The organism is Glutamicibacter nicotianae (assembly GCF_016907615.1).
In the GTDB taxonomy this organism is placed as follows: domain Bacteria; phylum Actinomycetota; class Actinomycetes; order Actinomycetales; family Micrococcaceae; genus Glutamicibacter; species Glutamicibacter nicotianae.
Window position 1 is genome coordinate 3,311,479 of the sequence record NZ_JAFBCH010000001.1, and the last position, 55,319, is coordinate 3,366,797.

Genomic DNA, 55,319 nt, shown 5'->3' on the forward strand with positions numbered 1-55,319 from the left:
GGCCGCTACCCGCGGGTCGCCGAAGCGGCGGTGTACTTCGCCATCGCCGAGGCACTGACCAATGCGGCCAAGCATTCGCGGGCCCAACGCTGCCAGGTCACCGTGAGGGTGCGCGAGCACGAGGGCCAGCAAAGCTTGTGGGCCCGTATCGAGGACAACGGCACCGGCGGGGCGCGCATCACCCCCGGCGGAGGCCTGGATGGAATCAACAACCGGGTTCTCGCCGCCGGCGGCAGCCTGAACCTGGACAGCCCGACCGGCGGGCCAACCGCAGTGGAGGTGAACGTGCCATGCGCGTACTGATATGCGAGGACTCGGTCCTGCTGCGCGAAGGACTGGTCAGATTGCTGGCGCATAGCGGCCACCAGGTGGTCGCTGACTTGCCAGAGGCCAGCGGGCTGATGGATTTCCTGGAGACCGCGGCCGCGGAGCAATTCCCGCAGATCTGCATCCTGGATGTCCGCCTCCCGCCCACCTACACGGATGAAGGCATCCGCGCAGCACTTCAACTGCGCAAGAAGTATCCGGATCTGCCGGTGCTGGTGCTCTCCCAGTACGTGGAAGAACGCTACGCCTCTGAATTGATCTCCACCCAGTCCGGAGCGATCGGCTACCTGCTCAAGGACCGTGTTGCGGATGTCAGCGAGTTCATTGCCTCGCTGGAGCAGATTGCAGGTGGCGGAACCATCCTGGACCAGGAAGTGGTGGCACAGCTGTTGACCCGGCGAAATCACGATGACCGCATGCAGAACCTGACCGACCGGGAACGCACAGTCCTGGCCGCATTGGCCGAAGGAAAATCCAACCAGGCCATCGCCGCGCTGCTCTTCCTCTCGGAAGCCAGCGTTGAAAAGTACATCACTTCCATCTTCCAGAAGCTCGGCTTGGAAGCCGACGGAACGGGCAACCGGCGCGTGCTGGCAGCCCTGGCACATATCGAAACCCTGGGCACCAACCGCACAGACAGGACAGGATCATGACTTCCACGCACACCATGCCGCTACCCCCAACCCCTCCAGCTCCCTCCAACAACGGCAAACCGCTGAACATCATCCTCGCGGTGCTAGGCGGGCTGGTCATTCTCACCCTGGTCATCGCCACGGCACGCAGCGCTTTCGCTTCGATGTCCCGGGAGCATTCGATCCACGAAGCCGCGGTCTCCGGGGTGACCGCCTTGGATGTTTCGGCCAGCTCGGGACGCTTCGACCTGGTCTTCGCAGACACCGAGATGGCAACCCTTGAGGTCCGCAGCGCCAAGGCCGCCGACTGGAAGCTGCATCGCGAGGGCAACCGGCTTGTCGTCGAGGCCCCGAACGCCTGGGACAACTTCTGCTTCTTCGGCTGCGGATTCGACGCGAACGAGGCAACACTGGTGCTTCCCGAATCCCTGAACAACGGAACCCTGGATGCCGGCTTCGATTTGTCCGCCGGATCCTTCAATGCCATCGGCAACTACAAGAACGTCGTGGTGGAGGTCGGCGCCGGGGAGCTGAACCTCACCGGCAGCGCGCAAACCGCCGATGTGGATCTGGGTGCCGGCGAAGCAACCATCCGGCTGGAGAATGTCGAGAGCGCACGGTTCGACATCTCGGCCGGCGAACTGATCGGCGAACTGTCGGGCGAGGCACCCAAGAGCATCGACGGCAGCGTCAGCGCCGGCTCGCTGGAGCTGCAGCTGCCCGAGAGAACCTACGACCTGCGGCAGAATACGGCCGCCGGTTCGGTTGAGAACCAGCTCGCCACCGATCCGAACTCGCCGCATAAGATCACCATCCAGGTGGCTGCCGGCAATGCCATCCTGTACCCGGAAGGCACCGATAAGGAATCGATTGACCGCTAGTCCCGGTTTTCCCGGACAAGCAACAGCGTCCCTTCCTACGATCAGTTCACTGATCGTAGGAAGGGACGCTTTGCTGTACGAGCCTGGAGCCTAGGCCTGGTTCTTCTTCAGGGCGGCCAGGCGTGCTTCGATCTCGGAAACCTGCGGTTCGCCGGCTTCGATCTGCGCTGCGCCGTCGCCTTCCTCCAGGATGTCCTGCGGAGCGTTGCTGGCCTTCAAAGCCGCCAAGCGCGCATCGACTTCGGTGGACGCACCGAGGTCGTCGAGCTGCGCGAACTGCGCATCAAGGGAAGATGCTGCCAGTTCCTGCGCACCGCGGACCTTGGCTTCGTCCTGGCGGATCTTCTGCTCGAAGCGGCTGATCTCGCTGGTTGGGTCGTTGATGTCCAAGGCCTTGAGGGTGTCCATCATCTGGTTCTGGGTCTTGGCATTGCGCGCACGGGCTACCAGCTCATCGCGCTTGGCCACCAGTTCCTGGCGCTTGGTCTGCATGGTGTTCAGGCCGGTCTTCAGCTTGTCCACGACTTCGCGCTGGGTGGTGATGGTGGATTCCAGGTTCTTGGCGCGCTTCTCGGCGTCCATCTGGCGCTGGATCGCTACCGTGGCCAGCTGGTTGAACTTCTGCTGGTTGGCGGAATCGCCGGCGGCGGCATATTCATCGGCCTTGTTCGATGCGGCCAGCGCCTTGCCGCCCCAGTCCCTGGCTTCCTGCAGGAACTTGGCGTGGTCGTCTTCGGCCATGCGCAGGTTGCCGATGGTCTGGGCAACTGCCTGCTCGGCCTGGGCAATGTTGTTGGTGTAATCGCGGACCGTTTGGTCCAGCATCTTCTTCGGATCCTCCAGGGCATCCAAGGCAGCGTTGGCGTTAGCCTTGCCGATACCGAAAATTCGAGCCCAAATTGAGCGCTTCTTGGCCATAGTGCGTCCCTTCATCTTCCGTTGCTTAAAGCTTAGGGGAATCAGCGGTGGCGCTCTAACCAGAGATCCTTCTGCGTCGGGAAACTGCCTACGTTAAATGGCGCAGGTACCGGCCCGGGGCGTCCAGGAAAAGCCGCCAATTGCACACCATGTCCAAGTCGTCATAGCCCGATTCGCGGATTCCCCATTCCCCGATTTCATAGATTTTCGCCTCCGGCAGGGAAGCGAGAATTGGCGAGTGGGTGGAGAGGATCACCTGGGACCCGGCACGCAGCAGATCGGCAATATGCGAGAGCAGCATCAGGCAGCCGTTGAAGGACAGGGCGGACTCGGCTTCGTCGAAGACCCACAATCCGTTCACCGCGGAGCGTTCGGTGAAGAACTCAATGAAGGACTCTCCGTGGCTCTGGAAATTGTGCTTTCCGTGCGAGCCGATGGATCCCAAGTAGGCGAAGTGCCCATGCATGGTTTCCGCGCGCAGGAACACTCCTGCCTTGGACGCCCCGACTCCGCGTTCCAATTGCAGGTGCGAGGACAGCCCGGACTCGGTGGACTGCGTCTGGTGCATGCTGTGGTTGGTTCCACCCTCGGCATTCAGCCCGAAAGCCGCGGCGATTGCTTCGACGAGCGTCGATTTTCCGGCGCCGTTCTCGCCGACCAGCACAGTCAGCTGGCCAAGTTCCAGCCCCCCCGTCCAGCAGCTGGCGCACGGCCGGGATCCGGGCGGCCCAGTCCGAGCGATCCATGGGTGCCTTGGGATGCTCAGTGATCCGGCGAACCGGCAACGTGTCGAAAGGTGCGCTCATGAATCTGAGGCTATCAGCAGCCCGCGACAGCTCGGCACCCGCAGAACAGCACTGGGCCCCGGGGCCGCGCCACTGCATGGGCAGGGTGCGGCCACCGGGCCCAAGCGGTTTCCTAGCGGTTGACCGGCAGCATGTTCCCGGCGAAGAATCCGGCGATCTCATCACGCGCATCCAGCGGGAAGATGCCTGCGACGTACTGGTCCGGGCGGACCACCACGATGGCGCCGTCGGTGCTGATCTCGCGGTCGCGGAAGATATCGCGGCCGTGGCCGGCGGCGAACACCTGGTTGATGTCGTGCAGGCCGTACGGGACCTTCAGCGGCTGGAAGGCCTTGGGCACGTCATGCAGCTCCACCTCGGTGTAGTCCTGCTGGTAGATGGCCTTGGTATCGAAGACCGCATCCTCGTCTCCGCCAGCCGGGGTGTACAGGTTGCGCGGCGAGCTGGCGTCCTGCGCCCACCAGGCGGCGAAGTCAGCCATCTTGGTGCCTTCGAGCGCAGGGGCGGCCGCGTCGGCGAAGACGTAGACGCGCCAGCGGCCATCGGCCTCGTGGAGGTGGCCCAGGTGGCGCCAGCGGTTATCCGAACGGCGGATGACCTCGGCGGACTTGAAGCGCTTGCCCACCGGGAAGCCCGGGGCCAGATCCTGGTGCTCCAGGCCGGTAGTGATCGAGGAATCGGTGTACTGGGTCATGAATCCGGCAGGGAACTCCTGGGTCTGGGTGTAGTACTTCTCCAGCTCGTCCGGGTCGGTCCAGTCCTCGACGGACTTGGCCATCAGCGTGGACCATTCCTTGTCGAAGTCGATCAGGTTCTGCGCGATGACCTTGCGTTCCTCGGCGTAGGTGTCCAGCAGCGACTCGGGGGCGCGGCCCTCGAGCACGGCGGCCAGCTTCCAGCCCAGGTTGAAGCCATCCTGGATGGACACGTTCATGCCCTGGCCGGCCTTGGCCGAGTGGGTGTGGCAGGCATCGCCCATGATGAAGGCATGCGGGCTGCGGGTGCCGCGCTGGTCGTCCGGGACGTCGTCGAAGCCGTCGGTGATGCGGTGCGCCACCTCGTAGACCGAGAACCAGGCGACGTTCTTCACGTCCATGGTGTACGGGTGGATAATCCGGTTGGCCGTGTCCACGATCTGCTCGACCGGGGTGTTGCGGATGGCGCCTGCGTCTTCCGCAGTGGTTTCGCCCAGGTCCACGTAGAAGCGGACCAGGTAGCCGCCTTCGCGCGGGATAAGCAGGATATTGCCTTGGTCATGGGACTGGATGGAGCACTTGACCTGGATATCCGGGAAATCTGTGTTGACCATGACGTCCATGACGCCCCAGGCGTGCAGCGCGGCATCGCCATGCAGCTTGTGGCCCAGCGAGCGGCGCACCTGGCTGCGCGCGCCGTCGCCGCCGACCAGGTACTTGGCCTTCACGGTGCGCTCTTCGCCGGCACGCGGCCCGGCCACGTACTTGATGTGCGCGGAGACTGGGTATTCGGCCGACGGGTCGATCTCGCAGCCGACGTATTCAACGCCGTAGTCCGGGGTGATCTTGCCCGGTGCGCGTTCGGCGTCGCGCAGGAAGTAGTCGAGGATGCGCGACTGGTTCACGTAGATATGCGGGAATTCACTCATGCCGGTTGAGTCGTCCGCGGCGCGCGAGTGGCGCTTGATGTTGGCCGGGTTTTCCGGGTCCGGGGTCCAGAAGCACATCTCCACATTGCGGTACGCCTCCTCGATGACCTCGTTGGCGAAGCCGAAGGCCTGGAAGGTCTCCACCGAGCGGGCCTGGATACCGTCGGCCTGGCCTACTTCCAGGCGGCCCGGGCGCATCTCGATGGCGCGGGCGTTGATGCTCGGGAAGCGTGAGAGCTGCGCGGTCACCACAGCAGCGGCCGGACCGGTGCCAACGATCAGCACATCCATTTCATCGGGGATCTCCTCGGCGCGGTTGATTCCGTAGCCGGCGGCTTCCTTGACGCGCGGGTCGCCGGAGACGTATCCCCTGTGGTGAATCTGCATTATCTGGCTCCTTGTGCCGTGTCGCCACCTTGTTTTGTCTCTATAGTTGCGACACTGTAGTAACTATAGGAACAATCGTAGCTTTCGCGTAGGCTGGAGGCAAGACGTACGTCACACCGGGAACAGTGCGGGAAGCATCCGCGCATGCCAGATGAAATGATTGGATCATGAGCAAAACCACCGAAGGCGGTTCGCAGACCCTGGGTCGCGGGCTGGAAGCACTGACCCTGATCGGGGAATCCGCGGCGCCGCTGAGCGTCTCGGAACTCGCAGGGCTGCTGGGCGTGCACCGCTCCATGGCCTACCGGCTGGTCAAGACCTTCGAGCAGTACGGCTTCGTGGAACGCAACCCGGCAGGTGAACTTGAATTGGGCGCACGCCTGGGCGCCCTGGCACGCAATGTCGCCAAGTCCCTGCAGGCCGCGGCCGCACCGCATTTGGCCACCGTCTCCGATGAGCTGCAGATGACCGCGCTGCTAGTGGTCTTCGACGGCGAAGCGGCCGTCACGCTGAGCACCGCAGAACCCCGGCTGGCCGATGCCACCGTGGCCCAGCGCCCGGGCACCCGCCACCCAATCGACAACGGCGCACCGGGACGGGTCATCCGCTCCATGCTCAATCCCGAAGAATATCCAGCCAAGGAATTCGAATTCAGCCATGACGAAGTGATCCCGGGGCTGACCTCGATTGCCGTTCCGCTGCTGCTTCCGCAGGGCAAGCCGGCGGCCATTGCCGTGATCTACCCGCCGTTGGAACGCGACCGCAACCGCATTGCCCACGTGCTCGCGGCCGCGTCGGCGCGCATCTCCGCCAGCCTCGGTGTCCGCTCCTGAAACAGCACCTGCCGCCCGGCTGCGCTAGCTACGCGGTGCAGGCCTCATTGGAGCAACCGGCATCGCGCGGAAGGTAGGTGTCGGTTCCCTCCACCTGTTCCCACACGACGTGGCGGTGCTGCCCGCAGCGCTCGCACGAAGGGGCCAGGTACGTGGACCGCTCTTCCATGGTGTATGCCCGAAAATCACCCATCACAACCTCCCGATGACCAGCCGCGAAGCGACGCTCACGGCCTGCTGGACCTGCTTGGTGCCTTCACTCTACGCGCGGAACGCAAAACCGGCTAGGGTCTTCCGCACGCAGTTACCCACAGCTCCGCCAGCAGGCTCAGCCACCTCGTGGCAAACTAGGGCAGAGAACCGGAGCGCACCGTTTCGCCACCGCAGGACCGCTACCAAGGAAGAAGCCATGAGCACGTCAGAGCAGAAGCTGCACCGCTTGAAAGAACGCATCACCCTGTTGCTGAACAAGGCAGAGAACACCAATTTCCCGCATGAGGCGCAGGCGTTCCAGGAGCATGCCGAACGGCTCATGGTGCGCTACGGCATCGGCCGCGCCGAGCTGGATGCCGATTCGGCTGACCGGGGCAAGAAGAAGGAAGCCATCGTTGAGGAGCATTTCGATATGCGCGGCGTCTACCGGCTGGGCCAGCGCGACGGGCTGTCCGCGGTGGGACGTGCCTTCCGCACGGTATCGATGCTGCAAAGCAACTACTCGAACTCGTGCCGGCTGTACATCATCGGCCACGAATCGGATGTCGCTACGGTCAAGAACCTCTTCGCTTCCCTGGTTCTCCAGGCCACCGCCGCCATGGCCCACTGGTGGGCGCAGGAGGGCAAGCTCTACACGAACTGGTACACCGACTCCGAGAAGACCATCGAGCGCCGCGAATTCCAGCGCAGCTTCTACCTGCAGGTCGCCTCGCGCATCGCCAACCTGTACCAGGAAGAAAGCGAGCAGAACGGCGGCGGCACCGAACTGGTCCTGGCCAGCCGCAAGGAGCAGGTGGACGACTACGTCAGCAGCAACTACCCGTTCCTGCGCCGCAGCCGGAACCGCGCCTCCTCCGGCAGCGCCAATGCCTCATTGGCCGGACGCGTGGCAGGATTCAAGGCGGATCTCGGTTTCGGCAAGCACGTCGATTCGGCCTCTCCGGGCGAGGTCGCCAGCTAGCGCACTTCCCGAAGCTGGGTGTCCTCGATGTAGCGCGGACGCCCGGCCATGATCCCGACCAGGGTCTGGAAGATGATCAGGCCGGCGATCAGCCAGATCGGGGCAACCCATGAACCCGAGGTTTCATGCAGCACCCCGACCAGGAACGGTCCGGGAAAGGCCATCAGGTAGCCGGCCGATTGGCCGAAGGTGGACAGCTTCGACACCCCGGCCGCAGTACGGGCCTTCAATCCGATCATGGTCAGCGCCAGCGGGAAGTTCGAACCGCAGATGCCCAGCAGCACCGCCCAGAGCACCGCGCCTTGGACCGGGGCCAGCAGCATGCCGATGATCGCGATGATGCCCACGGCACCGTTGAAGATCACCAGCGGAGCCTGATTCGCGAATCGGGCAGCCAGCGCCGGCATCACGAAGGACAAGGGCACGCCCACGCCCAGCAGGATCGCCAGCAGGGATCCGGCAAACGCCGGGGAGACTCCGAAGTCGATGAAGATCTTGGGCAGCCACCCCATGAAGATGTAGGCGACGGCGGACTGGCCGCCGAAGAACAAGGCCACCCACCATGCGGTGGCATTCTTGCGCATCGGCCCGATGCTTGGAGCGTCAGTTGAATTGCCGGCCAGCTGCTGTTGGGCCGCGATCTGGTTGCGCATGCCGAAGTACACCAGCAGCCATAGCACCAGGGCCAGCAAGGCCAAGATTGCCCAGAAGCCCAGGCCCACGCGCCAGTTCCCGCCAAGCATCTGGTTCACGGGCACGGCGATGCCCGCCACCCCGGACGCGCCCAAGGCGACCGCAGTGGTGTAGGCAGCGGTGACGATCCCGATCTTTCCCGGGAACCAGCGCTTGACCAGCACCGGCATCAGGATGTTGCCGACCGCTATGCCGGCCAATGCCAATGCGGTGCACAGCAGGAAGAACCCGGTTCCCGGCGCGACCGCGCGCAGGGCGATGCCCAGCAGCACAGCTGCCATGGCCGCGGCCACCACCAGTTCCGGGCCGCGCTTGCCCGCCAGCCGGGGAGCCAAGGGACCCATCAGCGCAAAGCACAGCGGCGGGATGCCGGTGATCATTCCGGCCACGAACCCATTCATCTGCAGGTCCTCGATCACCAGATCGAGCAGCGACCCCAGGGAAGTGACGGCTGGCCGCAGATTCAGCGAGGCCAGGATGATCGCCAGGATCAGCAACGCGCCACATCCCTTGGACAGGGTGACGTGGTTTTTCGGGAAGTCAGGCATGGTATCCACAGACTATCCGCTTCAATTCACGGATCCCATATCCGTTGCCTTCACTACGCTAAAAGGCCGCCCCGGAAAACGGGACGGCCTCGTGGTGCGGGCAACCCCAGCGGATTAGCCCAGCTTGGCTCGCACCATCTGCGAGAGCGCCTTGCCGTCGAAGCGGCCGGCGATTTCGGCGCCAACCAGCTTCATCGCCTGGCCCATATCCTTCATGGTCAGCTCATGATCGACCGCCAGCTCGGCCATGACCCGGTCGACAATCTCCTGGGCTTCTGCTTCGCCCAGCGCCTTCGGCAGGTAGGTGGAGATGAAGGCGGCTTCGGCCAGCTCGCGTTCGGCATGTTCGGCACGCCCGTCCTTGGCAGCCAGTGCAGCGGTTTCCTCGCGGTTGCTGACTTCCTTGCGCAGCAGGTTCTCCACGTCCTGGTCATTCAGTTCCGTGGGGTTCTTCCCCGACTTCTCCTTGGTGCCGATGGCGCTGAGGATATTTCGCAGGGTCGTCTTCTCCAGCTCGTTGCCGGCCTTCAGGTGGGCGATGCTGTCATCGCGCAGGCGATCTTTCAAAGTCATGGGAACTGCCTTTCACTTCGTGTGCTTGAAATTTTACTCGCATAGCTTCCACGCTGTTTTCCACTGGGCCACCCCGGATGCACGCACACGCTTTTGATACAGTGACCAGATGAAACCACTGCGCGCTGGCGCCATCGTTGCCGCGCTGGCGCTGATCGCAGTTCTCCTGGTGGTCTGGAAACCATGGGACTCCTGTGATGCTCCCGATGACGCGTGCGATTTCCTGGCAACCGTCGCGGATCGAGATGGCGTCTTGGGCTCCCAGGTGTCCTCCAAAGTGTCGGAGCACGATGCCTTAGCCGCGCCGGAGCTGTCAGTTGACGTGCAATTCGAGCTCTCAGATCAGCTCGACCCCGGGCAAGCCAGAGAAGCCGTCACCCAGATGGCCCAAGACATCCAGGCCGGAGCCCCGGCGCTGGATATGAATGTAATCCACCTGTCTTTCGTTGCAGGCCCCTCACGAAAAATCCAGGGGTCGAAGACCAAGGCCTACCCCTTGGAAGTCAGCGAAATTATCTCCCCCGCCGCCGCTGACGAACACGCGAAACCTGCCTTGCTTGGCGAGAAAGCAGCCTTTGCCTTCGGCCTGCGCAACCATGGCGCAGCCAGCGTGATCCATGGCTCGGCCACGGCGGACAATCTGGAGCAGCTGCTGAAGCTGGGAGAATTCACGGCCCAAGCCAAGCACCCGGCCGAGCTGGTCCTCGCCGATCACAGCGTGCGCTATTCGTCCACGGATCGCACCGATATGTCCGAGCTCCAGCTCCTTGCCGATGGCGCCAAGCGGGGGATCTTCCAGAACGCCAGCATTGATAATTCCGGGTTGAATCTGACCCTTGGCAACCAGGCGCCAGCAGCAGCCGAGCAGGAAACCCGCGTGTGGCTGGAGCAGCATGAAGCATTTGACGAGGCCATGCCCTACCAGCTGTTCTCGGCTGGATATGAGGTTCTTGCCGAAGGCTGGGTTGGCGGCAAGAAACCCGAGTCGCTCATTCCCCGACCGGTGGTTCTTCCCGATAACGTCACCAGGTGGCCGCAGGGCCCGTCGGCCCCATGGTGTGCGGAGGGTGATGTGGACATTGCATTGGGAACACCCGACGCGGCTGCCGGTTCCCGGTACCTGCCGGTGTTTGCCAAGAACATTTCTGCCGGCCCGTGCGCGCTGCGCTCCTACCCGCAGATCGCTTTCCTCAACGCGGATGGCGACGCCCAACCGGATGTCCAGCTGCAGCCCGAGCCGGGCATCCTCCTTGAGCGCGTTGCCATCCCTGCCGGCGAAGCGGTGATCTCGACTTTGGAGTGGAATGCCATGTCGACATCCCTGGATCCGGATGAAACCGTGGCGCTGGGAATTGCCGCGGCCAGGGGCATGACACCGGTCGAACTCGCACCGGCCTTCGACGGCAAGCCCACAACCCTTGACATCCTGGATGGCGCGCGGATCACGCAGAGCCCGTGGGTCCAGGCCCGCGACGGGTGGACAGTTCCATCCGACGCTTTCGCCCAGCAATCCCCTGCCCGGCCAAGGCCCTAGGCGAGGTTGCCTACTGCTCGCGCGGCGGGAACGCCTTGTACTTGCGGTAGTGGCTGACCGCATTCAGCAGCAGGTAGAGCTTGCGGCGGGGGTGCTTCTCGGCGGAGAACTTCAACGGGTTCGACACCTTGCCGGCCATGAGCAGCGCCTCGGCCTTGCGGCCGGTATCGCTGTCGAAGAAGCGGCGCAGCAGATGGTGCGGCAGCACGGTGAACAGCCGCTGGCGCGACAGCTGCAGCACCCCTGCCCCGGTCTCCACCACGGCGTCCGTTTCCGGGTCCGAATCATCGAACTGGGCTCCGAGGAACTCGGTGACGTAGAAACGGGCAGGGTTCACCCCGGCCGCGGTCAAATAGAAGTGGTTGCGGCCCAAGCGCGGGTTGATCTCGAAGAATTTGATCTGGCCATCGCGGTGGTCGTATTTGGCATCGATCATGGCGATCCCGCGCCAGCCCAGCTCCTCGAGCATGCGGGCTCCATCCGCGGCCATTTGGTCGTTCCGGCCGGTGACGATGGCGGCGGAGTTGCCCAGCACCAGCGGGGCATGTTCCTCGATCACGACTTCGCCATAACCGGCGAAGATGACCTTTCCTTCCTGGGTGGCGAAATAGGTGCACAGCCGCATCGCATCATCGCCACCGGGAATGTATTCCTGCAGGATGTAGCCCGCGTCGTAGCCGCTGCCATCGATCTTTGCCAGCAGCGCTTCAAGCTCCGCACGGCTGCTGATGGTGTGGATCTTCTGCTTGCCCTCGAACTTGGCGGCAATCCATTCAGCGGAGCTCGATGGCTTGCCGATGACCGGGTAGTCGAAGGAGCCGACCAGGGATTCCAGCTCGGCTCCCGGGTAGTACACGGCGGTGCGCGGGTGGGCGATGCCCAGCTTCTCGGCGAGCGCGTAGAAGTTCTCCTTCAGCGCCGCCCCCTCGATGGTTTCCAGCTCGGGGTACGGGATGACGTACTGGCCTTCCAGCTGCGCACGGTGCTTGGCGATCAGCATGATGTGGAAGTCCAGCGAGCCGAAGAGCATCAGCGGCCGGTCCCCCTCGGCTTTCAACTCATCGGCCAGCTCGGCCAGGGCCGCGACCACGCGTCCCTCATCGGCCATGGAGCCGATGGGGCGCAGCTCGATGGCGACCGAGTGCTCGATGACGCCGTTGCCAGCGGCCGGCAGGACCACCGAGCGCACGCCGTAGGCCTCGTGGAATTCGCGCGCCAGGGTGTAGGTGCCGATGTCTCCGCCGAGGATGACGGGGACAAAGGGCTGGGTTGGATCGATTGCCACAGTGGTGGATTCCCTACTTCTTGCGCCAGTTCATGTACTTTTCGAAGGCCCAGGCCAGCGGCTTGTTCAGCGCAAGGTCCCATTCGCCGTTGGTCTGCACGATGTCGCAGCCGGTGTTGGTCTTGAACTTGGTCAGCCCGGACAGGTGGTGCTCCTTGTCCAGGGTTGCGCTCACGCCGCCCTGGTCCAGGTAGCGGCAGCCGGCGTCGATGGAGTCGCTGACCATGTGGTGCATGATCGCTTTCGGGGCGAACAGCTTGCGCTGCTCCGAGGAGGAGGCGCCGTAGAGGTACCAGGCAAGGTTCGAGGAGCGGATGACAATGGCGGCTGCGAGGTCCATGCCTTCGTTGCTGGCAATGTACAGGGTGCAGGAGCCGGGCACTGCGGCGTTGAGCACGGTGTGCATCTTCTCGAAGTAGCTCAGCGGGCGGCCGGTGAACTCCTGGCGGTCGGCGGTGTGGTTGTACAAGGCATGGAAGCGGGCCATGTCCTTGGTTTCGCCGATCTCGACTTCCAGGGTGCTCTTCAGCGCCTTGCGGGTCTCGTTGCGGGTGGTTGAGGAGTAGCTGGCCATGACCTGCTCAATATCCAGCTGGTTGCCCTCATCATCCTGCAGCGCCACGCGGGCCACGTACTCGGGCTGTCCAGCGGCGAAGTCCAGTCCCACGTCTTCCTTGGTGAACCCCAGATCTGCCAGCGCGTCATTCAGTGCCAGTGCGGTACTCGATGTGCTCTTGGTTTCCAGGTCGTTCAGCTGGGTGAAGCCTTCCTTGCCCAGGTTCTTGCGCACGGCGGAGGCTCCCCAGGTGCGCACTGCAAGTCCCGGGCCCATCTTCAATTGGAAGGCGCCGCGGTTCTTCAGGTAGGAGGCCAGCGGGCGGATGACCGCTTCCGGCGCGTAGGCGCCGAAGTCGATGACCGGGCCATCGGGCAGGTAGGCGAGGGTCTTCTTGATCACCGGGGCCGCACGGTGCAGCACCAATGCGGCGCCGACCAGTTCGTCTTCCTCGAAGAAACCGAGGGATTCGCCCCGCCAGCCGCCCTTGACCTGAGCCCATTCGGGACGCTGCAGGAAGCTGACGTCGTGGGCGGTCTCCAGGAATGCTGAGTGCTCGGTACCGGATATCGGACGCACATGAAGTTCGTTGTGGCTCACGGGTGAAATCCTACCGTGCTTCCCTTCCGTATTGGGGGATGCCAGATACCCCTAGGGGGTACTTGACTTAATACCCCTAGGGGGTATCATCGGAGTATGGAAACCAACCACACGCCACATGAAACAGCCGAGCACCACGGCTATCACGCGGACAAAAGCGCCTTGGAACGACGTTTGAAGCGCATTGAAGGCCAGGTGCGCGGAGTGGCCAAGATGGTAGCTGAAGACAAGTACTGCATCGACATCCTGACCCAGATCTCCGCCATCAACGCGGCATTGCACAAGGTCAGCGTGCAGCTTATCGATGACCATATCGGCCACTGCGTGGTGGATGCGGCCAAGTCCTCCATCGATCAGGGCGACCCGTCCATCGTGCAAGACAAGATTGCCGAGGCCACGGCCGCCATATCCCGCCTGGTGCGCTAAGCCCGCGCCCACGCACCAATTTTCCAATTCACACAGAACTCATCGAAAGAGAGCAAGATCATGAGCCACAACTGCAACTGCGGATGCTCCTCGGAAAAGAACTCCAACCAGGGCCTGCAGATCCAGCCGCGCACCGACATCGCCGCGGCCCCGACCCAGACCGAAATCAAGGTCTCGGGCATGACCTGTGGGCACTGCGTCGCTTCGGTCACCGAAGAACTCAAGGAGATCGCCGGGGTTGATTCCGTGGACGTCGCACTGGACGCACAGGGAATCTCCACCGTGAAGGTCACTTCCGCCTCGGCGCTCGCCGAGGATTCCATTCGCCAGGCTATCGACGAGGCAGGCTACACCGTCGAAGCCATCAACGCCTAGCCACCGCACGGCACAGGCACCCGCGCCGCCGCCGGCGGCGGCGGCGGGAAAGTTCAAGGTATTTTCATCATGACTTCCGAAACCCCCACCCACTCCCCCGAATTGCGCACCGTAGACCTGGACATCCAGGGCATGACCTGCGCCTCCTGCGTTGGCCGCGTAGAGCGCAAGCTGGGCAAGCTGCCCGGGGTGACCGCTTCGGTCAACCTCCCGTTGGAAAGCGCCAAGGTCCAGGTCCCCGCGGGGATCAGCGATGACGAGCTGATCAGCACGGTCAAGGCCGCCGGCTACGGCGCCTCGTTGAAGCCCGAGGCCAAGGCCCCCGTGCACCACGACGAGCATGAGCACGGCGGGCACGAGCATCTGGTGCCCAACCACCTGCTGCGTCGGCTGGTGGTCTCCGCGGTCTTCACCATTCCGCTGTTCATCATCTCGATGGTTCCGGCCGCCCAGTTCCCGCACTGGGGCTGGGTAGCCTTCGCACTGGCCACCCCCGTGGTGCTCTACGGCGCCTGGCCATTCCACAAGGCGGCCGCAATCAACGCGCGTCACCTGGCCTCCACCATGGACACGCTGGTGTCGCTGGGCGTGCTGGCCGCCTACCTGTTCTCCGCCATCCAGCTGTTCCTCGATCCGCAGATGACCGCCCATACCGGCATGGCCATGAGCGAGCACCAGCTGTACTTCGAGACGGCAGGCGTGGTGGCCACACTGCTGCTGCTCGGGCGCTATCTTGAGCACCGGGCCAAGTCCTCGGCCTCCGATGCGCTCAAGTCGCTGCTGAACCTGGGCGCCAAGCACGCCACCGTGCTGCGCGAGGGCCAGGAAGTGAAGATCCCGGCCGACCAGGTGCGCATCGGGGAGCACTTCGTGGTGCGTCCGGGCGAGAAGGTCGCCACCGACGGCGTGGTCATCTCCGGCACCAGCGCCATCGACACCTCGCTGATCACCGGCGAATCGGTGCCGCAGAAGGCACAGCCCGGAACCAACGTCACCGGTGCGACGCTGAACGCCTCCGGGCGGCTGGTCGTCGAGGCCACCCGCGTCGGTTCGGACACCACGCTGGCCCAGATGGGCCGGCTGGTTTCGGAGGCCCAGTCCGGCAAGGCCCCGATCGCACGGCTGGCTGACCGCATCTCGGCGGTCTTCGTGCCGATCGTGCTGGGCATCGCCGTGCTCACCTTCCTCACCTGGTGGCTGGTCACCGGTGATACCTACGCGGCCTTCGTCGCAGCCGTCGCCGTGCTGGTCATCGCCTGCCCCTGCGCCCTGGGCCTGGCCACCCCGATCGGCCTGCTGGTCGGCACCGGCCGCGGCGCCCAAATGGGCATCCTGATCCGCGGACCTCAGGTTCTGGAGGACACCCGCAAGCTGGACACCATCGTGCTGGACAAGACCGGCACCGTCACCACCGGCGTCATGGCGCACACCGGAACCCGCACCGTCGATGGCGTCGACGAGGCCACCGCACTGGCGCTGGCAGGAGCCGTGGAGCACCACTCCGAGCACCCCATCGCCCAGGCCATCGCCGCCGCGGCGTCCGTCCAGGCCCCGCTGGCCGAGGTCACCGGCTTCCATGCGGAGCCAGGCGGCGGCGTGAAGGGCACCGTAGGCACCCAGCTGGTGGTCGTCGGGCGCCCCTCATGGCTCGAATCCCAGGGCGTCATGCTGGACGAATCCGCCCGGCAGATGCTCCACGAGGCCGAGCAGGCCGGCGCGACCGCCATCCTGGTCGCGGTGGACCAGCAGTTCCAGGCAGTGATCTCTGTGGCAGACAAGATCAAGGACAGCTCCGCGAAGGCCATTGCCGAACTGCAGGAACGCGGCCTGCGCGTCGTGCTGCTGACCGGCGACAACAAGTCGGTGGCCGCCGAGGTGGCCGGGCAGGTTGGCATCAAGGAAGAAGATGTCTTCGCCGGCGTCTTCCCTGCCGACAAGGCCAAGGCGATCAGCACGCTGCAGGAGCAGGGCAAGGTCGTGGCCATGGTGGGTGACGGCGTGAATGATGCGCCGGCACTGGCCCAGGCGGACCTGGGCATCGCGATGGGCTCGGGCACCGACGTGGCCATCGAGGCAGCCGACATTACCTTGATGGGCAATAACCTGCACCAGGTCACCCAGGCCATCGACCTGTCGGCCAAGACCCTGTCCACGATCAAGATGAACCTGTTCTGGGCCTTCGCCTACAACACCGCAGGCATCCCCGTGGCCGCCCTGGGCCTGCTCAACCCGATGATCGCGGGTGCAGCCATGGCAGCCAGCTCCGTGCTGGTGGTGCTCAACTCGCTACGGCTGCGCCGTTTCGGAAAGCACTAGCACCAGCCGGGAACACCCCCTGGGGCGGCCGCGTGAGAAATTGCGCTGCATGTCCCAGGGGTTTTGCCCATGGCCTTCGTCATACCGGTGGCCTACGGCGTGGAAGGCGGAGATCCGTGCTGTCCATTCCCGGAGCGGGAGATCGCCGGATGCGAATCATTACGAAAGCCCAAACACGGTTTTCCGCGTCATTTTTCCGGGGAATCGTCTAGCCATGCGAATTAGCGGGGTGCGAAATATGAAAATGCGATTTGCGCCACATTGAAGCTTCTGCGCATACTGTGATGGCAATCACCACATATGCCGCTGATGCGTGGCGGGAGAAACCCGCCCACACCATGGGCGGGCGCCGTAGGAGCAATTTCCTCCCCGGAAAACTCTCAGGCACCCGTACCGCCACGACTAGGCAAATCTGGAAAGCAGTGCGGTACGGCCGCACTCACCGAAGGAGCAAGCTTCGCCCAGTAATCGGGCCGAAGTGAAAACTCTCAGGTCGACATGCAGATTGGGGAGGGACCAAGAACAGTGCCGCACCGAGCGCACCGGATTCGAGGTACTCCCCGTGGCTGGCCTGGTCCCTGCTCTTTGCGCAGCGTGCCGGGCAAGCCTGCTGGACTGCTCCGATACGGAAGTGTTCATCGAAGCGAGACTGCACTCCAAGCCAACCCGGCTTGGAGGCAGATCAGCTTCGGGGCGTCACGCCACACTCCTGGAAGGCAACCAGCATGAGTACCACCAGTTCTGACCCACTCTCGAGCGCGGGCTCTCCAATCGACACTTCCAGCTGATCACCATTGGCGGCGCGATCGGCATGGGCCTGTTCATGGGCTCCGGCAAGACCATTTCGGTCGCCGGCCCGTCGGTCATCTTCGTCTACATGATCATCGGCTTCATGCTCTTCTTCGTCATGCGCGCCATGGGCGAGCTGCTCATCGCTTTGGACCTCGTTGCCCGGGTACACCTCCCGGGCACCCCAGTCCTGGGCCAAGGCGTCCTGCTAGACCATCGCGCGGCACTGCTTCATCGAGTACACGAACGCCTCCAGATCCCGCGGATCATCCAGGACATTCGAATCGATGTTCACCGGATCTTCCAGTCCAGGTCCGCTCAGGGTGATCTCGCCACGGCTGTGCGGGGTCACGATTCCGGAGTGCAGGGTGGATGCGGTGCCCTCGATCGGTTCCATGCCCGGGGAGTACATCGGCACGGCGAAGAAAATCGGCTGGGTGTCCGGGCGGTCCAGGTCTGCGCGGGAGCGGGAGAACATGTGCGATTGCGAGACCGAGACCCCGGTGCGCGGGGCAGGAATCTCCCGGGTGGTGGTTTCGGCGATCATCGGAGCCAGCAGATGGTCGTGCAGGTTCTTGCCCACCTGGTCCAACTCATGCAGCGGCTCTACGCCCACTGCCCGGAGTTCGGCCGCCGGGCCGATTCCTGAGCGCAGGAGGAACTGCGGGCAGCCCAAGGCGCCGGCGCTGAGCACCACCTCATCGGCGCGCAGCTCCTGCAGCTGCCCGTCCTTCTGGTAGCGCACGCCCCCGCGGTGCCGGATTCGAGGATCACCGAGTGCACCTCGGCATCGGTGATGATCTCAAGACGCTCGCGTACCGGCTTGAGGTAGGCCTTCCAGGTGTTGATGCGTTCGCCGACAACGACGTTGATCTGCTCCTTGGACACGCCGTCCAGCTGCTCGCCGTTGTAGTCGGGGTTGAACTCGATGCCGGACTGCACTGCCGCGTCGATAATCGACTGGTGGATTTCATCCAGCTCGTAGTCGTTGTCCACCGGCACCAGCCCTTCGGTGCCGTGGAACTTGCTGGCACCGCCGGAGAAGAGTTCTCGATAGGCTTGTAGATCGGCAAGACGTTCTTCCAGGCCCACTGCTCGCCGCAGTCCTTGGCCCAGCCGTCGTAGTCCTGCGGGGCGCAGCGCACCCAGATGGTTGCGTGCAGCGCGTGCGATCCGCCGAGCACCTTGCCACGTGGCAGGTGCATCGGCTTGTTGGCGGCCCCGGCCATCGGGACCGTGTGGTAATCCCAGTCTTCCTTGCTGTGCCACAGCTCGCCCATGCGCGAGAGGTCGTGGATGGCGGGGTTGGTGTCCTCGGATCCGGCTTCGAACAAGGTCACCTGCGCTCCGGAATCCACCATCCGGCGCGCGACGACCGCACCTGCTGAACCTGCTCCAACGACAATGACCGATGTGCTGCCCATGAATACTCCCCCACCTTGAGGTGCCTGCGAAACGTGTTCATCCCAGTCAGTACAGGTCAGCAGTTTCGCCATTGGCATCCGGCGCACAGCAATTGGCAATGCGTGCGCATTATCGGTTCGGGGCCGCGTCGCCTATTTGCGGATCCGGCCCGCGCGCAATTCGTCGATGCGGACCAGGACCACCCCGCCCACGATCAGCAGGCCGCCGAACAGCTGCACCGCACCGGGCAGCTCGGAAAGCAGCAGCCAGGCCCAGAGCACCGCGAAGAGCACCTCGGTCAATGAGATGAAGCTTGCCACCTTGGATCCCAGTTCCCTCGCGGCCATCACGCCGGTGGTGTAGGAGAACACGGTGGCGATCAGGATTAACCCGGTCAGCGCCAGCCACCACGGGGTTTCGAAGCCTGCAAATGACCCGGTTCCGGGAGCCCAGTGCATGGGAAGGATACCCAGGGACCCCACGGCCAGCACGGTCAGCGCACCGACTGCCATGCCTCCGGCAGAGAGCATGATCGGCGGCAGCGCGCCATCGACCTTGGCGCTGATGAAGAAGTAGACTGTCAGCCCGATGGCGGCTCCCAATCCCCAGAGCACGCCAATCGGATCGATCCGCGTCGTGCCGGTCAGGTCGAGCACCGCCACCAGCCCAGCGAGCGAGAGCACGGTTCCGGCGATGGTCGCGATGGACGGCCTCTTCTGGTGCCTGGCCCATAGCACCAGCACAATCAGCACGGGAGCCAGGTATTCCAGCAGCAGGGCCACGCCCACATCCAATCGCTGCACCGCCAGGAAGTAGCACAGCTGGCAGGCACCCACTCCGAACAGTCCGAAGAGCACAATCGAGACCCAGTTGGTGCGCAGCAGCACCCACCGTCCGCGCATCGCCAGCAGGGCCGGAATGGCCAGCACCAGTGCCGCGCCGGCCATGCGGGCGGCTACCGCGGCGGTAGGGGTCCAGCCGGCTTCAAAAAGCCCCTTGGCGAAGGACCCCGACAGCCCGAAGGCGGCCGAGGAGGCCAGCGCAATCCAGATGCCCTTCGATTGGCTGGGATGGCGGGTCGCAGCGGTGGTGGAAGCTGCAGGCGCACCGTGGGTAGACAGGTCGCTCATGAGAGTCTTTCGCGCAGAATTTCATGCCCCATTCAGGGGCAAATGGGGCTATGAGCATGACGATACGGTTAGGCTTGAGGGGCAGTCAATCCACCCACCTTCCAGGAACGAATTATGACCTTTGCCCCAGATATCGAAGCGTCGCTGAAGACCGTGGTGAATCTGCTGAATACCGAGGTGCAAATCGTGGATATGCTCTCCACCGTCGCTGATCTCGATGAGTTCCTTGAGGCGGAGAACTTCGACGGCTCGCGCGCGCACAACCAGGCCGAGCTGCGTTCCATCCGCCAGCTGCGTTCCCAGCTGAAGAACATCTGGATCGGCACCGAAGAAGAATCAGTGTTCCGGGTCAATGCCATCCTGCGCAACGCCAACGCCCAGCCGCAGCTGATCAAGAGCGAATCGATGGGCTACCATCTGCACGCCACCACCAACAGCACCCCGCTCTACGACCGCATGGCCGTGGATGCCGCGATGGCGCTGGCCGAAGTGATCCGCTCCGGCGGGTTGCAGCGGTTGCGGATCTGCGCGTCCGAGGACTGCGAGGCGGCGCTGCTGGATTTGTCGCGCAACCGCTCCAAGCTGTATTGCGATACCGGCAACTGCGCGAACCGCGAGCATGTGCGCGCGTACCGTGCGCGCAAGGCGTCGAAGCGCTCAGGCCAGCAGGTAGCGGCCGGCTGACGCTCCGGCCAGGATCGCGTTGCGCGGTGCTCCTCGCCTTTTGCCATACCCGGGCCATATGATGAACACACAACCGGGACACCGGCAATGGCAGTACTGGAAGGGGCAGTCCATGACTCAGGAAACCCACGCTTCGGATGATTACGAAGCACGGATCGAAGCGGCTGAGAGCGGCCCGCTGAAAGCCGCCGCCCGCTGGGTCGTAGCCCTGGCATCGGCAGCCTTGGGCGACGCCGAATACGAGGCGAATGAGCCGCAGGTCGTCGTGCATTCGCGCCAGGACGATTCGGTAGTCCTGCGCATCACGACCTCCAGCCTGGAAGAGGCTGAACGTCTGGTAGTCCAGATCCGCGAGGACCTGGAAACCTTGAGCACCGACGAGTTCAGGGCGGAGTGGGAAGGCGCCGGCGACAAATCCTAGCGGCGCCAGTGGCCGTTTAGCGCTCGACGAGAATTCCGTCGATGTCCGCGTACACCATCGCGCCCGGTCGGATGTTCACATCCCCGATGCTGATGGTCTCGTCCACTGAGCCATGCGAGCGCTTGACGGTTTTGCGCGGGTTGCTGCCCAGCGCCTTGATGCCCAGCTCCAGTTCGGCCAGTGCGGCCCGGTCGCGCACGGCGCCGCTGATGATGACTCCGGCCCAGCCATTGGCTTCGGCGCTCTCGGCAATCATGTCGCCCAGCAAGGCGTAGCGCAGGGATGCTCCCCCATCGACCACGAGCACCTCGCCGTTGCCCGGGAAGCTCAAGATTTCCTTGACCAGACCGTTGTCTTCATGGCATTTCACGGTGCGTGCCGGGCCGTAGAACGACAGCCGCCCGCCGAAGTCCTGGAACTGCGTCGAAACAGACTGCAACGCATCTCCATGCTGGTCGTAGAGGTCGGCAGTGCTGATCGGTTCCTGGTGCATGGTTTTCCTCCGTGAGCCGCGATAGTGTCCCACCACACAGCTTAGCCCTTTGCGTGCACAGCCCCAGAGCATGACGAAAGGTTGAGCGCTCCAGCTCGGCTGCATAGGCCTGGGGATCCGCTGCCCCATAGGGCGAGGCAAAAAAAGAGAACGCGCTGGGACTATCCGAGGATGGACAGTCCCAGCGCGTCATGCCGCGTGGCTAAGCTTTACGGTCAGTCTTCAAACTTCTTGTCCGGGTTGGCAGAGGAACGATTGACCCCGGTGCCCTTGCCAAGTTCCGGATCATTGTCCTTGGCTGCCATGGTCAATACCGAGATGACCAGCAGGCTGGCGACGAAGGCGATGCCGAAAGCGGCCAAGCCGATGTCGAAGCGCAGTGGATTCTGCGATCCGCCGGTGGAGCTGATCAGGCCGACCACGCCGGAGACAAGGCCCAAGATCAGCGAGAAGCTCAGTGGGCCCTTGATTGACTGGCTCCACGGTTGCTTCTTCTTATTGTTTCCCACCAGAAACTCCGTTTCTACTCTTGCTGCTGACCTGAGGACTACTTGTTGTCCTGGTCCGGGGTAATGGTCGTGGCCGGTGCGGCCGTCTTCATCTCATGGCGATGGCCGAAGGCGGCAATCAGCGCGAAGACCGCGAGAACGATGGCGCCGCCGCCAATCAGGCCGAACAATGCGTGTGCATCCATGCCGCCGCTGAAGCACAGCGCAATGGCCAAAATCACGCCCACCGCGCCGGTTACCAGCTGGTTCCTGAACGGCGGGAAGGCTTCGCGGAGCTTGGCGAAGACCACCAGCTCGGCAATGCCGCCAGCCAGGAAAGCGAACGCTGCCACGTAGCCGACCCAGCTGATCGAGCTGACGAAGATGGTTGCGATGCCAGCCATGAGCATCAGGCCAGCACCCAGTGCGTAGGGGGCGCGCGACTTCTCGGGTGCGCTTTCCACCGATACGTACTGCCACATGAATACGCCGGTGACAACGAGGAACGCTGCCGTCGAGTAGGTCACTACCTTCTCATCTGCGCCGATCCAGAAAATCGACATCAAGGCATAGGCCAGAGCTGCCAGACCGCGCAGGAACACTGGGCGGAATACATCTGACGCTTGGACTGGGGTGGTTTTAGGTGCAGGCACAATTTCTATTCTACCGCTCATAGAACTAACCGCCACTTCGCCCGGGGTTAATCACATCAGCCGCGGCGGCGGATCAGCGACTCGTCCAGATCCTTGATGCTGGCAGCGCCCATCAGCTGCATATTCACTTCCACTTCCTTGGCCAGCAATTCGATGGCACGGCTGACGCCTTCCTCGCCGCCAGCCATCAGGCCATAGAGGTAGGCGCGGCCAATGAGCACGAAGTCGGCTCCGGCGCACAGCGCGGCGACAATATCCGCACCGGACATGATGCCCGAGTCCAGGATGATTTCCATGCCCTCACCGACTTCGGCGCGCACCTCGGTGAGCGCTTCGAAAGCAATCGGCGCCCGGTCCAGCTGGCGTCCGCCGTGGTTGGACACCACCAGGCCATCGGCACCGGCGGCCTTGGCCTTGGCGGCGTCCTCGCGGGTGAGCACGCCCTTGACGAAGAGCTGGCCTTTCCACAGCTCGCGGATCCATTCCAGGTCCTCGAAGTCCAGGGAGGAATCGAACATGGAGTTGATGATGGTCGGCAGGTCTGCCGAGGTATCGGACAGGGAAGCGAACTTCAGCGAATCGGTGGTCAGGAAGTTGTACCACCACTCCGGACGGTAGGACGCGTCCAGCACGGTCTTCAGCGTCAGTTCGGGCAGCCGTACATGTCGCAATCCGATGAGCTGGCCGAGCACCGGGCGATCTTCGACGCCATCCAGAATTCCGATCCGGCCGCGGCCACCGCAGCCATGGCGCTGCACCTGGAATCCATCCGCACCGCCATGCTCGGCCAGCACTAGCCGCCGAGCCCACCACCTGCCAAACGGACTTTGACCGGGCGCCGCAGCTCCCGGAGCAACCGGCATCGGGTGGCCAGGTGGCCGGCTATCAGCTGCCCAACCGCATCCATGCGGTGTTCTTGGCGCGCAGGGAGAGGCTCACGCCGCGAGCCGCCATGTAGCCCAGGGCGAAGGCGACCCAGATCCACAGGATCGCCGAGGTGGCGTCCTGGGCGAAGACGTGGACCGCCCAGAGCATCGGTGCGTACACCGCGAGGTTCGCGACACCGACTAGGCCGAGGTAGCGAGCATCCCCGGCACCAATGAGCACGCCATCCAGGACGAAAACCAGGCCGCACAACGGCTGGGACAATGCCAGCACCCACAGCCCGACGGTGGTCAGCTGGCGGATCTGCTCATCCGGAGTGAACATCATCGGGAAGACCCACGACGTGGCGAATAGCAGGATGCCGGTGGCCACGCCGAAGTAGATGCCCCAGCGGCTCATGATGCCGGTGAGCTTGCGGACCTGTTCGGCATCCCCGCGGCCCAGCTCCTGGCCAATCAGGGCCTGGGCCGCGATGGCCAAAGCGTCCAGCGCGAAGGCCAAGAAGCTGAAGATGGTGAAGACCAGCTGATGCGCGGCCAGCGTCTGGGTGCCGGCATTGGTGGCCACCAGAACCGTCAGCAGCAAGGCCGCGCGCATGCTCAGGTTGCGCAGCATCAGCCAGGAGCCGACCTGCCCGGTGGAAATGAACCCGGACCAGCTCGGTGCCAGGGAGATCCCTTGAGCCCTGATCCGCGGCATGATCATCCACAAATACACCAGCGCCATCATCCATTGGGCAATCGAAGTGCCCAGTGCCGCACCCGCTACCGACATGTCGGCCCAGTAGACCAGGATGAAGTTCAGGACGATATTCAATCCGAAGCCGACGGTGGCCACGACCAGCGGCGTTTTCGTATCCTGCATGCCACGCAGCACGCCGGTGGCAGCCAGGACCAGCAGCATCGCGGTCAGGCCAGGCATCGAATAGTTGATGTAGTCCACGGCGAATCGAGCGGTTTCCCCTTCTCCGCCCATCAAGCCGACAAGGCTTCCGGCGCCGAAGTATCCGGCCAGCGACAGCACCACACCCAGGACGACAGCAAACCACATGCCGTCGCGGCCTGCGGCCATCGCCCTGCCCGGATCTCCGGCACCCAAGGCGCGGGCCACCGCGGGAGTGGTGGCGTAGGCCAGGAAGATCATCAGTCCCACCGCCGTATGCAGCACTGTGGTGCCCAACGCGGCGCCGGCCAGCTCGGCCACGCCAAGGTGGCCGACAATGGCCGAATCAGCCATCAGGAACAGCGGCTCGGCAATCAGCGCGCCCAATGCGGGAACGGCCAGGGCAAGGATCTGCCGGCCCAGGCTCCGCGGGGATTCGGTGGGGGTTGAAGGGTTCACAACCCCAACTCTACGAAGCGGCGTGCAGTTTCACCATTTGCGTCCCCGGCAAGAAGACTCCTGAGGCGGTGCTCTTTCCTATGTCGCATGCGGGCACTAGGTTGGATGGCAAGCAGGGCGCAGTCATCACCCTCCATAGAGGACGGATTCATCCATGGGCGAAGAACAGATCAGCCATTGGCAATGCGCAGGCTGCGCCGTGGAATTTCCGCCGGGTGCGCAACCATCCGGCCTGTGTCCCATCTGCGCCGACGAGCGCCAGTACATTCCCGGCGGTACCCAGCGCTGGGTGCGCACCGAAGAGTTGGCGGCGGCCGGGCATCAGCTGACGATCACGTCGCTCGAACCGGGAATGCATGCAATTGCATCTCCCGAGATCGGCATCGGCCAAAGCGCCCTGCTGGTGGAGACCACTGGGGGCAACCTGCTCTTCGATGTGCCGGGACTGATCACCGCAGACATCATTGATTGGCTCAAGAGCCGTGGAAAGCTGGCGGCGATTGCGGCAAGCCATCCGCACATGTACGGGGTGCAGCAGCAGTACAGCCAGGCGTTGGGCAATGTGCCGATTTTCGTCGCTGAGAAGGACGCCAGGTGGGTCCAGCATTCATCTGGCGCGATCACCATCTGGTCCGATCCCTTTGACGTGCTGCCCGGGATCAGGCTGATGCAGCTCGGAGGGCACTTCCCCGGCAGCACGGTGGCCATCTGGGAAGCGGGCGCCGATGGCCGTGGCGTCCTGCTGGCAGGTGACGCGATTTTTCCCGTGGCGGATGGCAATGTGACGTTCTTGCGCAGCTATCCCAATCGCATCCCGCTCTCGGCTGCTGTGGTTCGGCGCATGTCCAAGGCGCTGGAACCGGTGGAGTTCGACCGTCTCTACAACAACTTCGCCTCTTCCATCCGATCTGATGCCCACCGGGTGGTGCAATTCTCCGCTGACCGCTATGCGCGCTGGGTATCCGGCGAATTCGACGATCTGACCTGATAACCCATCCAGAAATTCATATTCCTTGAGTGGAATATAAATCAACTGCGGATGGACGGATCCTTCTTGGACAGCAAGGAAGCCAGGATCAGGGCAACCAGCTGCAACGCACCCACACAGAGCACCACGCTAGCCCACCCATGGTGCAAGAACGGGATGCCGATGAGCCAGCCCAGCAGCGATGAGCCGACGTAGTAGAACAGGTTGTACAGGCTGGAGGCTTGGGCGCGGGCCCCGGTTGCCAGCACCGGTACCCACCCGCTGGCCACCGCGTGGGCGGCGAAGAAGCCGGCAGTGAAGATCAACAGCCCGGCGATGATGACGACCAGGTTCCCCGCCAGCGTCAGCAGCAGGCCGAGCGCGCTGAGCAGGATGCTGATGCGCAGCGTAGTGCGTCGTCCGGCCTTGGCCACGAGCTTGCTGCTGGCCACCGAGGTGTAGGTTCCCGAGAGGTAGGCCAGGAAGACCAGTGCCGCCCACGAGGCCGGGATCAGGTAAGGCGGGGCTTCCAACCGGAACGCCAGATAGTTGTAAACGGCGACAAAACCGCCCATGAGCAAGAATCCCTGGGCATAGACCAGCGCCATCTTGCCGCGGAAGGCCTGGGCGAACTTCCTGGCGATGCTGCGCAAATTCTGGTCCCGGATGGGGGCGAAACCCTGAGCACTGGGCGCCTTGAGCAGGAAGAAGAGCGTCGCCAAACCTGCCATGATGCTCACGGCCGCGATGCCCCAGCGCCAGCCTGCGGGGTCCGCAACAAAGCTGGCGACCAAGCGTCCGGCCAGCCCGCCAAGCGTAGTGCCGGAAATGTAGGTTCCGCTGGCCACCGCGACCGCTCGCGGATTGACCTCGTCGACGAGGAAGGCCAGTGCCGAGCCGGGCACGCCGGCCAGGGCGATGCCCTCGAAGAAGCGGATCGCGACCAGGAACTCGAAGCTTGGCGCCAGGCAGCTGATCAATCCCAGGGCTACCGAAGAAACCAAGGCGATGCTGATGACCTTCCGGCGCCCGACCCTGTCGGAGATGATCGCCCAAGGGGTTACCGCCAAGGCCAGCCCCAGTGTTGCCGAAGACACCGCCAACGCCGTTCGCGAGGAGGTGATCTCGAAGTAGCTGGCGATGACGGGCAGCAGCCCCTGCACCGCATACAGCTGGGAGAAGGTGGCGACACCGCCGGCAAAGAGTGCCAGCAGCATGCCTCGATAAGCGGGAGTATTCGGTTCCAGTCCGGTAAATGCCACGGCCTAGACCCCGGCAGGAAGCAGCGGGTAGATCAGGTAGACCACCAGCAGCGCGATGGAATTATTGATGACGTGGAGCATGTAGGAGTAGGCCAACGACTTGCCGCTGAGGATGTAGGCAACAGCCATCATGACGCCCAGCATGAAGTACGGGACCACTTCCAGCCACGATGCGATGTCTGCGCCAATGAAGTGGATGCTGGCGAACAGCACCGTGGAGATCAACGCGCACAGCCAGACGTTCAGCTTGCGTGACAGCTTGCCGATGAGCAGGTGGCGGAACAGGTATTCCTCGACAAATGGACCGAAGAGCGCGGTGACTACCAGCATGACCGGCAGCGGCACCGTTCCGGCCATGGATTCCAGGGCCGCCTGGTTTTCGCTGGTGGCAGCCTGGCCCGTCAACGCGGCGATGATCCCGTTGACCATGATGGTCAGGAACCAGCCTCCGGGCAGCATCAGCCATTTGGCCCAGGGGTAGTACCGCATGGTCTTGAAGGATTCGAAGAATTGCGGGCCGCACTGGATCATCGCAAGAATGAAGAAGGTGACATACAGGATCAGGTTGATCCCGAACAGCGCCTGTTCCTGGGTCGTAAACGCGCTCATGTAGCCGGGGATCAAGCCGATGAGGGCTGCCGCGCCGCCGACAAAGAAGACGAGGTAGGCAATGACGGTCCAGAGGTCGCCCTTGGTGAACGGTCCTGCATCGAATACACGCTGTCTGCGTCGGGGAAGAACAGGATAGTTCGGGTAGTCAGGCAGCTGATGCATATCTCCTAGCCTATCTGCCCTTGCTGGGGATCCGTTGTGTTTGGGGTTTGACGCACTCAAGCAACAACGGCCTCGGACTGTTTCACACTGGTATGAAACAGCCCCAGTCTGTGTGAAGCCCCCGGCGCCATGCCCCGAATGATTCTTGATCATTCATGGCCCGGGAATCATTTGCCCACATATTCGAAGTGCCATGCCTCGGCGTACGGGTTCCTGCTTCCGTTGGCACGGAATTCTTCCAGATTGCTCCGGTGGATCCAGTTGTATTTCTTCGAGTTGGCTTTCAACCACTTGTAGTACTTGCCCTTGAACGAATAGTTGTAGGTCTCCGGCACATCGATGGCCAAACCCCAACCGTGGTTCGAGGTGCCCGGTTTTGCCGCGATGTAGGGGCCGAGCTCCTGATAGAGGAATTTCTGCGTATCCAGGGTGCGGTAGGCCAGATCGATATCCAGATTCTTCCCGAATTTCTTCTTGAAGGCCGCGTTCAACCGGCCCAGATCCGCAGCCGCCGGTGCGGCGATCAGCGTTTTCTCTTCGTCCCAGGGCAGGGCTACCAGCAACGAGGAGGGCAGCTTTCCGTTGGCTTGCTTCAGCACCGTGGCACGAGTGATTTTCGCGGTGTTGCTTGTTTTAGCGCTGGTGCCGCGCTTCAGTGCCGAGGCTTTCATCCAGCCGTCCGCCCCTTGGGTGCGCACGTAGTACCAGCCGGAGACCGGCCCGGCCTTCTTTTCCCAGGCCTTGTCCCGATAGGCAATCGAGTTCTTCAGGATGTCGCCGATGCGCTTCTTGCCCTTGACCGATGCAAACAGGTCTGCGCCCGAAGTCTTGGTGAAGTAGCGGTCCGATAGTCCTGCGCGATTGGTGGTGTACGGGCCGGCGTCGATGGCGCATCCCGTGGAGCAGGTCGTGACGTAGGCACCCGAGATCCATCCGGTCTTGCCCTGGGTGGAAATCTTGTACCAGCCGTTGGCCGCCATGGAAGTCGCGTAGGCAGGCTGCCCCTTGCTGATCTTCCCGACGACACCGTGCCCGCTTCCCGCCCCCTTGCGGATATTCATCGTCGATTCCGGGGTGACCCACAGCTTCACGCTTTTCGCTGGCTTCGGCGTTCCGCCGGTGCCTGAGGTCTTGGTGACCTTGGTGTATTTGTTGGAGATCCACCCGGTCTTCTTGTTGTACGTGACCTGGTACCAGCCATTGGAAGCTTGGGCCTTGACGGTGACGGTCCTGTTTTTCGGGATGACCAGGATGACGCGGAACTTGGTGCTGGAACCGGAGCGCATATTCAGGTTGCTGGTGGTCTTGACCTGCACTACCCGTTTGGCGGCAGGCACCCGCTGTGCTCCGGGGGCTGATAGCAATGCGGATGGCTGGGCAGACGCAGGTTGCTGTGCAACCGAGTGCGGCTGCGCGGCACCGGCCGGCACCAGGCCGCCTAAGGCCAGCGCACCGGCCAGCAGTGCGCTGGCAGTTGAAACAGCGAATCGTCGCGGAGAACCGAACTGTGTTTTCACGGCGGTGGAATCTTCCATTGGGCACGGATTGGATGGTGTCCTGCGCAAAGCCGTTCCCGATACGAGCGAGATTGCCGAATCGAGGCCTGACCTAGTCAATCATGCAACGTCTGGGCCGAACCCGGTGCTTCGTCAGCGGGGTTTGCGATCGAAGAGCTGCGCACCGACGATGCCAGCGAGCACACCTAACATGTTGCCCCCGGCGCGTTCCCACAAAACCTCCGCGTTGACGCTCGGGTCGGCGAGCTCAAGCATCAGCATGATCAGCGGAGTGAAAAAGCTCAGTGCCAGCCCGTAGTTTCGGGTCATGTAGCCCTCGGTGGGGAACATCAGCACGATGATCACCAGCCCCAGGGCCAGCTGAGGCAGCTGCAGATGGTAGATGCCCAGCAGCACCCCCAGTCCAGCGACGGTGCCGGCCACACGGTGCAGTCCCCTGCTCAGGCGGCCACGGGCGTTGCCCGCCGCCAGCGGCACCACCGAACCGGCCATGACCCATTGCAGGTGTTCCAGGTGCAGCCCGATGGCCAGGGTGCCTGCCAGCATCACCACGCTGGCGTAGCAGGCGGCGCGGCGCAGCGCTTCCGGCCAGCCGATCGGATCATGCCCGGGATATCCGCTTGCCGCAGAGCCAAACCTGGCGGCCTGACCCAGGATGATGCAGAACAGCGCGGTGACCACGAACGCCGCCAGGCCCGCCACGGATGGCGATTGCCCTACCGGGAGGCTGGCCAGCGCCCCAAAGGCGAACAGCGGGAAGAACGAGCCGCCGGGCTTGAGCCCGTAGCGGTCCGTGGCCAGCGAACTGGTGCAGGCCCAGAAAATGCCTCCGGCGAGCAGCGCCCATCCGTCAAGTCCCCACGGCGCGATGACGATGCCGGATATGCCGGCGCACAGCATCATGGTTCCGGCCAGGGCCTGGTCCTTGAGACGCTGCACCCGGTGCGGGCTGCGGCCGTACATTCCGACCACCGAACCGAAGACCGCGTAGACCATGAGGTCCACCTGCCCCAACAACAGCAGTGCGGCGCCGGGGATCGCCAGCCCAAAGCCGACGCGCAGTGCAGGGCGGATCTCCGGGCTGTGGGCGAGCACCAACCCCCGCCAGGCCGTGGCCGCCAACGCGGAGGTCAGGATTCTTGTGCTCGGCGTACTGTCCTGCTCGGCCGGTGCATTCTGGAAGTTCGCCATGATCGCTCCTTGCGGGTCGTCCAGCTTCCTGCAAAAAGGAGCGGTTCTGCCACTTCAGAGTTGCATCAACACTTTGATCATGTCCAAGCATTATTTCTGATGTTTCAATCGGACTAACTTATCAAGCCAAGTCAAGATCCTTTGTTACGGATGGATACAGGTCGCCCGTCACAGAGAGCAATGCGCGTAACATGAGCGGCAGCGGCTGGTGCCCGGCCATCACCAAGCTGATTTGGCTGGTGATGCGGGGAACGGCAAGGGGCGTCTGGACAAGGCCCGGCAGCTCGCCCAGGGGTTCGAGCCACTGCTTCGGGACCACGCTCGCCCAGCGGCCGGTGGCCACCTGTGCCAGCAGCGTGATCATCGAATCGCACTCGATGCGCGGCTCGGCGCTGCGCCCGTGGGAAGCCAGCACCTCGTCCAGCAGCTGGCGGCCGCGCATGGAGGAATCCAGCAGGCACAACGGCAGCGAGAGCACCTCGTCCACGGCGGTTGGCTGCCCCTCGCCAGCGAACATCCCTGCCTTGGTGAGAAGCACGTGCTCCTCACGGTACAAGGGCAGCGCGAGCAGTCCACTCAACTGCGCAGGATCCGCGTAGACCAGCCCCGCATCGAGTTCGTAGCCGCGGACCTGGGCAATGATGCCGGTGGAGCGCAGGCTGCCCTGGACGTGGACCCTGGCCTTCGGGTTGGCACGGGCGAAGGCATCGGCCAGCTGCGCGACCGTGGAGGACGCGGCGGGCACCACACCCAGGCGCAACGTGCCGGTCAGCCCGGATTGCAGCGCCGCCACTTCCTGGATCAGCGCATCGCGGTCCGCCAGCAGCCGCTGGGCCCAGCGCAGCACCGTTTCGCCTTCCGCGGTCAGCCCCAGGAACGCGTGGCCACGGCGCACCAGCGGCACCCCGAGCCCGGCTTCAAGCTTCCTGATGGATTCGGACAGCGCCGGCTGGGAAATGCGGCACTCCTGGGCGGCCCGCGCGAAATGCTGTTCCCGGGCCAGCGCCACGAAGTACTCCAATTGCCTAAACATCACCCGTCCATTGCATCACGCGCGCCACGGGTCGCGCGTCCGGGGCATGCAAAAAGCCGCGGCCGGAATGAAGCAAAGTCCATCCCGGCCGCGGCCCTGATACCGCTGGTTCCTAGGAATCCAGCTTCGGATCCGATTCAGGAACCGCAGCGTCGGACAGCGGCATTCCACCGGTCGCAGGCACCGCAGCCGTATCCGGGTTCGCATCCACGTCCTCGGCCGGGCCGGCAAACTGGGACTGGTACAACCGGTAGTAGGCGCCCTTCGTTCCCAGCAGGTACTCGTGGTTGCCCTGCTCCACAATCCGTCCAGCCTCCATCACCAGGATGGTGTCGGCATCGCGGATGGTGGACAGACGGTGGGCAATCACGAAGCTGGTGCGGTCGCTGCGCAGCGCGGCCATGGCCTGCTGCACCAGCAGTTCGGTGCGGGTATCGACCGAGCTGGTCGCTTCGTCCAGGATCAGCAGCGACGGGTTCGCCACGAACGCGCGGGCGATGGTGATCAGCTGCTTCTCGCCGGCCGACACGTTGGTGCCTTCCTCGTCGATGATGGTGTCGTAGCCATCGGGCAGGGCGCGGACGAAGCGGTCCACGAAGGTCGCCTTGGCCGCCTCGATGACTTCCTCATCGGTGGCATCCAGCCGGCCGTAGCGGATGTTCTCCATGATGCTTCCGCCGAACAGCCACGCATCCTGCAGCACCATGCCCACCTTCGAACGCAGGTCGGCGCGCGAGAGCTCGGTGATGTCGCGGTTATCGAGCATGATCTTGCCCGAGTTCAGCTCGTAGAAGCGCATCACCAGGTTCACCAGCGTGGTCTTGCCGGCGCCGGTCGGCCCGACAATTGCCACCGTGTGGCCAGGATCCGCATCGAAGGACAGGTTCTCGATCAGCGGCTTGTCTTCGCTGTAGGAGAAGGACACGTTTTCGAAGGAGACATGGCCATCGGTACGGGCAGGCAGCGTGTCCTGCGCGCGGTCCGGCTCCTGCTCTTCGGCATCCAGCAGCTCGAAGGTGCGCTCGGCCGAGGCCACGCCGGACTGCAGCATGTTGGCCACGCCGGCAATCTGGCCCAGCGGCTGGGTGAACTCGCGCGAGTACTGGATGAACGCGGTGGCATCGCCCAGGCTCATGGTGCCCGAGGCCACGCGCAAGCCGCCCACCACGGCGATGCCCACATAGGCCAGGTAGGACACGAAGTTCATCACCGGCATGATCATGCCCGAGACGAACTGGGCACCGAAGCTGGCCTTGTACAGCTCCTCGTTGCGTGCGGTGAAGCGCTGAACCATGTCCTCTTCACGGCCGAAGACCTTCATCAGCTCGTGGCCGGAGAAGGATTCCTCGATCTGGCCGTTGAGCGCACCGGTGTTCTTCCACTGCGCGGTGAACAGCTTCTGCGCCCGGGTGCCAATGACGCCCGCGGCGACTGCCGAGAGCGGCAGGGCCACCAGCGCGATCAGCGCCATCTGCCAGGAGACCACGAACATCATGATCACGATGCCCAGAACCGTCATGATCGAGGAGACCAGCTGGCTCAGCGCCTGCTGCAGCGCGTTCTGGATGTTGTCCACGTCGTTGGTCACGCGCGAGAGCAGGTCGCCGCGCTGGCGGGTGTCGAAGTAGTTCAGCGGCAGCTTGTTGATCTTGTCCTCGACGTCCTTGCGCAGGTTGTAGACCACGCGCATGACCAGCTTGTTCAGCAGCCAGCCCGAGGCCCAGGAGAAGAGCGAGGCGATGAAGTACATGGACAGCACAATCAGGATGTACTGCGAGAGCTGGGTGAAGTCGATGCCCTGCCCGGGGACGAAGTCCACCTTCGAGAGCATGTCGGCCTGGGTGTCCTGCCCGGAGTCGCGCAGCTGCTGGATGACCAGTTCCGCTGGCGTGCCCTCGGGGATGTTCTTGCCGATCAGCCCGGCAAAGATCACGTCCATGGCCTTGCCCAGGATCCGCGGGGCAATCACCGAAAGCACCACGTACACGGTGATCAGGGCGAAGACCAGCACCATGCCCAGCTTGTATGGGGACATCAGCCCGACCAGCCGCTTGGCCGATGGCCAGAAATGCTCGGCCTTGCGCACCGGGGCGCCGCCGGACCAGTCGTCGGCTCCCGCCGCGGCTTCGAATTCATTGACGTCTGCGAGCTCGCTGTCGAGCTGCGCCAAATCGATATTCTCCTGCTTCTTCGCCACTTAGGCCACCTCCTCCACGCTCAGCTGGGATGCAACGATTTCCTGATAGGTTTCCGAGGTTTCGAGCAGCTGCTCGTGGGTTCCCCGGGCAACGATCTCGCCATGGTCCAGGACCAGGATCTGATCCGCCCCGGTAATCGTCGAGACGCGCTGGGCCACGATGATCACCGCGGCATCCTTGGTCGGTTCGGCCAGGGCGGCACGCAGCTTGGCATCGGTGTTCACATCCAGCGCCGAGAAGGAATCATCGAAGAGATAGGTGTTCGGCTTGGCGGCCAAGGCCCGTGCGATGCACAGGCGCTGGCGCTGTCCGCCGGAGACGTTGGTGCCGCCCTGGGAGATCTTGGAATCCAGCTGGCCCTCGCGCTCTGCCACGAACCCTTCGGCCTGGGCGACCCGCAACGCTTCCCACAGCTCGTCCTCGGTGGCCTCCTGGGCGCCGAAGCGCAGGTTGCTGGCGATGGTTCCGGAGAACAGGTACGGACGCTGCGGGACCGCGGAGATGTTCCGCGAAATGGTGTCACGGCCCAGCTCCCTCAAGGGCACCCCGCCGATGAGGATCTCCCCTTCGGTGGCGTCGTAGAGACGCGGAATCAGGTTCAGCAAGGTGGTCTTGCCAGCACCGGTGGACCCGATGATGGCAGTGGTCTGCCCGGGCTTCGCGGTGAAGGAGATGTCCGAGAGCACCGGAGCCTCGGCTCCCGGGTATCCGAAGGTGACGTTCTTGAATTCCACGGTGCCCGGGGTGGGCAGCTCGATCTGCCTTTCGGCGGCGTCGAGCATGCTCGGCTCGCTGTCCAGCACCTCGGCAATGCGGTCGGCCGAAACCATGGCGCGCGGGACCATCATGGCCATGAAGGTGCCCATCATGACTGCCATGAGGATCTGCAGCAGGTACTGCAGGAACGCGGTCAGCGCACCGACCTCCACGTCGCCGTTGTCCACGCGGTGACCACCGAACCAGAGCACGGCGGCGGTGGACAGGTGCAGGATCATGGTGATCGCCGGGAACATCAGCACGAACAGGTTGCCGACCTTCACGCCCAGGTCGGTCAGCTTCTGGTTGGCGTCGGCATAGCGCTGGGTCTCGTGCTCTTCGCGCACGAAGGCGCGCACCACGCGGATGCCGGTGATCTGCTCGCGCAGCACGCCGTTGATCCCGTCGATGCGGGTCTGCATGTCGCGGAACAACGGCATCAGCTTGATGACCAGCAGGCCGACGACAATGAGCACCAGCGGCACGGATACCCAGACGAGCCAGGACAGCCCCGGGTCTTCGCGGATCGCCATGATCACGCCGCCGATGGACATGATCGGCGCGGTGATCATGAAGTTCAGCGCCATCAGGGTGAGCATCTGGATCTGCTGCACGTCATTGGTGCCGCGGGTGATCAAGGTGGCGGCACCGAACTTGTTGACGTCCTGGGCGGAGAAGGTGGAGACCTTCTCGAAGACCGCCTGGCGGACATCGCGTCCGACGCTCATGGAGGTCTTGGCACCGAAGTAGACGGCGGCGACGGCGGTGGCCACCTGGATCAGGGCCACCACCAGCATCAGTCCGCCGGTGCGCCAGATGTAGTCGATATCGGCATTGACCACGCCGACATCGATGATCTTGGCGTTCAGGCTGGGAAGGTAGAGCGTAGCCATGGTGGTGGCCAGCTGCAATATGACTACTGCAACGATCCACCCGGCATAGGGTTTGGAGTGTTTCAAGATGAGCTTGAGAAGCATGTGGAAAATCCTCGCTGGCATCACGCTCTCCGGCACCAGGCCACTTCGGATTAAGGGCGCGGTGATTGAAGAGCAAATGTCAGTCTAGTTTGATCCACCGACAAGTTGAATCATCCTTGCGATTGATTTTCGCCAATCGTTGATTAACTTCTGATATACCCCGCGATTCCGGGAGACATCCGGGCACTGATGGTGCAGATCATAGGATCTGCCAGCTCGCTGCTCGTTTGAGTGCCTGCCGCGTTCTCCGGTTTACCGATCCTGCTCGCGGCGGATTCTGGTTCAGCTCCGTAAAGCTACAACCGCCGGCAATCTTGCACCTCGACGCTCACTGAAAGCTGACGTTCTGTTAACCGTCAGCCTCCCTCACGACTTAAACAGCTTTGATGAGATCTGTTCGGGCGGTCGCTCCTCGCTCTTTGGCAAAATCGGAGATCTTGGTTGCCAAGGCAATATCCCTGGTGGTGACTGCTCCGCCCACGTCATGGGAAGTTGTGGTCACGAATAGACGGTTGTATCGCCAGTCAACATCAGGGTGGTGGTTGTCGAGTTCCGCCGCCCGGGCGATGTCATTGAACAGCTCGATAGCAGCTGCTGCAGTCTGGGTTTCAAATACCACCGCAATGGCTCCGGGCATGCGTCGCCACTCGGGAAGCTCTTGGAGGTATTCATTAACTTGTTGGGTGTCGAGAATGTCCGTACCGCTCATGGTTCACCTCTTTTCCAGCTCCCTGGCCGAGCCGGCTTCTAGTAGTTGTCCCGTTCCGGGTCGGTCAGCTCAGGGTCTGCCCCAGTGACCGGCTCACCCTGGTTTGATGAGGAAGGCTGCTCTTCGCCTTCCATGGAGTCAGTGAATTCTTCACCTGCGGTCTGCTCGCCTTCGAGGTCTTGCCCTTCTTGAGGCAGATGCTCATCGTCGGGTTCTCCCATTGGCCAAGTTTTTTCAACCAGATTCTGGTCCGGATCCTTCAACTTGTCCGTGGCCTGCCCAAAAAGTTCTTTGACCTTGTCCATGATTCCCATGGCTGTTCTCCATTCCTAGTAAGGCGTGAAGACAGCTTTGTTTTGTCTTCATCGTGCTAACCGGCGTCGAACCGGCCATCGTCGTTTGCAGATGTTTCTGCTTGATCAGGATCGTTATTGATTTCGCCCCGACGGACTACTCGTTCATCCCCCGGCTCGGTGGATTCATCAAATTCAGCGGTGCGTGCTGGCTCTTCTGGAGTCTTTCGGTCATTCATTCCGGCCTCCTGATTTTCGCTCTGATTCGAGGATCACGAGTTGCGCAGGGCTTTGATCAGTTCTTTCTTGACCATCTTCGAGCGACCGTCAATGCCTATTTCCGCGGCGCGTTTGCGAAGTTCAGCGACCGTCCAGTCTTCATAGTCGCCGGCCTCGCCTCCGCGTTGGCCGACTGCGGAGCGGCCGTCGCGGGCTGCCGCGTTGGCGATGCGGGCCGACTTTTGCTTGGAGTTCCCATCCTTGCGCAGTTCTTCGTAGAGTTCTTCGTCCTTGATGGGGCTTTGGGGTTTTCCTGCCAATTCGTCTCTCCGTTCTTTGCTTGCTGTTGCAAGACCTCGGTTGGGTGCAGGACCTTGTGCGCCCCACGCTAACGAACTCGACGGCCAGATAAAAGGGGGTGCAGACGGTTTTGCGCTCGGACACAGATTCCTCGATACCACGAAGATTCTGCCGGGGCGTGAATCTGTACTCGAACAGGGCATGCTCTGGCCGTTGCCTCCACGATCAATACAGAAGCTGTCAGTTCGATCGCATTGTGCGAAGACTAGGCCTTGATCGAAATGGCCGGGCTAGATACCCCGCACCATCCACCAGCTGCAGGAGGAATTCTCATGCAAGATCCCACACCAGATACTCAGCGGGCGGGCATAGAACGCATCAGTCCACCAAAACAGCGCCAGCCGGAACCTGGGCTGGATAGCCAGATGGAGCCCAAGGCCGATCACGGCGAGCGCAGTTATCAGGGCCACGGGCGACTCAAGGGCAAGCGGGCTCTGATCACCGGTGGCGACTCGGGAATTGGCGCTGCGGTGGCCATTGCTTTTGCCCGTGAAGGTGCTGACGTTGCGTTGGCTTATCTTCCGGCGGAAAAATCCCATGCCCGGACCGTGGCTGAAGTACTCAAGGACGCTGGAGTGGAGGTTAAGCATCTGCCCGGAGATCTGCGCGAGAGGAGCTATCGGGATTCATTGGTAGATGATGCCGCCATCGCTTTGGGCGGATTAGATATCTAGGTAAATAACGCCGGCAAGCAGATCAGCGTTGGCTCCCTCCAAGACTTGACCGATGAACAGGTCGAAGCGACCTTCGACGTGAATATCTTTGCGATGTTTGCACTGTCCCGTGCCGCACTGAAGGTCATCGGCAAAGGTGACTCCATTATCAATACCACTTCCATCCAGGCTTTTGACCCGTCGGATCATTTGATGGACTACGCCGCCACCAAGGGTGCCATCAGCAATTTCACCAAGTCCTTGGCCTCGCAGGCAGCTAAACAAGGCGTTCGAGTCAATGCAGTGGCGCCGGGCCCTATTTGGACTCCGTTGCAGCCTTCGGATGGCCAGCCCATCGAAGCCCTGCCGGAATTCGGACACGACACCTGGTTAGGCAGGGCTGGACAGCCTGTGGAAGTTTCACCGGCCTATGTTTTCCTCGCCAGTGACGAGGCATCGTATGTTGTGGGATCCACCGTGCATGTTAACGGTGGCAAGAACCAGCCGTAGCCTGTCCGGGGGCTTCGCAACTTATGCGGAGTCCTCGGTTGGCCCGTCCAGTGAAAAGTTCATATTCCTGCGCTCGTATTCCCTTTGGCTGAAAGTAACTTGCTGCACGAGCGCCACGTGGTCGAAGTTGGAACCGACGGCATTACCCTCATACTTAAGTATGATTGCAAATTTTAATAAATCTATTTACGCTCGTAACCAGAGGGATTGAGCTATCAGTTAGTTTATTTGATCACTACTAATTGATTGTTCATGCCCATCATTGCTCACACTTGCTGGTCTCCTTGAGAACACAATAAGGAATATGGATCCAAACTTGAAGAACAAGAAGCTCATTTCGCTACTGGTTACGTCCGCACTTCTGGTCGCTCCAACAAGCGCATTTGCCGGACAGACATCGACCCCAAAATCAATCCCTTCCGCCACCAGCCAACTGGATATCGTCGGCTCATATTCAGTAGAAGATACTCTCAAACTGCTTCTAGCTGGCACGGGACCCGTAGCTGAAAAAAACCCCGAACTGGTTAGATTCCTTGGGTTCGCAGATGATCGCCCCGCAACAGATGAAGCAGCTCTCGAAGAACTGATCACTGATTATGTGAAATTTGCGCCAAAGACCACAGCTTCAGTACAAAATCGCCTCGCATCCGGACAGCCAAGAGAAGTTGAAAAAGCCCTGTCCGATTTGACATCTTCGTTTCAAGATTATCTGAAGAGCAAGAGCGCCGCCTCATCAAATAGTTCAGGTATTCCCGTGGCCAACGCTGCTGGTTGTGGTGCCTTTAAAGTATGCGTAGGCGTCACTGTGCTTGCTGTTGCGAATGGCGTGGTATATGCAAATGTTGCGGCAGCCACATTCGCGGTGGCAACCTTGGCTGTGGCTTGGGTCTACCTAATGGATGACCCTACTCAGAGCACTGCCTTTGAACGAGACGAGTTCATCGCAAAAATGACTCGTGCGCTGAATAACTAGTCGTCGCTATGCAGGAAACTCAGACAGGCGCATCACCGAATCGTGGCCCGGCATGGGGAGGCTTACTGTCATTGGCTGTTTTTGTTCTGATCCTACTGATATCAATCATCATGTCGTTGCCGAGTAACGTACTTGTTTCTCGTGATGGTTCCCCACTGAGGCAGACTAGCACCGAATTACTCCCACAGGGATGGGCCTTTTTTACCAAGCCCCCAAGCGAAAGCGAAATTGTTCCTTTTTCCGTGGGAGCTAATTCAGGGCCGGTATCAGCGTTAGCTCCGCCTCAGGCGGAACTCAAAAACCTCCTCGGGCTATCGCGCGCGCAACGTGCACAGGGGCCTGAATTGGCTGGCTACGTTAACGAGATTACCCGGTGGGTAGACTGCGATTCGAACGAACCCCAGATTTGCGCCGAAGATACCCTGGATAAAGGAATGACCCCTCAAGAGTTCGATGCAATAACTCCTGCTCCCACATTATGCGGGAAAGTCGTTGCCCTCGAGACCGAGCCAATTCGGTGGTCATTTAGAGAATTTTCCTCGTCGACACGCACTGCGAAGCGGGCGGCAATCATGGAGGTGTCATGCTGACGGTGACACTTCAACGAATCCATAACGCGACCCAAAATTATTTAGGTGCGGATCGCTGGGTCGGGACAGGAAGATCACTAATCGCCATCGCACAGCTAACGGTTCTTTGCTTTACGCCAACTCGTTTTCTTTTTGTGCCAATTGCTGGCGAAACTCCAAAACCACAGTGTGATGGATGGAAGAGCCTTACTGCATACTGCCTCGGCAATGAGGAATCACGTCCGTGGATCACGGTATTACTTATTGCCATACTCTTATTAGTTATCGTAGGAATTTTTCCCGCACTAACGGCCGTGCCACATTATTGGGCAACGATTTCCATCTCAACAGGAATCTCACTTCCTGACGGTGGCGAGGCCGCAGCACAAGTGATCACCCTGTTCTTGGTTTTCCTGCTAATCGGTGATCGCAGGAGAAGCCACTGGGACAGTGCGTCGTTGAGAACCGCCCCGCAGGGTCCAATGTTGGGATTCACGTGGGCCGCTCATTGGGTAATTCGGCTACAGATGGCATGGATATATATTAATGCCGCGATTCCCAAACTTTCCGTACAGGAATGGAAAGACGGAACTGCGATCTACTACGTAACTCGTGGAGAATTTTTCGGAGCACCAACTCATCTCCAGAACGCGGTTCATTGGGTAACATCCGTGCCCTGGCTCGAACTTTCTCTGACGTGGGGAACAATCGCTACTGAACTAGCGATCGCCTACTTCCTGCTTTTTGGGAAAAATCGCTTTCGGTTGGTGTCTTTAGGCCTCTGTGTAGCCTTGCACGTCGGAATTATTATCGTCATCGGTCTTTGGTCCTTCGCTCTAGTGATGATTGGCGGAGTTGTCGCAGCAATGGCAGGAACTCCTGCGAAAATGCCAACTATTGCGATACGTACCCGTGTATCGGAGGTACCTGAAGCACCAACTACAACCATCCCGGATGAAGATGCTCATCGCGTACGTGACGAGCGATTAACAACCTCTATCTAAAGGAAGAACCATGGAAGATCTGGCATTTGGAGCTCTCGTCGTAAGTATCCTGTTCGTAATCATCTGCGCGCTGTTGGCATATATGAGTCGAACAGACTCGCTTTCCGCTAATCGCGTCTTCGGGCTGAAAACCAAGCACACTCTCGCTTCCGACGATGCTTGGAAAGCTGGGCACAGGGCGGCCAACCCCATCTTATGGGGCACGGTAGCGGTCGCAGCCGCAAGCGCCATCACTACCGGACTGTTGATGGCACTCGGAAACGCTCACGTGGCCGGAGTGGCCGGTTGGGTAGGCGTCCTGATCAACGTCGGCCTTCTCGTTTATGCGACTTCGGTGGCGAACAAGGCTGCACGCGCCGCATGATTCTGTATTGAAACGCTTGCGAACAATGGAAGCTATGTATGGTCAGACGCTCCTTCACCCCAATATGCGTTATTGCAGCAGGGAACGTCCATCTAATTTAGCCTATGCAACTTCCTGTGTCGCCACTGCACCCAATTCACGGACTGCCTAGATCCTGGATTATTCGTGACTTAACATTCCGATTTTGACCAACCAATTAACACCATCGAGGGCTCCGCAACTTATGCGGAGCCCTCAACTGGCCCGTCCAGTGAAAAGTCCATATTCCTGCGTTCACATTCCCTTTGGCTGAAGGTCGCTCGCTGCACGCGCGCCACGTCGTCGAAGCTTGAACCGACAGCGCCGCCCATCAATCCCAACGATGAGGCAAGCCAGGCGAGGTTGAAATACTCTGCCATGCCAACTTGGTGTTCCAGCTCGGAAGCCAAATACTCCTGGTCAATGACCACCACTGAACCGAGCCATAGAGCCAGGAACAGCAGGATGTACATGGTGCCTGCGGCTATGCCGACGGTGAGCAAGGTGGCTGCGTTATAGACCACCAGCTTTTCTCGCCGGCGACTGCCCTGCGGGCTCTCCCATAACCGATTGTGCAGCAGTAGCCACATGGTCAGAACAACGATGCTGAAGACCGTGATCACCGCCAGACGCGGTGTCGACAGGTAATCAGCCATGGACCAGATGCTGGTGTAGAACACGCCAAAGGCACCGGTGGCTACGGCGCCAGCCATGGCTGAGGATAGCCTCGGCACCAGTCTCCACGGCCTGTTGCTTCTGACCATGCCTCCGATGAGCAAGATCCGCCCGCGCAGCCCCTCAATACTGGTGGCCCGATCTTGGGACTGATCTCCGTCGGGAAGACTGCCTTGGATGCTGATGGTCTTGGCTAGTTGAGAGCCGGTGCGCAGTGGTTCCTGACCGGTCGTCAGCTCTTGCACGAGTTCGACGAGGTGTTGTGCGAGGACTCCGATTCTGCAAAAGCCCATCGTCGGCACGCTCAACACCGCAGAAGCATCCTGCGGACTGATCACCGAACGCACGGGGCGTTCCTGTACATAGTGCGGTACATCGGTGAGATAGATGATGAAGTCCCAACCGTGCCTTTCCCTCAGTTCCGGTACTTTGTTGTTCAGCGCCACGCGTCCGCTGTCCCCGAGCGGCAGGGTATAGGTGTCGCTGTAAACCTGCCATTCGTAGTCGGATTCATGACCGTGGTTAAGCTTGATTTCCAATCGCTTGGAGACGCGGTTTGATAAGGCTCGGGCGATGCCCGGATCAGCGATCAGGCCGACGGTTCGCTGGGATTTCGTCGGCTGATTCATTTGGTCCTGATTTCTTCTTCAGGGTCCTGCTGGCCAGCAGCACTTTCATTGCCAAATCTGCGCAAGGGGTCAGCCGAAGGTATCCGTAACAGTGCGTGGAAAATTGGTTCGCTCGAACAAGCTTTCATCGGCACAGTCCAACATCTTTTACGATGGCTTTCATTGCCTATCATGCATTGGCAGGTGGCGTTAAGGATCCCGGCGTGCAACGCACAGTAAGACTTATTCCAGGCTTCCCTCTAGCCTCCGACTACGAGTGGTCATATGATGAAAACCAAATACCACAATACGAAAGTTGGAATCATGTCAGAACTGTCCTCCCCTTTGTCTGTCGGCCAGCAAGCGCCAGACTTTTCCCTACGCAACGCTGAGGGTCAGACCATAGCTCTGTCCGACTACGCCGGGCAGAACGTCATCGTGTACTTCTACCCCAAGGCTGCCACCCCGGGCTGCACCACCGAAGCCTGCGATTTCCGCGACAACCTCAACTCGCTGCGCAGCTCCGGCTACGCGGTGCTGGGAATTTCCCCGGATGAGCCGGAAGAGATTGCCAAGTTCGCCAGCGACGAGGCACTGAACTTCCCACTGCTTTCGGACCCGGGCAGCGAAGTAGCCAAGGCCTACGGCTCCTATGGTGAGAAGACCTTCGGGGAAAAGACCTTCGTGGGCACCCTGCGCTCCACCGCGGTTATTGGCCAAGACGGCACCATCAGCCAGATCGAATACGGCGTTGATGCCCAGGGGCATGTCAGCCGCCTGCGCGATTCGCTGGGCATCTAGCACCAGCAAAAGTGCCGTGAACTGCAACGGTCCTGCCTCCCGAGTTTTTCGGGAGGCAGGACCGTTGCAGTTTTTCGGCGGCTTAGCGGCCGGCGATCTTCACCAGCTTGTGGTTGATGAATTCGTCCATGCCGTACTTGCCCAGCTCGCGGCCGATGCCCGAGCGCTTCACTCCCCCGAAAGGCAGCTCAGGGTAGGTAGCGGATGGCTCATTGATGGCCACCATGCCGCTTTGCAGCTGCAGTGACACGCGCTGCGCGCGTTCCATGTCCTGCGTGTGGATGGAAGCTCCCAGCCCGTAGTCGGTGTTGTTGGCCAGGGCCACGGCTTCCTCTTCGCCGTCCACCTTGTAGAGCACGGCGACAGGGCCGAAGAGCTCTTCGGAGAACGCACGCATCTCGGGAGTCACCCCGGCCAGCACGGTCGGTTCGTAGAATGCGCCATCGCCCTGGATCGGCTTGCCACCGGCCAGCACCTGGGCACCCTTGTCGATGGCATCCTGCACCTGGGCGGCCAGTCCGTCCCGGGCCGCGGCCGAAGACAGCGGGCCGAGGAAGTTCTCTGGCTGGGACGGGTCGCCCACGGTGATCCCGGAGACCTGCTCCACCAGCGCTTTGGAGAAGTCATCGTAGACCGAGGAGTCGACGATGAAGCGCTTGGCGGCATTGCAGGCCTGCCCGGTGTTGCCGAAGCGTGCACGCATGCCCAGCTTGGCGGTGCGCGCCACGTCTGCGTCCTCGAACACCATGAATGGATCCGAGCCGCCGAGTTCCAGCACGACCTTCTTCAGGTTGCGTCCGGCAATTTCCGCCACGGCAGCGCCGGCACGCTCCGAACCGGTCAGCGAGACGCCCTGCACCCGGCGGTCCGCGATCATGTCCGCGACCTGCTCATTGGTGGCAAAGATGTTCACGTACGCGCCCTGGTGCGCACCGGCTTCGCGGAAGATCTCTTCCATGGCAAGCGCCGACTCCGGGCACTGCGGAGCGTGCTTGAGCAGGATGGTGTTGCCGTTCATCAGGTTCGGTCCGGCAAAGCGGGCCACCTGGTAGTACGGGAAGTTCCACGGCATGATGCCCAGCAGCGCGCCCACTGCTTCCTTGCGCACCAGCGCCGTGCCGCCGGAGGCGATTTCCAGCTCCTCGTCCTCCAGGTACTTCGGGCCGTTCTTGGCGTAGTAGCGGTAGATTGCCGCCACGATGCCGATTTCGCCCAGCGCCTGCTTGATGGGCTTGCCCATTTCGCGGGTGATGATCGCGGCCAGTTCCTCGGCTCGTGCCTCGTAGATGTCGGCCACGCGTTCGAGCAGGGCGACGCGCTCCTCCAGCGCGGAGACCGACCACTGGGTGTAGGCGTTATGCGCCTTGGCCATGGCTTCCTGGATCTGCTCATCGGTCGCGGTCGGGTAGGTTGCCTCGACGACGCCGGTGGCAGGGTTGGTTACCGCATACATGCTCATGCCGCTCCTTGGATTTCGCATCGATTAGTGTCCACAGCTCAGTCTGCCAGCAATGCCTGGGCGTTTGGCAAGCAGATGCCGCCGGATGACCAGTATTCATTGCAGGAATGATTCAGCTGTACTCAGCCGAGTCCGTGTGGGGCACTGCCGTCACCCTCGCACAGGCAAGCCCAAGGTTTCTGCCACTGTCTTGACGAGGGAAAACATGATTCAGTGCCCGAAATTTCCGACGCACGACACAGGTTGGAACCGCGCATGGATCTAATTAGCTAAGCTAACTACCTGACTAGCGCATCGAAAGGGAAGCACTCAAATGAACCACTCGCCACCACCAGTCCAGCTCATGTGGTTCCGCGATGACCTGCGCACCACAGATAATCCAGCACTAACCTCCGCCTTATCCGCAGGACCAGTGATCGCAGTATTCATTCTTGACGAGGATTCCCCGGGCATTCGCCCATTGGGTGGTGCGGCCAAGTGGTGGCTACACCAGGGGTTGAAAAGCCTACAGGCGTCACTGGAGGAACTGGGCATTCCGCTTGTCCTGTCCAAAGGTTCAGCGGACGAGAAAATCACGGATTTGGCCAAGCAAACCAAGGCCGGGGCTGTTCACTGGAACCGCCGTTATGGTCAACCGGAACGCGAGGTGGATACCCAAGCCAAAACCGCACTACGCGACCTCGGACTCGAAGCTCACAGCTATCCCGGCACGCTATTGCACGAACCGTGGGAACTGATGACCAAGAACGAAACCGGCTACAAGGTCTTCACACCGTTCTACAATGCCTTGCGCGACAGCACCATCAGGCCCCCGCTCCCAGCACCTGCAGCCCAAGATCACGTCACCGAATCGGCAATCCCCTCCGGTCTCGAACTGGAAGATCTCGAACTGATGCCGGCAACAACGGATTGGACTGCAGGTTTGGCAGAGCGGTGGGAACCCGGCGAAGCGCCTGCGCGCCAACGGCTCGAAGAGGTCCTGGAATCAATTGCCGAAGACTATCCGGTTCACCATGACCGGCCCGATCTGGACGGAACTTCCGCCCTGTCCCCTGCGCTGCGTTGGGGGCATCTGGGCGCCCACGAAATGTGGGATGCTCTGGGCCGGCTTGCCGCTGAGAATCCCAAAGCAGCCGAAGGGGCCACCGCAATGCGGCGCCAGCTGGCCTGGCGGGACTTCTGCTGGCACCTGTACTACCATCACCCGCACCTGCCGGAGCGGAACCTTCGCGCAGAGTTCGACCACTTCGACTGGGCGTGGCCGGAGGACGATCCGCAAACTTCGGGCCACGTCGACGCTTGGCAGTGCGGTAAGACGGGCTTTCGCCTGGTCGACGCGGGCATGCAGCAGCTCTGGCAGACCGGATGGATGCACAACCGGGTGCGCATGGTTGCAGCCAGCCTGCTGGTCAAGAACCTGCAGGTGCATTGGAAGGTCGGCGAGCGCTGGTTCTGGGACACCTTGGTGGATGCGGACATTGCCTGCAATACCGCCAATTGGCAATGGGTTGCTGGCAGCGGCGCCGATGCTGCGCCGTATTTCAGGGTCTTCAATCCGGAATTGCAGGCCAAGAAATTCGACCCGCAAGGAAGCTATGCCTCCCGATTCGCACCGTTGGCCGCGGAGCCCATCGTGGATCTGAAGCAATCGCGGCGCAAGGCATTGGACGCCTATGAGCAGATGAAACTCCGAGGGGATGCAAGCTGAAGAACTCCTGCGCACGAAGGTCCTCGCGCGGTAATTGGCGCCGTTGTCGGTGACCACCCGGACCAGGCGATTGATGCCGTGCGCAGCGAAGAAAGCACGGGCTCGGGAGAAGAAGGCGATGGTGGTCGCCGCGGTCTCGTTCTCGAGCGCCTCGGTGTAGGCGAGGCGGGAGTAGCCGTCGATCGCGGAGTGGAGGTAGGTGTAGCCCACACGCTGGTGGCGTGCTCGGGTGCTGCCGCGGCCGTGGAGTCGCCAGCCTCCACCGTCGGGGATCTGGCCGACCTTCTTCACGTCCAGGTGGAGCATGTGGCCCGGGAAGCGGGCGATGATCTTCCCGTTCTCTCGGTTGTTCTCCCCTGTCGTGTCGAGGTCTCGGCGGCGGGAGATCCCCAGCCGCTGCAGCCATCTGCCGATAGTGCGGACGCAGTAGTGGTAGCCGCGGCCGGCGAGTTCCAGGGAGATGCGGCGAGCAGACCACTTGCGGTCCCGTCGCCAGGCGTCGATGAGCTCGAGGACCTCGGTCGGCAGCCGCGACGGGCGCCTGGCCGGAGCACTGGAGCGGTCCTGAAGAGCTTCGATGCCGTCGTCGCGGTAGCGGTGGACCCACTTCGTGAGTGTGGAGCGGGCGATGCCTGCTTCGGCGGCGACGTGGGCTATGGGACGGCCATCGGTTTCGACACGTTCGACCAGGCGGAGCCTTCCGGCAGGGGTCAGCGGCGAATTACGGTGGGTCATGGAACGGGTCTCTTCCAGCAGATGGACGGCTTCAGCACCACCCATCGTGCCGGTCAGGGACCCGTTCCTTCATCCCCGATCCGTGACTACAACGTCATGACCCGCAACACCTAGTTGTCCTCGGGAGCATGTTTGCCAGTTCAGTTGCCGTTGCGGCGGTTGCCAGTATGGGGTTGGCAGCCTCGTCCGCCGGAGAACTGGCGGTACCTCATTCCGAACACGGCATTCATCATTCGGGAGACATCGACCCGGGAATCATGGAAAAGATGAAACAGGCTGAACACCAGCACCACTAGCCACAGCCCGGGGGCCAGTGCCAGGTATCCTACTGGCCCCCCATGGCCGAGGATTGCTGGCTAGGCCCGCGGATCAACGATGATCTTCACGTGTTCCTCGTTGTTGTTGATCAGCTGGTCAAAGCCTTCGGAAATAAGCTCATCAAGTCCGATGCGCCCGGTGATGAACGGTGCCAGATCCAGCTTGCCGCTTTGCACCAATGCAATGGTGTCCGGATGGTCATTGGCGTAGCCAATGGTGCCTCGCAGGTCGATTTCCTTCAGCACCAGCTTGGGCATGTCCACTTGAGGCTTATGCCCCCAGATCGAGACGTTGACGATCACCCCGCCGGGAGCCACCGCGTCCAGGAGCATGTCCAGCACCGCCGGGACCGAGGAGCACTCGAATCCGGCATCCGCACCACGGCCACCGGTAGCTTCGCGCACCTTCTCGGCCACGTCCCCATCCCTGGGATCGAAAACCTCGTCGGCAACCCCGGTTTCCCGTGCCTTGGCCTTGCGGGCCTCGGAGAGCTCCGAGATGTATACTTCCAGGCCCTTCGCCTTGAGCACCGCTGCGGTCAGCAGGCCGATCGGGCCGGCCCCGCCCACGATGGCCACCTGCCCGGCTTGGGCGCCCGAGCGGACGAAGGCGTGGTGGGCCACGGACAGCGGCTCGATCAGCGCGGCTTCATCCAGTGGGATCTTGCCGATGGGATGCACCCAGCGGCGTTCCACGACGATTTTCTCCGATAGCCCGCCGCCGCGGCCGCCCAGGCCGATGAAGTTCATGTCCCGGGAAAGCTGGTACTGCTGGCCTTCGCCGGTGTCCACATCCTCGTGGATGATGTAGGGTTCCACCACGACGTTCTCGCCGACTTCGAGGCCGGTGACGCCCTCGCCCAGGGCGGTAATGGTTCCGGAGAACTCATGGCCCATGGTCACCGGCGCGCTCTCCCCCGAGATCGGGTGCGGATGCCCGGCCGACGGGATGAAGATCGGGCCCTCCAGGTACTCGTGCAGATCGGTGCCGCAGATGCCGCACCAGGCAACATCGATGGCCACCGTTCCGGGCTTCAGCACCGGCTCATCGATGTCTTCGATCCGGATGTCCTTTTGGTCGTAGTACCGTGCTGCTCGCATGGCTCCCCCTCGAATCTTCCTGCCTGTTCCCGACCGGCCCAATGCCGATCGGTGCTTCCAGCACCCAAGCTACCGCGGCCGCCAGGATTTGAGAACCGTTGCAAGAGGTTTCACCCGATGGCCTCAGCAAGCCATCCAGTCAATGCCCAGCCAGCAACGCACGGCCTGGTTAGCGGCGCACAATGGACTATGGACATCATGTCGGCGGCGCAGCGTTCGCGGCTCATGTCGCGCATTTCCAGCAAGAACACCGGGCCGGAACTGGCCTTGCGCCGATTGCTGCATGCCGCCGGGTACCGTTACCGCGTGCACGGCATCCTGCCTGCACAGCAAGTTGCCCAGCTGCGCTCTTTGCATCCCGGGATCCCGTTGCGGGGCGGGAAGCTCCCCGGTTCCCCGGACCTCGTCTTCAGTGCCCGGCGCAAGGCGATCTTCGTCAACGGCTGCTTCTGGCACGGCCACGACTGCCCGGTGGGCCAGCGCCGCCCCGCATCCAATACCGGCTATTGGCATCCCAAGCTGGATGCCAATATCGCCCGGGACAGACGCAACCGCAGTGACCTTGAAGCGCTCGGCTGGGAATCGCTGACGCTCTGGGAGTGCGAGCTGAAGTCGATGGATGGCATCTTGCACAGGGCAGCAAGCTTCCTCGGCCCCGTCCGCATCGCACAGAGCGGCGCCACCGCGCAAGACCCCTCCAAGGGCACCGGGGTTGGCTAAGATCGAAGAGTCCAACCGGGACATGGGTACTGCCGCCGCCAACGGCTCGAACCATGAGGCCTGCCATGGCCTGCCCGCAGCAAACCAACACGTTCCCCGAGGTCCATGAAAAACAGCACGTCCCGCTTCGAAGTCCCGGTACTGCTGGGAACACAGACGCTGTTCAATATCGGTTTCTACGCTGTGGTTCCTTTCCTTGCTGTAGTGCTAGCCAACGACTTCCTGCTGGCAGGTACCGCGGTGGGCCTGATCCTGGGTGTCCGGACCTTCGCCCAGCAAGGGCTCTTCCTGGCCGGAGGCAGCCTGGCCGATCGCTTCGGCGCCCGGCGCATGATTCTCATTGGTTGCGCGGTACGCGCCGTGGGGTTCTCCACACTGGCGGCCTCGCTGTCCTTGGGCGACCCGCAGCTCTGGCTATTTATCCTCGGTACATTGCTCACCGGATTCGGCGGAGCGCTCTTCTCCCCGGGCCTGAGCATTCTGGTGGGCGCGGCCCAGACCGCGCGCGACAGGGGCCAGGCCACAGGAGCCAAACGGGCCTCCCTGTTTGCCTGGCTGAGCCTTACCGGAGAGATTGGCGCCGTGACCGGACCGCTGGTCGGGGCTGCACTGTGGGGCTGGGGGTTCGCAACAGTTGCAGGCTTCGGGGCGCTGTTCTTCATCGCCATCGGATTGTTCCTCGCTGCAGCCTTGCGCCGTCCCGCCCCGGACAGTTATTCGCGCGATCGCTCGGAAAGCCCGGCACAGCCGAAGCACCAGCCCGGCAGCCTGCGGCGCTGCCTTGCGGACCGGAAGTTCGTGGCGTTCTGCGCCTTGCATGCCTCGGACTTGCTGGCATACAACCAGCTCTATTTGGCCATTCCCCTGGAATTGCAACGCACTGGCATGCCCACCCAGTGGCTGGGACTGGTATTCGCTTGGATCTCTATACTGACCTTGGGCTTGCAATTGCCCGTCGCCTGGATCGCTGCACGGATCGGCGCGGCGGCGACCCTGCGTTGCGGGTACTTCTCGAGCGTTTTGGGATTTGGCGTGCTGGCGTTCCTCCCGGCCTCTGCCTTCGGCGAGCAGACTGGTCCGATCCGCATTCTGTGCGCGGTCACTCTGCTGGCTTTGGGGCATATGAGCGTGCATCCCACGGCCTTGTCGTTGGTTCCAAAATTCGCCGGGCACCGCGCCACTGGATCCTACTTCGGCCTGCTCGCCAGCTGCGGCGGCCTGGCTGTGCTGGTGGGGAACATGCTGGTCGGGTGGCTGCTGGCGCAGGCCGGCCGGGATCTCATCCCCGGCTTCCTGCCTTGGCTTTTCCTCATGCTCCCCTTGGGCCTTGCTGCTTGGCTCGCCACATTACTCGTGCGACGCTCAGGTGTCCTTGCCCAGGGTGCATGAACTGCGACACATGACGCCTAATCTGCGAAAAATTTCCATACGGCACCCCAACTTTGCACTACTCAGCTTCAACTCTTACAGAACGCTGCACGGGTGCTTTCCTTCCGGTTTTCAAGCGGGGTAATTATCAGCAAGACAAGGCCGCTAATTAGGGTACGCTTACCAAGGCACTATTGCATTAGATGCCAATCCATCACGTAATGCCGAAGGATTTCCATGAAACTTGGACGATTGAGCGCTGCCGCAGGATTCGCGGCCCTTGCCCTCGCGCTGGCCGCCTGCAGCTCTACCTCCGCCAGCTCCGCTCCGGAGAAAGCAGCGGACCCGGAGGCCCGGGTAGTCGTGGCCAACTTCCGTGCCCCGGTCTCCAATTGGGCGCTGGAAAGCGACGACGCCTACGTGCTCTCCATCGCCGGCTGCCTGGAAACCCTGGCCAAATACGACCAGGGAACCAAAACCGTCGAACCGATGCTCGCTACCTCCTGGAAGCAGTCCTCGGACACCGAATGGGACTTCGAGCTGCGCAAGAACGTGGAATTCCAAGATGGCACCATCATGGATGCCCAGGCCGTAGCCGCTTCACTCAACCATGTGCTCAAGGCGACCGCACCGGCCCGTGCGGTGAACCCCAAGACCATCAAGAAGGTTGAAGCCCTCGACGCTGATACCGTGCGGGTCACCACCCCCGGCGCGGATCCGCTGCTGCCCTACCGCATGGCCAGCGTGAACGCAGGTGTGCTCTCCCCTGCCGCGTACACCGGCAAGGGCATCGATCCGATGAATCATTGCACCGGGCCTTTCGCCCCGGTCTCCGAAAAAGCCGGGCAGTCCCTGACCTTGGACCGCAATGAGAATTACTGGGACGGCGAAGTGAAGCTGGCTGGCGGAGAAATCCGCTACATCACCGAAGGCGCCACCCGTGCCACCCAGGTGCAGACCGGCGAAGCGGACATCTCGATGTCCATCCCGGCCACCAGCCTGGCTACCCTGGAGGCCGATGAGCAGATCAGCGTGCTCAAGGCCGATTCGCCTCGCACCTCGACCCTGTACCTGAACAACTCGCGCGCTCCATTCGACAACCCGGAGCTGCGCAAGGCCGCCACCATGGCCTTGGACCTGCCGGCCATGGCCGCGAGTATCTACGAGGGCGCTGCGCAGCCTGCCACCGGCCCCTTTGCCCCGAGCGAGCCTTGGGCCAACCCGGATCTGACAGTGCCCCAGGTGAATCTCGAGGAAGCCAAGAAGCTGGTGGAAGCCTCGGGATACCAGCAGGAGAAGCCGCTGGAAATCATTGCGATCACCGAACGCGCGGAGTTCGCCGGGGTAGGCGCCATCATCCAGGAGCAGTTCAAGCAGATCGGCTTGCAGGCCAACGTAGTGACCAAGTCCTACGGCGCCGCGGAGCCCGATGTGCTGGCCGGCAAGTACGACATGATCCTCAGCCAGCGCAACCGGATGATCGACATCGCTGATCCGATCGGCTTCCTGCAGTCCGACTACACCTGCGAGGGCGGCTACAACCTGAGCCACTACTGCAATAAGGACTATGACAAGCTGGTCGGCCAGGCACTGGTGGAGAAGGATGAAACCAAGCGCCACGACCTGTACCGCAAGGCAGGCGATATCCTCGCCGAAGACGCCGCGAACGTCTGGCTGGTCAACGAGCAGGCAATTGACGCCGTGGGAGCCAAGGTCCAGGGCTACGTCCAGGACCCGCTGACCCGCTACGTGCTGACCAAGGATCTGGCGAAGACCAGCTAGCGTGTCTCCTCTAACCACCATGCTGCGCCGAGTCCTTGGACTCGGCGCAGCAGTTCTGCTTTCATCCTTCGCGGTATTCCTGGTCCCCTTTGTTTCCCCCGGGGACCCCGTGCGGTCCTTGCTGCGCGCACGCATGGACATCGGGGCTGCCGATGAGGCAACGGTGCAGGCCTACGCGGAGCAATTCGGCCTGCATGACCCGATGCTGGTGCAATTCGGAAGGTGGCTGGGCCGGTTCGCCACCGGAGACATGGGCATCTCGCATATCAGTGGTACCCCGGTAGCCGACCAGGTGCTCCCGGCCATTGGCGTCACCCTATCCTTGGCCGGCAGCGCCCTGCTGGTGGCCATAGTGGCCTCCATCCTTTTGGGCGTCCCTTCGGCGACCCGCGCCGGGCAATGGCCAGATAGGCTCATCACCTCCATCACCCATGCGCTCATTGCGATCCCTGAATACGCGCTGGCTCCGCTGCTGGTGCTGCTCTTCGCGGTGCGCTTCTCGCTGCTGCCCTCGGCCGGGTTCGGTTCCGCTGCCTCGTTGGTGCTCCCGGTCTTCATTCTGGCCTTGCGTCCCATCAGCTTCTTCACCGTCGCGGTGCGCTCGGGGGTGTGCCAGGCTCTGGACTCTGAACATGTGCTGGCGGCTCGTGCCCGCGGGCTGAGCAGCACCCAGGCTTTGGTTCGCCATGTGGTTCCCCACGGGCTGCTGCCATTGTGGACCATGGTCGGTGTCTGGTTTGCCGGGCTGCTGGGCGGCTCAGTCATTGTCGAGGTCATCTTTGCCATTCCCGGCATGGGCAGGCTGATCTTCGACTCCATCGTTGATGCTGATATCCCGGTAGCCCAGGGCGGCGTGGTGGTTGTCGTGGCCTGTGCCGTGGTGGTGACCGGAATCGTTGACCTGGTGCACAAGATCAGTGACCCCAATATGAGGATTGGTGTACGGCATGGCTAGGAATCATTCCAGGGAAATCCTGCTTTCACCTCCCGCGTTCATATTGCTGGCAGTGGTCATCCTGACCATCGCCGCCCCGTGGATTTCCCCTTATGATCCCAACGCCCAGAGCCTGGCGGACCGGTTGCAGGCACCCAGCCTGGCCCACTTGCTGGGCACTGATGCCCTGGGCCGCGACACCTTGAGCCGGGTGCTGCATGGTGGCCGGTTCTCGCTATCGGTAGCACTGATCACCACGCTGTTCTCGCTGCTGGTGGGCACCGCACTGGGCCTGCTCAGCGCGGTGCGCGGCGGGTGGCTGGATGAGCTCTTCCTGCGTGTGAACGATTTGCTGCTCGCGCTGCCCGAAATCGTGATTGCGCTGCTGATCATTGCGGTCATGGGTCCCGGGTTCTCCACCATGGTGCTTTCCGTGGGAGTTGTGGCGTGGACCCCCACGGCACGGTTGGTGCGTTCCATGGCGGCCCAGGCATTGAGCACCCACCATGTCGAGGCCTCCAAGCATGTGGGCGCTTCACACTGGTTTATCCTGCGCCACCACGTCCTGCCCTTCGTCGCTGGTCCGGTGCTGGCCCAGGCCGCATTGCGCTTCGGGCTGCTGCTCGTATTGCTCGGCTCATTGTCCTATTTGGGCATCGGAGTCCAGCCGCCGCAATCCGACTGGGGTTCGATGCTGGCCGAGGCCCAACCTCATGCGATCCGCTCCCCTTGGGGCATGATTGCGCCGGGCGCCGCCATCTTCCTGGTCAGCTGCTGCGTTACCCTCCTGGGCAATCGCATCACCCAAGTGCTGGGCGGGCAGGACGTGCTTGCCACCGAGGCCAAGGCGGAAACCCATGACTAGGGAACTTGAATTCATTGATCTCTCGGTCAGCTCCGGCGATCAGCGATTGCTTTCCGAGGCACGCGGCGCCCTGCGAGCCGGCGAATTGGTGGCGGTTGTCGGGCGTTCCGGTTCCGGCAAGACGCTGCTCACCAAGGCGATTATCGGCCTGCTGCCCCAGCAGTTGCGCGCTGAGGGGCAGATCCTGCTAGATGGCCAGCGCCTTGATCAGCTGGACGAGAAAGCCATGGACTCGGTGCGCGGACGGCGGATCAGCATGCTGTTCCAGCAGCCCAAGCGTGTGATGAACCCGCGGCTGACCATCCGCGCGCACCTGCTCGAAGCCCTGGGAGCCCACGGCCGGGGCAAGGCCCGCCAGCATGAGGTTCAGGTGCTGTCCTTGCTCGAGGAAGTAGGCCTGTCCCCCGCCAAGCAGATTGCCGGCAAGCGCCCGGACCAGCTCTCCGGCGGGATGGCCCAACGCGCCATGCTGGCCATCGCCCTGGCCGCTGACCCGGAGTTCATCCTGGCTGATGAACCGACGTCATCCTTGGATTCAATCCTCAAGGCCGAAGTACTTCAGCTCTTGCGCCGCAAGCAGCAGGAGCGCGGCGTAGGCGTCCTGTTCATTACCCATGACATCGCCAGCATCCAGCACATCGCTGACCGCGTCGTAGTAGTCAGCGACGGTCGGATTGTGGACCAGTGCCCCACCGCGCAAATCTTCTCCAAGGACCGCCACGCTAAAACACGCGAACTGGTCGAAGCCAGCTTGCCTCCCCAGCGCACTCCCCGCGTCAAGGATTCCGCATGCTTGCTGGAAGCGGTGGATGCGGGCAAGAACTACACGCGCCGTGCAAAAGGCCCGGCAGCATTGAAGCCCACGAGCTTGCGCCTGCACGGCAGCCAGATCCTGGGGGTGGTGGGCCGATCCGGCTCGGGCAAGAGCACCCTCGCCAGGCTGCTGGCCGGGTTGGAACAGCCAACCACCGGACGCATCATTCATACGCACCGCAAAGGCGAAGCAACACGGGTGCAGGTCATTGCCCAGGAACCGTATTCCTCCTTTGACCCGCGGCTTACCATCCGCACCTCGATGAGCGCCGCGGTGCACCGGCTGCCGGCAATCCAGGCCGGCGAGCGC

Annotated in this window: 56 protein-coding genes, 5 pseudogenes and 1 riboswitch (2 of these 62 only partly in view); of the genes and pseudogenes, 29 read left to right on the forward strand and 32 right to left on the reverse strand. The window is 62.2% G+C overall.

From position 1 onward, the window contains the following. The 3 genes in view from JOE62_RS15785 to JOE62_RS15795 are tightly spaced (each overlapping or abutting the next) and all read left to right on the forward strand, a layout consistent with a single transcriptional unit that may run on beyond the window. Nucleotides 1-303 carry the 3' end of a sensor histidine kinase gene (locus tag JOE62_RS15785; RefSeq protein WP_204723104.1) on the forward strand. It extends 990 nt beyond the left edge of the window, so the window shows 303 of its 1,293 coding nt (coding positions 991-1,293); its start codon lies off the left edge, out of view; the stop codon is at nt 301-303. Continuing rightward, nucleotides 291-980 (forward strand): response regulator transcription factor, encoded by a 690-nt coding sequence (locus tag JOE62_RS15790; RefSeq protein ID WP_204723105.1) that lies wholly within the window; start codon nt 291-293, stop codon nt 978-980. The genes JOE62_RS15785 and JOE62_RS15790 overlap by 13 nt, the downstream gene beginning before the upstream one ends. After that, nucleotides 977-1,840: a hypothetical protein gene (locus JOE62_RS15795; protein ID WP_204723106.1), complete on the forward strand. Its 864-nt coding sequence runs from the start codon at nt 977-979 to the stop codon at nt 1,838-1,840. Before JOE62_RS15790 ends, JOE62_RS15795 begins: the two co-directional genes overlap by 4 nt. Before the next feature lie 90 nt (nt 1,841-1,930). Here the strand turns inward: JOE62_RS15795 and JOE62_RS15800 are convergent, their stop codons facing one another. From JOE62_RS15800 to JOE62_RS15810, 3 genes are all read right to left on the reverse strand, one after another. Further along, on the reverse strand, nt 1,931-2,773 hold the full coding sequence (locus tag JOE62_RS15800) for a PspA/IM30 family protein (RefSeq protein WP_239543445.1): 843 nt from the start codon (nt 2,771-2,773) through the stop codon (nt 1,931-1,933). A 73-nt stretch (nt 2,774-2,846) separates the two neighbouring features. Continuing rightward, nucleotides 2,847-3,422, reverse strand: coding sequence for an AAA family ATPase (locus JOE62_RS15805; RefSeq protein WP_338085809.1), 576 nt, complete (start codon nt 3,420-3,422; stop codon nt 2,847-2,849). Between the two features lie 254 nt (nt 3,423-3,676). Further along, nucleotides 3,677-5,575, reverse strand: coding sequence for an FAD-dependent monooxygenase (locus JOE62_RS15810; protein ID WP_204723107.1), 1,899 nt, complete (start codon nt 5,573-5,575; stop codon nt 3,677-3,679). A 167-nt stretch (nt 5,576-5,742) separates the two neighbouring features. Between JOE62_RS15810 and JOE62_RS15815 the strand changes: the two genes are divergently transcribed. Continuing rightward, nucleotides 5,743-6,408, forward strand: coding sequence for an IclR family transcriptional regulator (locus JOE62_RS15815; protein ID WP_204723108.1), 666 nt, complete (start codon nt 5,743-5,745; stop codon nt 6,406-6,408). Between the two features lie 28 nt (nt 6,409-6,436). On the opposite strand, the gene JOE62_RS15820 is transcribed toward JOE62_RS15815, so the two are convergent. Beyond that, nucleotides 6,437-6,601 carry a hypothetical protein gene (locus tag JOE62_RS15820; RefSeq protein ID WP_204723109.1) on the reverse strand — a complete coding sequence of 55 codons (165 nt, stop codon included), beginning with the start codon at nt 6,599-6,601 and terminating at the stop codon, nt 6,437-6,439. Nucleotides 6,602-6,817: 216 nt separating this feature from the next. On the opposite strand from JOE62_RS15820, the gene JOE62_RS15825 reads away from it, so the two are divergent. Next, the gene (locus JOE62_RS15825) at nt 6,818-7,582 is read left to right on the forward strand and encodes a DUF2786 domain-containing protein (RefSeq protein ID WP_204723110.1); all 765 of its coding nucleotides are present in this window, start codon (nt 6,818-6,820) and stop codon (nt 7,580-7,582) included. Here the strand turns inward: JOE62_RS15825 and JOE62_RS15830 are convergent. Both JOE62_RS15830 and JOE62_RS15835 read right to left on the reverse strand, forming a co-directional pair. Continuing rightward, nucleotides 7,579-8,823, reverse strand: a complete 1,245-nt coding sequence (locus JOE62_RS15830) for a CynX/NimT family MFS transporter (protein WP_239543447.1) — start codon at nt 8,821-8,823, stop codon at nt 7,579-7,581. The genes JOE62_RS15825 and JOE62_RS15830 overlap by 4 nt on opposite strands. A gap of 114 nt (nt 8,824-8,937) precedes the next feature. Continuing rightward, nucleotides 8,938-9,396 carry a GatB/YqeY domain-containing protein gene (locus JOE62_RS15835; RefSeq protein WP_204723112.1) on the reverse strand — a complete coding sequence of 153 codons (459 nt, stop codon included), beginning with the start codon at nt 9,394-9,396 and terminating at the stop codon, nt 8,938-8,940. 109 nt (nt 9,397-9,505) lie between these two features. On the opposite strand from JOE62_RS15835, the gene JOE62_RS15840 reads away from it, so the two are divergent. After that, on the forward strand, nt 9,506-10,930 hold the full coding sequence (locus tag JOE62_RS15840; RefSeq protein WP_204723113.1) for a DUF4232 domain-containing protein: 1,425 nt from the start codon (nt 9,506-9,508) through the stop codon (nt 10,928-10,930). A 10-nt stretch (nt 10,931-10,940) separates the two neighbouring features. On the opposite strand, the gene JOE62_RS15845 is transcribed toward JOE62_RS15840, so the two are convergent. After that, nucleotides 10,941-12,215 (reverse strand): carboxylate--amine ligase, encoded by a 1,275-nt coding sequence (locus JOE62_RS15845; protein ID WP_204723114.1) that lies wholly within the window; start codon nt 12,213-12,215, stop codon nt 10,941-10,943. A gap of 13 nt (nt 12,216-12,228) precedes the next feature. Beyond that, nucleotides 12,229-13,371, reverse strand: coding sequence for a peptidoglycan bridge formation glycyltransferase FemA/FemB family protein (locus tag JOE62_RS15850; protein WP_204723115.1), 1,143 nt, complete (start codon nt 13,369-13,371; stop codon nt 12,229-12,231). A 96-nt stretch (nt 13,372-13,467) separates the two neighbouring features. Between JOE62_RS15850 and JOE62_RS15855 the strand changes: the two genes are divergently transcribed. From JOE62_RS15855 to JOE62_RS15870, 4 genes and pseudogenes are all read left to right on the forward strand, one after another. Beyond that, nucleotides 13,468-13,797: a metal-sensitive transcriptional regulator gene (locus tag JOE62_RS15855; protein WP_204723116.1), complete on the forward strand. Its 330-nt coding sequence runs from the start codon at nt 13,468-13,470 to the stop codon at nt 13,795-13,797. A gap of 60 nt (nt 13,798-13,857) precedes the next feature. Continuing rightward, the gene (locus tag JOE62_RS16400) at nt 13,858-14,172 is read left to right on the forward strand and encodes a heavy-metal-associated domain-containing protein (protein WP_083515604.1); all 315 of its coding nucleotides are present in this window, start codon (nt 13,858-13,860) and stop codon (nt 14,170-14,172) included. Between the two features lie 69 nt (nt 14,173-14,241). Continuing rightward, nucleotides 14,242-16,488 (forward strand): heavy metal translocating P-type ATPase, encoded by a 2,247-nt coding sequence (locus tag JOE62_RS15865; protein WP_204723117.1) that lies wholly within the window; start codon nt 14,242-14,244, stop codon nt 16,486-16,488. A 307-nt stretch (nt 16,489-16,795) separates the two neighbouring features. Then, a riboswitch (glycine riboswitch) is annotated at nt 16,796-16,894 on the forward strand. 339 nt (nt 16,895-17,233) lie between these two features. Further along, nucleotides 17,234-17,425 (forward strand): annotated as a pseudogene (locus JOE62_RS15870) (D-serine/D-alanine/glycine transporter); the annotation flags it as partial. A gap of 60 nt (nt 17,426-17,485) precedes the next feature. Here JOE62_RS15870 and JOE62_RS16565 read toward each other — a convergent pair. From JOE62_RS16565 to JOE62_RS16575, 3 genes and pseudogenes are all read right to left on the reverse strand, one after another. After that, nucleotides 17,486-17,974, reverse strand: a complete 489-nt coding sequence (locus tag JOE62_RS16565; protein ID WP_338085831.1) for a GMC family oxidoreductase N-terminal domain-containing protein — start codon at nt 17,972-17,974, stop codon at nt 17,486-17,488. Next, nucleotides 17,884-18,369, reverse strand: a complete 486-nt coding sequence (locus tag JOE62_RS16570) for a GMC family oxidoreductase N-terminal domain-containing protein (RefSeq protein WP_204723118.1) — start codon at nt 18,367-18,369, stop codon at nt 17,884-17,886. The genes JOE62_RS16565 and JOE62_RS16570 overlap by 91 nt, the downstream gene beginning before the upstream one ends. 5 nt (nt 18,370-18,374) lie before the next feature. Beyond that, nucleotides 18,375-18,635: pseudogene (locus tag JOE62_RS16575) on the reverse strand (GMC family oxidoreductase N-terminal domain-containing protein); the annotation flags it as partial. Here JOE62_RS16575 and JOE62_RS16690 point away from each other — a divergent pair. After that, the gene (locus tag JOE62_RS16690) at nt 18,556-18,720 is read left to right on the forward strand and encodes a hypothetical protein (protein WP_204723119.1); all 165 of its coding nucleotides are present in this window, start codon (nt 18,556-18,558) and stop codon (nt 18,718-18,720) included. The pseudogene JOE62_RS16575 and the gene JOE62_RS16690 overlap by 80 nt on opposite strands. 113 nt (nt 18,721-18,833) lie before the next feature. Here the strand turns inward: JOE62_RS16690 and JOE62_RS15890 are convergent, their stop codons facing one another. Beyond that, nucleotides 18,834-19,811, reverse strand: coding sequence for an EamA family transporter (locus JOE62_RS15890; protein WP_204723120.1), 978 nt, complete (start codon nt 19,809-19,811; stop codon nt 18,834-18,836). A gap of 114 nt (nt 19,812-19,925) precedes the next feature. On the opposite strand from JOE62_RS15890, the gene JOE62_RS15895 reads away from it, so the two are divergent. Beyond that, nucleotides 19,926-20,495 (forward strand): CGNR zinc finger domain-containing protein, encoded by a 570-nt coding sequence (locus tag JOE62_RS15895; RefSeq protein WP_204723121.1) that lies wholly within the window; start codon nt 19,926-19,928, stop codon nt 20,493-20,495. A gap of 112 nt (nt 20,496-20,607) precedes the next feature. Next, nucleotides 20,608-20,916, forward strand: coding sequence for a hypothetical protein (locus JOE62_RS15900; RefSeq protein WP_204723122.1), 309 nt, complete (start codon nt 20,608-20,610; stop codon nt 20,914-20,916). A gap of 16 nt (nt 20,917-20,932) precedes the next feature. Here the strand turns inward: JOE62_RS15900 and rraA are convergent, their stop codons facing one another. From rraA to JOE62_RS15920, 4 genes and pseudogenes are all read right to left on the reverse strand, one after another. Continuing rightward, nucleotides 20,933-21,409, reverse strand: coding sequence for a ribonuclease E activity regulator RraA (gene rraA / locus JOE62_RS15905; RefSeq protein ID WP_204723123.1), 477 nt, complete (start codon nt 21,407-21,409; stop codon nt 20,933-20,935). Between the two features lie 215 nt (nt 21,410-21,624). Then, nucleotides 21,625-21,918: a hypothetical protein gene (locus JOE62_RS15910; RefSeq protein ID WP_338085810.1), complete on the reverse strand. Its 294-nt coding sequence runs from the start codon at nt 21,916-21,918 to the stop codon at nt 21,625-21,627. A 38-nt stretch (nt 21,919-21,956) separates the two neighbouring features. Further along, entirely contained in the window at nt 21,957-22,550 is a 594-nt protein-coding gene (locus tag JOE62_RS15915) for a DUF308 domain-containing protein (protein ID WP_204723124.1), read from the reverse strand. A gap of 56 nt (nt 22,551-22,606) precedes the next feature. After that, a pseudogene (locus JOE62_RS15920) lies at nt 22,607-23,251 on the reverse strand (alpha-hydroxy acid oxidase); the annotation flags it as partial. On the opposite strand from JOE62_RS15920, the gene JOE62_RS15925 reads away from it, so the two are divergent. Further along, nucleotides 23,213-23,347 (forward strand): FCD domain-containing protein, encoded by a 135-nt coding sequence (locus tag JOE62_RS15925; protein WP_204723125.1) that lies wholly within the window; start codon nt 23,213-23,215, stop codon nt 23,345-23,347. The pseudogene JOE62_RS15920 and the gene JOE62_RS15925 overlap by 39 nt on opposite strands. Nucleotides 23,348-23,435: 88 nt before the next feature. Here the strand turns inward: JOE62_RS15925 and JOE62_RS15930 are convergent, their stop codons facing one another. Next, nucleotides 23,436-24,776, reverse strand: a complete 1,341-nt coding sequence (locus JOE62_RS15930; protein WP_204723126.1) for an MATE family efflux transporter — start codon at nt 24,774-24,776, stop codon at nt 23,436-23,438. A gap of 154 nt (nt 24,777-24,930) precedes the next feature. On the opposite strand from JOE62_RS15930, the gene JOE62_RS15935 reads away from it, so the two are divergent. Then, on the forward strand, nt 24,931-25,764 hold the full coding sequence (locus JOE62_RS15935; RefSeq protein ID WP_239543449.1) for an MBL fold metallo-hydrolase: 834 nt from the start codon (nt 24,931-24,933) through the stop codon (nt 25,762-25,764). 41 nt (nt 25,765-25,805) lie between these two features. On the opposite strand, the gene JOE62_RS15940 is transcribed toward JOE62_RS15935, so the two are convergent. The 11 genes from JOE62_RS15940 to JOE62_RS15990 form a co-directional block, all read right to left on the reverse strand. Then, entirely contained in the window at nt 25,806-27,005 is a 1,200-nt protein-coding gene (locus JOE62_RS15940) for an MFS transporter (RefSeq protein WP_204723127.1), read from the reverse strand. 3 nt (nt 27,006-27,008) lie between these two features. Then, nucleotides 27,009-27,779 (reverse strand): CPBP family intramembrane glutamic endopeptidase, encoded by a 771-nt coding sequence (locus JOE62_RS15945; RefSeq protein WP_204723128.1) that lies wholly within the window; start codon nt 27,777-27,779, stop codon nt 27,009-27,011. A gap of 167 nt (nt 27,780-27,946) precedes the next feature. Next, nucleotides 27,947-29,296, reverse strand: a complete 1,350-nt coding sequence (locus JOE62_RS15950) for an SH3 domain-containing protein (protein WP_204723129.1) — start codon at nt 29,294-29,296, stop codon at nt 27,947-27,949. A 132-nt stretch (nt 29,297-29,428) separates the two neighbouring features. Then, nucleotides 29,429-30,487 (reverse strand): FUSC family protein, encoded by a 1,059-nt coding sequence (locus tag JOE62_RS15955; RefSeq protein ID WP_204723130.1) that lies wholly within the window; start codon nt 30,485-30,487, stop codon nt 29,429-29,431. A gap of 121 nt (nt 30,488-30,608) precedes the next feature. Continuing rightward, nucleotides 30,609-31,520 carry a LysR family transcriptional regulator gene (locus tag JOE62_RS15960; RefSeq protein WP_204723131.1) on the reverse strand — a complete coding sequence of 304 codons (912 nt, stop codon included), beginning with the start codon at nt 31,518-31,520 and terminating at the stop codon, nt 30,609-30,611. Between the two features lie 112 nt (nt 31,521-31,632). Next, entirely contained in the window at nt 31,633-33,717 is a 2,085-nt protein-coding gene (locus tag JOE62_RS15965) for an ABC transporter transmembrane domain-containing protein (RefSeq protein WP_204723132.1), read from the reverse strand. Continuing rightward, nucleotides 33,718-35,451: an ABC transporter ATP-binding protein gene (locus JOE62_RS15970; RefSeq protein WP_204723133.1), complete on the reverse strand. Its 1,734-nt coding sequence runs from the start codon at nt 35,449-35,451 to the stop codon at nt 33,718-33,720. Nucleotides 35,452-35,824: 373 nt separating this feature from the next. Then, entirely contained in the window at nt 35,825-36,160 is a 336-nt protein-coding gene (locus tag JOE62_RS15975; protein ID WP_204723134.1) for a 4a-hydroxytetrahydrobiopterin dehydratase, read from the reverse strand. A gap of 38 nt (nt 36,161-36,198) precedes the next feature. After that, on the reverse strand, nt 36,199-36,474 hold the full coding sequence (locus JOE62_RS15980; protein ID WP_204723135.1) for a hypothetical protein: 276 nt from the start codon (nt 36,472-36,474) through the stop codon (nt 36,199-36,201). A gap of 56 nt (nt 36,475-36,530) precedes the next feature. Beyond that, nucleotides 36,531-36,692, reverse strand: a complete 162-nt coding sequence (locus JOE62_RS15985; protein ID WP_204723136.1) for a hypothetical protein — start codon at nt 36,690-36,692, stop codon at nt 36,531-36,533. 33 nt (nt 36,693-36,725) lie between these two features. Further along, entirely contained in the window at nt 36,726-36,992 is a 267-nt protein-coding gene (locus JOE62_RS15990; RefSeq protein ID WP_204723137.1) for a DUF7218 family protein, read from the reverse strand. A gap of 312 nt (nt 36,993-37,304) precedes the next feature. On the opposite strand from JOE62_RS15990, the pseudogene JOE62_RS15995 reads away from it, so the two are divergent. From JOE62_RS15995 to JOE62_RS16015, 5 genes and pseudogenes are all read left to right on the forward strand, one after another. Continuing rightward, nucleotides 37,305-38,195, forward strand: a pseudogene (locus tag JOE62_RS15995) (SDR family oxidoreductase). 316 nt (nt 38,196-38,511) lie between these two features. After that, nucleotides 38,512-39,168 carry a sporulation delaying protein family toxin gene (locus JOE62_RS16000; protein ID WP_204723138.1) on the forward strand — a complete coding sequence of 219 codons (657 nt, stop codon included), beginning with the start codon at nt 38,512-38,514 and terminating at the stop codon, nt 39,166-39,168. A gap of 110 nt (nt 39,169-39,278) precedes the next feature. Then, the gene (locus JOE62_RS16820) at nt 39,279-39,758 is read left to right on the forward strand and encodes an SdpA family antimicrobial peptide system protein (RefSeq protein WP_413456420.1); all 480 of its coding nucleotides are present in this window, start codon (nt 39,279-39,281) and stop codon (nt 39,756-39,758) included. After that, nucleotides 39,752-40,741: a sporulation-delaying protein SdpB family protein gene (locus tag JOE62_RS16010; RefSeq protein ID WP_204723140.1), complete on the forward strand. Its 990-nt coding sequence runs from the start codon at nt 39,752-39,754 to the stop codon at nt 40,739-40,741. Before JOE62_RS16820 ends, JOE62_RS16010 begins: the two co-directional genes overlap by 7 nt. A 10-nt stretch (nt 40,742-40,751) precedes the next feature. Next, the gene (locus JOE62_RS16015) at nt 40,752-41,105 is read left to right on the forward strand and encodes an SdpI family protein (protein ID WP_204723141.1); all 354 of its coding nucleotides are present in this window, start codon (nt 40,752-40,754) and stop codon (nt 41,103-41,105) included. Nucleotides 41,106-41,326: 221 nt separating this feature from the next. Here JOE62_RS16015 and JOE62_RS16020 read toward each other — a convergent pair whose 3' ends face one another. Continuing rightward, nucleotides 41,327-42,427: a GtrA domain-containing protein gene (locus JOE62_RS16020; RefSeq protein ID WP_204723142.1), complete on the reverse strand. Its 1,101-nt coding sequence runs from the start codon at nt 42,425-42,427 to the stop codon at nt 41,327-41,329. Nucleotides 42,428-42,730: 303 nt separating this feature from the next. On the opposite strand from JOE62_RS16020, the gene bcp reads away from it, so the two are divergent. Next, on the forward strand, nt 42,731-43,207 hold the full coding sequence (gene bcp / locus JOE62_RS16025) for a thioredoxin-dependent thiol peroxidase (protein WP_204723143.1): 477 nt from the start codon (nt 42,731-42,733) through the stop codon (nt 43,205-43,207). An 82-nt stretch (nt 43,208-43,289) separates the two neighbouring features. Here bcp and JOE62_RS16030 read toward each other — a convergent pair whose 3' ends face one another. Next, the gene (locus JOE62_RS16030) at nt 43,290-44,666 is read right to left on the reverse strand and encodes an NAD-dependent succinate-semialdehyde dehydrogenase (RefSeq protein ID WP_204723144.1); all 1,377 of its coding nucleotides are present in this window, start codon (nt 44,664-44,666) and stop codon (nt 43,290-43,292) included. Between the two features lie 313 nt (nt 44,667-44,979). On the opposite strand from JOE62_RS16030, the gene JOE62_RS16035 reads away from it, so the two are divergent. After that, on the forward strand, nt 44,980-46,374 hold the full coding sequence (locus JOE62_RS16035) for a cryptochrome/photolyase family protein (protein WP_204723145.1): 1,395 nt from the start codon (nt 44,980-44,982) through the stop codon (nt 46,372-46,374). Nucleotides 46,375-46,386: 12 nt separating this feature from the next. Here the strand turns inward: JOE62_RS16035 and JOE62_RS16040 are convergent. Next, nucleotides 46,387-47,109: pseudogene (locus JOE62_RS16040) on the reverse strand (helix-turn-helix domain-containing protein); the annotation flags it as partial. Nucleotides 47,110-47,237: 128 nt separating this feature from the next. Here JOE62_RS16040 and JOE62_RS16045 point away from each other — a divergent pair. After that, nucleotides 47,238-47,405, forward strand: a complete 168-nt coding sequence (locus JOE62_RS16045; RefSeq protein WP_204723146.1) for a hypothetical protein — start codon at nt 47,238-47,240, stop codon at nt 47,403-47,405. Nucleotides 47,406-47,465: 60 nt separating this feature from the next. Here the strand turns inward: JOE62_RS16045 and JOE62_RS16050 are convergent, their stop codons facing one another. Further along, on the reverse strand, nt 47,466-48,527 hold the full coding sequence (locus tag JOE62_RS16050; protein WP_204723147.1) for a 2,3-butanediol dehydrogenase: 1,062 nt from the start codon (nt 48,525-48,527) through the stop codon (nt 47,466-47,468). 117 nt (nt 48,528-48,644) lie between these two features. On the opposite strand from JOE62_RS16050, the gene JOE62_RS16055 reads away from it, so the two are divergent. From JOE62_RS16055 to JOE62_RS16080, 6 genes are all read left to right on the forward strand, one after another. Further along, nucleotides 48,645-49,247: a very short patch repair endonuclease gene (locus JOE62_RS16055; RefSeq protein WP_338085811.1), complete on the forward strand. Its 603-nt coding sequence runs from the start codon at nt 48,645-48,647 to the stop codon at nt 49,245-49,247. A 105-nt stretch (nt 49,248-49,352) separates the two neighbouring features. Then, nucleotides 49,353-50,636 (forward strand): MFS transporter, encoded by a 1,284-nt coding sequence (locus JOE62_RS16060; protein ID WP_204723148.1) that lies wholly within the window; start codon nt 49,353-49,355, stop codon nt 50,634-50,636. Between the two features lie 216 nt (nt 50,637-50,852). Further along, the gene (locus JOE62_RS16065; RefSeq protein ID WP_204723149.1) at nt 50,853-52,397 is read left to right on the forward strand and encodes an ABC transporter substrate-binding protein; all 1,545 of its coding nucleotides are present in this window, start codon (nt 50,853-50,855) and stop codon (nt 52,395-52,397) included. 1 nt (nt 52,398) lies between these two features. After that, entirely contained in the window at nt 52,399-53,352 is a 954-nt protein-coding gene (locus JOE62_RS16070) for an ABC transporter permease (RefSeq protein ID WP_338085812.1), read from the forward strand. After that, a complete protein-coding gene (locus JOE62_RS16075) occupies nt 53,345-54,196 on the forward strand; it encodes an ABC transporter permease (protein WP_239543450.1) in 852 nt (283 codons plus the stop codon). The genes JOE62_RS16070 and JOE62_RS16075 overlap by 8 nt, the downstream gene beginning before the upstream one ends. Then, on the forward strand, nt 54,189-55,319 hold the 5' portion of the coding sequence (locus JOE62_RS16080; protein WP_204723151.1) for an ABC transporter ATP-binding protein. Its footprint extends 408 nt past the window's final position; only the first 1,131 of its 1,539 coding nucleotides appear in the window; the start codon lies at nt 54,189-54,191; its stop codon lies off the right edge, out of view. The genes JOE62_RS16075 and JOE62_RS16080 overlap by 8 nt, the downstream gene beginning before the upstream one ends.

What these genes read in the sequence shown, in the direction of transcription:
- JOE62_RS15790 (WP_204723105.1), top strand. Translation starts at nt 291, where the DNA reads ATGCGCGTACTGATATGCGAGGACTCGGTCCTGCTGCGCGAAGGACTG.
- JOE62_RS15795 (WP_204723106.1), top strand. Translation starts at nt 977, where the DNA reads ATGACTTCCACGCACACCATGCCGCTACCCCCAACCCCTCCAGCTCCC.
- JOE62_RS15800 (WP_239543445.1), bottom strand. Translation starts at nt 2,773, where the DNA reads ATGAAGGGACGCACTATGGCCAAGAAGCGCTCAATTTGGGCTCGAATT.
- JOE62_RS15810 (WP_204723107.1), bottom strand. Translation starts at nt 5,575, where the DNA reads ATGCAGATTCACCACAGGGGATACGTCTCCGGCGACCCGCGCGTCAAG.
- JOE62_RS15815 (WP_204723108.1), top strand. Translation starts at nt 5,743, where the DNA reads ATGAGCAAAACCACCGAAGGCGGTTCGCAGACCCTGGGTCGCGGGCTG.
- JOE62_RS15820 (WP_204723109.1), bottom strand. Translation starts at nt 6,601, where the DNA reads ATGGGTGATTTTCGGGCATACACCATGGAAGAGCGGTCCACGTACCTG.
- JOE62_RS15825 (WP_204723110.1), top strand. Translation starts at nt 6,818, where the DNA reads ATGAGCACGTCAGAGCAGAAGCTGCACCGCTTGAAAGAACGCATCACC.
- JOE62_RS15830 (WP_239543447.1), bottom strand. Translation starts at nt 8,823, where the DNA reads ATGCCTGACTTCCCGAAAAACCACGTCACCCTGTCCAAGGGATGTGGC.
- JOE62_RS15835 (WP_204723112.1), bottom strand. Translation starts at nt 9,396, where the DNA reads ATGACTTTGAAAGATCGCCTGCGCGATGACAGCATCGCCCACCTGAAG.
- JOE62_RS15840 (WP_204723113.1), top strand. Translation starts at nt 9,506, where the DNA reads ATGAAACCACTGCGCGCTGGCGCCATCGTTGCCGCGCTGGCGCTGATC.
- JOE62_RS15855 (WP_204723116.1), top strand. Translation starts at nt 13,468, where the DNA reads ATGGAAACCAACCACACGCCACATGAAACAGCCGAGCACCACGGCTAT.
- JOE62_RS16400 (WP_083515604.1), top strand. Translation starts at nt 13,858, where the DNA reads ATGAGCCACAACTGCAACTGCGGATGCTCCTCGGAAAAGAACTCCAAC.
- JOE62_RS15865 (WP_204723117.1), top strand. Translation starts at nt 14,242, where the DNA reads ATGACTTCCGAAACCCCCACCCACTCCCCCGAATTGCGCACCGTAGAC.
- JOE62_RS16690 (WP_204723119.1), top strand. Translation starts at nt 18,556, where the DNA reads ATGCGCGAGAGGTCGTGGATGGCGGGGTTGGTGTCCTCGGATCCGGCT.
- JOE62_RS15890 (WP_204723120.1), bottom strand. Translation starts at nt 19,811, where the DNA reads ATGAGCGACCTGTCTACCCACGGTGCGCCTGCAGCTTCCACCACCGCT.
- JOE62_RS15895 (WP_204723121.1), top strand. Translation starts at nt 19,926, where the DNA reads ATGACCTTTGCCCCAGATATCGAAGCGTCGCTGAAGACCGTGGTGAAT.
- JOE62_RS15900 (WP_204723122.1), top strand. Translation starts at nt 20,608, where the DNA reads ATGACTCAGGAAACCCACGCTTCGGATGATTACGAAGCACGGATCGAA.
- rraA (WP_204723123.1), bottom strand. Translation starts at nt 21,409, where the DNA reads ATGCACCAGGAACCGATCAGCACTGCCGACCTCTACGACCAGCATGGA.
- JOE62_RS15925 (WP_204723125.1), top strand. Translation starts at nt 23,213, where the DNA reads ATGTCGCAATCCGATGAGCTGGCCGAGCACCGGGCGATCTTCGACGCC.
- JOE62_RS15935 (WP_239543449.1), top strand. Translation starts at nt 24,931, where the DNA reads ATGGGCGAAGAACAGATCAGCCATTGGCAATGCGCAGGCTGCGCCGTG.
- JOE62_RS15945 (WP_204723128.1), bottom strand. Translation starts at nt 27,779, where the DNA reads ATGCATCAGCTGCCTGACTACCCGAACTATCCTGTTCTTCCCCGACGC.
- JOE62_RS15955 (WP_204723130.1), bottom strand. Translation starts at nt 30,487, where the DNA reads ATGGCGAACTTCCAGAATGCACCGGCCGAGCAGGACAGTACGCCGAGC.
- JOE62_RS15960 (WP_204723131.1), bottom strand. Translation starts at nt 31,520, where the DNA reads ATGTTTAGGCAATTGGAGTACTTCGTGGCGCTGGCCCGGGAACAGCAT.
- JOE62_RS15970 (WP_204723133.1), bottom strand. Translation starts at nt 35,451, where the DNA reads ATGCTTCTCAAGCTCATCTTGAAACACTCCAAACCCTATGCCGGGTGG.
- JOE62_RS15975 (WP_204723134.1), bottom strand. Translation starts at nt 36,160, where the DNA reads ATGAGCGGTACGGACATTCTCGACACCCAACAAGTTAATGAATACCTC.
- JOE62_RS15980 (WP_204723135.1), bottom strand. Translation starts at nt 36,474, where the DNA reads ATGGGAATCATGGACAAGGTCAAAGAACTTTTTGGGCAGGCCACGGAC.
- JOE62_RS15985 (WP_204723136.1), bottom strand. Translation starts at nt 36,692, where the DNA reads ATGAATGACCGAAAGACTCCAGAAGAGCCAGCACGCACCGCTGAATTT.
- JOE62_RS16820 (WP_413456420.1), top strand. Translation starts at nt 39,279, where the DNA reads ATGTCGTTGCCGAGTAACGTACTTGTTTCTCGTGATGGTTCCCCACTG.
- JOE62_RS16010 (WP_204723140.1), top strand. Translation starts at nt 39,752, where the DNA reads ATGCTGACGGTGACACTTCAACGAATCCATAACGCGACCCAAAATTAT.
- JOE62_RS16015 (WP_204723141.1), top strand. Translation starts at nt 40,752, where the DNA reads ATGGAAGATCTGGCATTTGGAGCTCTCGTCGTAAGTATCCTGTTCGTA.
- JOE62_RS16020 (WP_204723142.1), bottom strand. Translation starts at nt 42,427, where the DNA reads ATGAATCAGCCGACGAAATCCCAGCGAACCGTCGGCCTGATCGCTGAT.
- bcp (WP_204723143.1), top strand. Translation starts at nt 42,731, where the DNA reads ATGTCAGAACTGTCCTCCCCTTTGTCTGTCGGCCAGCAAGCGCCAGAC.
- JOE62_RS16030 (WP_204723144.1), bottom strand. Translation starts at nt 44,666, where the DNA reads ATGAGCATGTATGCGGTAACCAACCCTGCCACCGGCGTCGTCGAGGCA.
- JOE62_RS16035 (WP_204723145.1), top strand. Translation starts at nt 44,980, where the DNA reads ATGAACCACTCGCCACCACCAGTCCAGCTCATGTGGTTCCGCGATGAC.
- JOE62_RS16045 (WP_204723146.1), top strand. Translation starts at nt 47,238, where the DNA reads ATGTTTGCCAGTTCAGTTGCCGTTGCGGCGGTTGCCAGTATGGGGTTG.
- JOE62_RS16050 (WP_204723147.1), bottom strand. Translation starts at nt 48,527, where the DNA reads ATGCGAGCAGCACGGTACTACGACCAAAAGGACATCCGGATCGAAGAC.
- JOE62_RS16055 (WP_338085811.1), top strand. Translation starts at nt 48,645, where the DNA reads ATGGCCTCAGCAAGCCATCCAGTCAATGCCCAGCCAGCAACGCACGGC.
- JOE62_RS16060 (WP_204723148.1), top strand. Translation starts at nt 49,353, where the DNA reads ATGAAAAACAGCACGTCCCGCTTCGAAGTCCCGGTACTGCTGGGAACA.
- JOE62_RS16065 (WP_204723149.1), top strand. Translation starts at nt 50,853, where the DNA reads ATGAAACTTGGACGATTGAGCGCTGCCGCAGGATTCGCGGCCCTTGCC.
- JOE62_RS16075 (WP_239543450.1), top strand. Translation starts at nt 53,345, where the DNA reads ATGGCTAGGAATCATTCCAGGGAAATCCTGCTTTCACCTCCCGCGTTC.